This is a genomic window from Limnobacter sp. (assembly GCF_046297615.1).
GTDB lineage: Bacteria > Pseudomonadota > Gammaproteobacteria > Burkholderiales > Burkholderiaceae_B > Limnobacter.
The window spans coordinates 1-55,713 of the sequence record NZ_JBKBHM010000008.1 but is presented as its reverse complement, the minus strand read 5'-3'; the positions used below and the strand labels follow the sequence as shown (position 1 = coordinate 55,713).

56 protein-coding genes, 1 rRNA gene and 1 riboswitch (1 of these 58 only partly in view) are annotated in these 55,713 nt (G+C 57.4%); of the genes, 29 read left to right on the top strand and 28 right to left on the bottom strand.

Annotated features, from left to right (window positions below):
• A protein-coding gene (locus ACK4FF_RS14745; RefSeq protein ID WP_409710952.1) for an HdaA/DnaA family protein crosses the window boundary here: on the bottom strand, positions 1-268 show its 5' portion. The gene continues 425 nt to the left of window position 1, outside the view; 268 of the gene's 693 nt are visible here — the first part of the coding sequence; the start codon lies at positions 266-268; the stop codon falls past the left edge of the window.
• A 214-nt stretch (positions 269-482) separates the two neighbouring features.
• On the opposite strand from ACK4FF_RS14745, the gene purM reads away from it, so the two are divergent.
• Positions 483-1,520: a phosphoribosylformylglycinamidine cyclo-ligase gene (gene purM, locus ACK4FF_RS14740; RefSeq protein ID WP_409710950.1), complete on the top strand. Its 1,038-nt coding sequence runs from the start codon at positions 483-485 to the stop codon at positions 1,518-1,520.
• Between the two features lies 1 nt (position 1,521).
• On the opposite strand, the gene queG is transcribed toward purM, so the two are convergent.
• The gene (gene queG, locus ACK4FF_RS14735; protein ID WP_409710948.1) at positions 1,522-2,628 is read right to left on the bottom strand and encodes a tRNA epoxyqueuosine(34) reductase QueG; all 1,107 of its coding nucleotides are present in this window, start codon (positions 2,626-2,628) and stop codon (positions 1,522-1,524) included.
• Between queG and tsaE the strand changes: the two genes are divergently transcribed.
• The 4 genes from tsaE to miaA are packed head-to-tail and all read left to right on the top strand — an operon-like array spanning position 2,627 to position 7,459.
• Positions 2,627-3,133, top strand: coding sequence for a tRNA (adenosine(37)-N6)-threonylcarbamoyltransferase complex ATPase subunit type 1 TsaE (tsaE, locus tag ACK4FF_RS14730; RefSeq protein ID WP_409710946.1), 507 nt, complete (start codon positions 2,627-2,629; stop codon positions 3,131-3,133). The two genes, queG and tsaE, sit on opposite strands and share 2 nt — an antisense overlap.
• On the top strand, positions 3,130-4,530 hold the full coding sequence (locus ACK4FF_RS14725; RefSeq protein WP_409710944.1) for an N-acetylmuramoyl-L-alanine amidase: 1,401 nt from the start codon (positions 3,130-3,132) through the stop codon (positions 4,528-4,530). Before tsaE ends, ACK4FF_RS14725 begins: the two co-directional genes overlap by 4 nt.
• A 23-nt stretch (positions 4,531-4,553) precedes the next feature.
• Positions 4,554-6,491 (top strand): DNA mismatch repair endonuclease MutL, encoded by a 1,938-nt coding sequence (gene mutL, locus ACK4FF_RS14720; protein WP_409710942.1) that lies wholly within the window; start codon positions 4,554-4,556, stop codon positions 6,489-6,491.
• Entirely contained in the window at positions 6,491-7,459 is a 969-nt protein-coding gene (gene miaA / locus ACK4FF_RS14715) for a tRNA (adenosine(37)-N6)-dimethylallyltransferase MiaA (protein WP_409710940.1), read from the top strand. Before mutL ends, miaA begins: the two co-directional genes overlap by 1 nt.
• Here miaA and ACK4FF_RS14710 read toward each other — a convergent pair.
• The 7 genes from ACK4FF_RS14710 to rplM form a co-directional block, all read right to left on the bottom strand.
• Positions 7,450-8,340: an AEC family transporter gene (locus ACK4FF_RS14710; protein WP_409710938.1), complete on the bottom strand. Its 891-nt coding sequence runs from the start codon at positions 8,338-8,340 to the stop codon at positions 7,450-7,452. The genes miaA and ACK4FF_RS14710 overlap by 10 nt on opposite strands.
• 81 nt (positions 8,341-8,421) lie before the next feature.
• Positions 8,422-8,775 carry an iron-sulfur cluster insertion protein ErpA gene (erpA, locus tag ACK4FF_RS14705; RefSeq protein ID WP_409710936.1) on the bottom strand — a complete coding sequence of 118 codons (354 nt, stop codon included), beginning with the start codon at positions 8,773-8,775 and terminating at the stop codon, positions 8,422-8,424.
• A gap of 44 nt (positions 8,776-8,819) precedes the next feature.
• Entirely contained in the window at positions 8,820-9,221 is a 402-nt protein-coding gene (locus tag ACK4FF_RS14700; RefSeq protein WP_409710934.1) for a polymer-forming cytoskeletal protein, read from the bottom strand.
• Positions 9,222-9,231: 10 nt separating this feature from the next.
• Entirely contained in the window at positions 9,232-9,954 is a 723-nt protein-coding gene (locus ACK4FF_RS14695) for a DUF6776 family protein (protein ID WP_409710932.1), read from the bottom strand.
• A gap of 13 nt (positions 9,955-9,967) precedes the next feature.
• Positions 9,968-11,011 (bottom strand): N-acetyl-gamma-glutamyl-phosphate reductase, encoded by a 1,044-nt coding sequence (gene argC / locus ACK4FF_RS14690; protein ID WP_409710930.1) that lies wholly within the window; start codon positions 11,009-11,011, stop codon positions 9,968-9,970.
• 112 nt (positions 11,012-11,123) lie between these two features.
• Complete coding sequence (gene rpsI, locus ACK4FF_RS14685) at positions 11,124-11,516, bottom strand: 30S ribosomal protein S9 (protein WP_409710928.1); 393 nt, start codon at positions 11,514-11,516, stop codon at positions 11,124-11,126.
• Between the two features lie 8 nt (positions 11,517-11,524).
• Complete coding sequence (rplM, locus tag ACK4FF_RS14680; protein ID WP_409710926.1) at positions 11,525-11,953, bottom strand: 50S ribosomal protein L13; 429 nt, start codon at positions 11,951-11,953, stop codon at positions 11,525-11,527.
• Between the two features lie 530 nt (positions 11,954-12,483).
• On the opposite strand from rplM, the gene ACK4FF_RS14675 reads away from it, so the two are divergent.
• The gene (locus ACK4FF_RS14675) at positions 12,484-12,906 is read left to right on the top strand and encodes an OsmC family protein (protein ID WP_409711158.1); all 423 of its coding nucleotides are present in this window, start codon (positions 12,484-12,486) and stop codon (positions 12,904-12,906) included.
• On the opposite strand, the gene coq7 is transcribed toward ACK4FF_RS14675, so the two are convergent.
• Positions 12,903-13,589 (bottom strand): 2-polyprenyl-3-methyl-6-methoxy-1,4-benzoquinone monooxygenase, encoded by a 687-nt coding sequence (gene coq7, locus ACK4FF_RS14670; RefSeq protein WP_409710924.1) that lies wholly within the window; start codon positions 13,587-13,589, stop codon positions 12,903-12,905. The two genes, ACK4FF_RS14675 and coq7, sit on opposite strands and share 4 nt — an antisense overlap.
• 156 nt (positions 13,590-13,745) lie before the next feature.
• Between coq7 and miaB the strand changes: the two genes are divergently transcribed.
• The 14 genes from miaB to ACK4FF_RS14600 all read left to right on the top strand — a co-directional run bounded on the left by miaB (position 13,746) and on the right by ACK4FF_RS14600 (position 26,758).
• On the top strand, positions 13,746-15,095 hold the full coding sequence (gene miaB, locus ACK4FF_RS14665) for a tRNA (N6-isopentenyl adenosine(37)-C2)-methylthiotransferase MiaB (protein ID WP_409710922.1): 1,350 nt from the start codon (positions 13,746-13,748) through the stop codon (positions 15,093-15,095).
• Between the two features lie 69 nt (positions 15,096-15,164).
• The gene (locus tag ACK4FF_RS14660; RefSeq protein WP_409710920.1) at positions 15,165-16,088 is read left to right on the top strand and encodes an HlyC/CorC family transporter; all 924 of its coding nucleotides are present in this window, start codon (positions 15,165-15,167) and stop codon (positions 16,086-16,088) included.
• Positions 16,085-17,620, top strand: coding sequence for an apolipoprotein N-acyltransferase (gene lnt, locus ACK4FF_RS14655; protein WP_409710918.1), 1,536 nt, complete (start codon positions 16,085-16,087; stop codon positions 17,618-17,620). The genes ACK4FF_RS14660 and lnt overlap by 4 nt, the downstream gene beginning before the upstream one ends.
• A gap of 39 nt (positions 17,621-17,659) precedes the next feature.
• The gene (ribBA, locus tag ACK4FF_RS14650; RefSeq protein ID WP_409710916.1) at positions 17,660-18,784 is read left to right on the top strand and encodes a bifunctional 3,4-dihydroxy-2-butanone-4-phosphate synthase/GTP cyclohydrolase II; all 1,125 of its coding nucleotides are present in this window, start codon (positions 17,660-17,662) and stop codon (positions 18,782-18,784) included.
• Positions 18,781-19,284 carry a 6,7-dimethyl-8-ribityllumazine synthase gene (gene ribH / locus ACK4FF_RS14645; protein WP_409710914.1) on the top strand — a complete coding sequence of 168 codons (504 nt, stop codon included), beginning with the start codon at positions 18,781-18,783 and terminating at the stop codon, positions 19,282-19,284. The genes ribBA and ribH overlap by 4 nt, the downstream gene beginning before the upstream one ends.
• Positions 19,277-19,735, top strand: coding sequence for a transcription antitermination factor NusB (gene nusB, locus ACK4FF_RS14640; RefSeq protein WP_409710912.1), 459 nt, complete (start codon positions 19,277-19,279; stop codon positions 19,733-19,735). Before ribH ends, nusB begins: the two co-directional genes overlap by 8 nt.
• 12 nt (positions 19,736-19,747) lie before the next feature.
• Positions 19,748-20,833, top strand: coding sequence for a thiamine-phosphate kinase (gene thiL, locus ACK4FF_RS14635; protein WP_409710910.1), 1,086 nt, complete (start codon positions 19,748-19,750; stop codon positions 20,831-20,833).
• A gap of 32 nt (positions 20,834-20,865) precedes the next feature.
• Positions 20,866-21,336, top strand: coding sequence for a phosphatidylglycerophosphatase A (locus ACK4FF_RS14630; RefSeq protein ID WP_409710908.1), 471 nt, complete (start codon positions 20,866-20,868; stop codon positions 21,334-21,336).
• Positions 21,337-21,353: 17 nt separating this feature from the next.
• Positions 21,354-21,839 carry a CinA family protein gene (locus ACK4FF_RS14625; RefSeq protein WP_409710906.1) on the top strand — a complete coding sequence of 162 codons (486 nt, stop codon included), beginning with the start codon at positions 21,354-21,356 and terminating at the stop codon, positions 21,837-21,839.
• A 61-nt stretch (positions 21,840-21,900) separates the two neighbouring features.
• Entirely contained in the window at positions 21,901-22,968 is a 1,068-nt protein-coding gene (gene recA / locus ACK4FF_RS14620) for a recombinase RecA (protein WP_409710904.1), read from the top strand.
• 151 nt (positions 22,969-23,119) lie between these two features.
• Complete coding sequence (locus ACK4FF_RS14615) at positions 23,120-23,632, top strand: regulatory protein RecX (protein ID WP_409710902.1); 513 nt, start codon at positions 23,120-23,122, stop codon at positions 23,630-23,632.
• A gap of 257 nt (positions 23,633-23,889) precedes the next feature.
• Positions 23,890-25,056 carry an ADP-forming succinate--CoA ligase subunit beta gene (gene sucC, locus ACK4FF_RS14610; protein WP_409710900.1) on the top strand — a complete coding sequence of 389 codons (1,167 nt, stop codon included), beginning with the start codon at positions 23,890-23,892 and terminating at the stop codon, positions 25,054-25,056.
• A gap of 79 nt (positions 25,057-25,135) precedes the next feature.
• Positions 25,136-26,023: a succinate--CoA ligase subunit alpha gene (sucD, locus tag ACK4FF_RS14605; RefSeq protein WP_409710898.1), complete on the top strand. Its 888-nt coding sequence runs from the start codon at positions 25,136-25,138 to the stop codon at positions 26,021-26,023.
• Positions 26,024-26,218: 195 nt separating this feature from the next.
• On the top strand, positions 26,219-26,758 hold the full coding sequence (locus tag ACK4FF_RS14600) for a pilin (protein ID WP_409710896.1): 540 nt from the start codon (positions 26,219-26,221) through the stop codon (positions 26,756-26,758).
• Between the two features lie 55 nt (positions 26,759-26,813).
• Here ACK4FF_RS14600 and moaC read toward each other — a convergent pair whose 3' ends face one another.
• Positions 26,814-27,284, bottom strand: a complete 471-nt coding sequence (gene moaC / locus ACK4FF_RS14595) for a cyclic pyranopterin monophosphate synthase MoaC (RefSeq protein ID WP_409710894.1) — start codon at positions 27,282-27,284, stop codon at positions 26,814-26,816.
• Between the two features lie 125 nt (positions 27,285-27,409).
• Between moaC and ACK4FF_RS14590 the strand changes: the two genes are divergently transcribed.
• On the top strand, positions 27,410-29,008 hold the full coding sequence (locus tag ACK4FF_RS14590) for a M48 family metallopeptidase (RefSeq protein WP_409710892.1): 1,599 nt from the start codon (positions 27,410-27,412) through the stop codon (positions 29,006-29,008).
• A 9-nt stretch (positions 29,009-29,017) separates the two neighbouring features.
• Here the strand turns inward: ACK4FF_RS14590 and ACK4FF_RS14585 are convergent, their stop codons facing one another.
• The 4 genes from ACK4FF_RS14585 to ACK4FF_RS14570 form a co-directional block, all read right to left on the bottom strand.
• Positions 29,018-30,001, bottom strand: a complete 984-nt coding sequence (locus ACK4FF_RS14585) for a class 1 fructose-bisphosphatase (protein ID WP_409710890.1) — start codon at positions 29,999-30,001, stop codon at positions 29,018-29,020.
• 37 nt (positions 30,002-30,038) lie between these two features.
• Entirely contained in the window at positions 30,039-32,762 is a 2,724-nt protein-coding gene (gene pepN / locus ACK4FF_RS14580; protein ID WP_409710888.1) for an aminopeptidase N, read from the bottom strand.
• A gap of 72 nt (positions 32,763-32,834) precedes the next feature.
• Positions 32,835-33,443, bottom strand: a complete 609-nt coding sequence (locus tag ACK4FF_RS14575; protein WP_409710886.1) for a hypothetical protein — start codon at positions 33,441-33,443, stop codon at positions 32,835-32,837.
• A 13-nt stretch (positions 33,444-33,456) separates the two neighbouring features.
• A complete protein-coding gene (locus ACK4FF_RS14570) occupies positions 33,457-33,942 on the bottom strand; it encodes a YajQ family cyclic di-GMP-binding protein (RefSeq protein WP_409710884.1) in 486 nt (161 codons plus the stop codon).
• 66 nt (positions 33,943-34,008) lie between these two features.
• Between ACK4FF_RS14570 and murB the strand changes: the two genes are divergently transcribed.
• Positions 34,009-35,031: a UDP-N-acetylmuramate dehydrogenase gene (murB, locus tag ACK4FF_RS14565; protein ID WP_409710882.1), complete on the top strand. Its 1,023-nt coding sequence runs from the start codon at positions 34,009-34,011 to the stop codon at positions 35,029-35,031.
• Positions 35,032-35,123: 92 nt separating this feature from the next.
• On the opposite strand, the gene ACK4FF_RS14560 is transcribed toward murB, so the two are convergent.
• From ACK4FF_RS14560 to ACK4FF_RS14540, 5 genes are all read right to left on the bottom strand, one after another.
• On the bottom strand, positions 35,124-36,350 hold the full coding sequence (locus ACK4FF_RS14560; protein ID WP_409710880.1) for an argininosuccinate synthase: 1,227 nt from the start codon (positions 36,348-36,350) through the stop codon (positions 35,124-35,126).
• A gap of 49 nt (positions 36,351-36,399) precedes the next feature.
• Positions 36,400-37,311 (bottom strand): ornithine carbamoyltransferase, encoded by a 912-nt coding sequence (gene argF, locus ACK4FF_RS14555; protein ID WP_409710878.1) that lies wholly within the window; start codon positions 37,309-37,311, stop codon positions 36,400-36,402.
• Positions 37,312-37,385: 74 nt separating this feature from the next.
• Positions 37,386-38,567 (bottom strand): aspartate aminotransferase family protein, encoded by a 1,182-nt coding sequence (locus ACK4FF_RS14550; protein WP_409710876.1) that lies wholly within the window; start codon positions 38,565-38,567, stop codon positions 37,386-37,388.
• Positions 38,568-38,682: 115 nt separating this feature from the next.
• Complete coding sequence (locus ACK4FF_RS14545) at positions 38,683-39,657, bottom strand: complex I NDUFA9 subunit family protein (RefSeq protein WP_409710874.1); 975 nt, start codon at positions 39,655-39,657, stop codon at positions 38,683-38,685.
• A gap of 32 nt (positions 39,658-39,689) precedes the next feature.
• Positions 39,690-41,642, bottom strand: a complete 1,953-nt coding sequence (locus ACK4FF_RS14540) for a transglycosylase SLT domain-containing protein (RefSeq protein ID WP_409710872.1) — start codon at positions 41,640-41,642, stop codon at positions 39,690-39,692.
• A 55-nt stretch (positions 41,643-41,697) separates the two neighbouring features.
• On the opposite strand from ACK4FF_RS14540, the gene ACK4FF_RS14535 reads away from it, so the two are divergent.
• On the top strand, positions 41,698-42,270 hold the full coding sequence (locus tag ACK4FF_RS14535) for a 5-formyltetrahydrofolate cyclo-ligase (RefSeq protein ID WP_409710870.1): 573 nt from the start codon (positions 41,698-41,700) through the stop codon (positions 42,268-42,270).
• Positions 42,271-42,288: 18 nt separating this feature from the next.
• Here the strand turns inward: ACK4FF_RS14535 and metF are convergent, their stop codons facing one another.
• From metF to metK, 4 genes are all read right to left on the bottom strand, one after another.
• The gene (metF, locus tag ACK4FF_RS14530) at positions 42,289-43,107 is read right to left on the bottom strand and encodes a methylenetetrahydrofolate reductase [NAD(P)H] (RefSeq protein ID WP_409710868.1); all 819 of its coding nucleotides are present in this window, start codon (positions 43,105-43,107) and stop codon (positions 42,289-42,291) included.
• Complete coding sequence (locus ACK4FF_RS14525) at positions 43,104-43,886, bottom strand: TlyA family RNA methyltransferase (RefSeq protein ID WP_409710866.1); 783 nt, start codon at positions 43,884-43,886, stop codon at positions 43,104-43,106. Before ACK4FF_RS14525 ends, metF begins: the two co-directional genes overlap by 4 nt.
• A 24-nt stretch (positions 43,887-43,910) precedes the next feature.
• The gene (gene ahcY / locus ACK4FF_RS14520; RefSeq protein ID WP_409710864.1) at positions 43,911-45,338 is read right to left on the bottom strand and encodes an adenosylhomocysteinase; all 1,428 of its coding nucleotides are present in this window, start codon (positions 45,336-45,338) and stop codon (positions 43,911-43,913) included.
• Positions 45,339-45,370: 32 nt separating this feature from the next.
• Positions 45,371-45,451: riboswitch (S-adenosyl-L-homocysteine riboswitch) on the bottom strand.
• An 81-nt stretch (positions 45,452-45,532) separates the two neighbouring features.
• The gene (gene metK / locus ACK4FF_RS14515) at positions 45,533-46,699 is read right to left on the bottom strand and encodes a methionine adenosyltransferase (protein WP_409710862.1); all 1,167 of its coding nucleotides are present in this window, start codon (positions 46,697-46,699) and stop codon (positions 45,533-45,535) included.
• A gap of 187 nt (positions 46,700-46,886) precedes the next feature.
• Between metK and ACK4FF_RS14510 the strand changes: the two genes are divergently transcribed.
• Genes ACK4FF_RS14510 through ACK4FF_RS14490 form a run of 5 tightly spaced genes read left to right on the top strand, consistent with a single transcriptional unit; the run spans position 46,887 to position 51,044 of the window.
• Positions 46,887-47,741 (top strand): lysophospholipid acyltransferase family protein, encoded by an 855-nt coding sequence (locus ACK4FF_RS14510; protein ID WP_409710860.1) that lies wholly within the window; start codon positions 46,887-46,889, stop codon positions 47,739-47,741.
• A complete protein-coding gene (locus tag ACK4FF_RS14505; protein ID WP_409710858.1) occupies positions 47,738-48,613 on the top strand; it encodes a lysophospholipid acyltransferase family protein in 876 nt (291 codons plus the stop codon). The genes ACK4FF_RS14510 and ACK4FF_RS14505 overlap by 4 nt, the downstream gene beginning before the upstream one ends.
• 57 nt (positions 48,614-48,670) lie before the next feature.
• Positions 48,671-49,519: a diaminopimelate epimerase gene (gene dapF / locus ACK4FF_RS14500; protein WP_409711156.1), complete on the top strand. Its 849-nt coding sequence runs from the start codon at positions 48,671-48,673 to the stop codon at positions 49,517-49,519.
• Positions 49,516-50,151 (top strand): DUF484 family protein, encoded by a 636-nt coding sequence (locus tag ACK4FF_RS14495; protein ID WP_409710856.1) that lies wholly within the window; start codon positions 49,516-49,518, stop codon positions 50,149-50,151. The genes dapF and ACK4FF_RS14495 overlap by 4 nt, the downstream gene beginning before the upstream one ends.
• Positions 50,121-51,044: a tyrosine recombinase XerC gene (locus tag ACK4FF_RS14490; RefSeq protein WP_409710854.1), complete on the top strand. Its 924-nt coding sequence runs from the start codon at positions 50,121-50,123 to the stop codon at positions 51,042-51,044. Before ACK4FF_RS14495 ends, ACK4FF_RS14490 begins: the two co-directional genes overlap by 31 nt.
• Position 51,045: 1 nt before the next feature.
• Here ACK4FF_RS14490 and ACK4FF_RS14485 read toward each other — a convergent pair whose 3' ends face one another.
• The 4 genes from ACK4FF_RS14485 to ACK4FF_RS14470 form a co-directional block, all read right to left on the bottom strand.
• Entirely contained in the window at positions 51,046-51,720 is a 675-nt protein-coding gene (locus ACK4FF_RS14485; RefSeq protein ID WP_409710852.1) for a hypothetical protein, read from the bottom strand.
• Positions 51,721-51,806: 86 nt separating this feature from the next.
• Positions 51,807-52,877: an elongation factor P maturation arginine rhamnosyltransferase EarP gene (gene earP, locus ACK4FF_RS14480; RefSeq protein WP_409710850.1), complete on the bottom strand. Its 1,071-nt coding sequence runs from the start codon at positions 52,875-52,877 to the stop codon at positions 51,807-51,809.
• 94 nt (positions 52,878-52,971) lie between these two features.
• A complete protein-coding gene (efp, locus tag ACK4FF_RS14475; RefSeq protein ID WP_409710848.1) occupies positions 52,972-53,532 on the bottom strand; it encodes an elongation factor P in 561 nt (186 codons plus the stop codon).
• Between the two features lie 125 nt (positions 53,533-53,657).
• On the bottom strand, positions 53,658-54,380 hold the full coding sequence (locus tag ACK4FF_RS14470) for a 16S rRNA pseudouridine(516) synthase (RefSeq protein WP_409710846.1): 723 nt from the start codon (positions 54,378-54,380) through the stop codon (positions 53,658-53,660).
• Between the two features lie 366 nt (positions 54,381-54,746).
• Between ACK4FF_RS14470 and ACK4FF_RS14465 the strand changes: the two genes are divergently transcribed.
• Positions 54,747-55,713 (top strand): 16S ribosomal RNA (locus tag ACK4FF_RS14465); the annotation flags it as partial.

Here is a 55,713-nt window from a genome sequence, read left to right as displayed (position 1 = left end):
TGTCCATCAGCAGTGCCTGCGGCGCAGGCTTGAAGACAAATCGGGTGGTGCCTGTCAGTGCGGTCACCCCAAGGTTTTGGGCCAGCCCGCGCAACAAATGGGTTTTTCCGCAGCCCACCGGCCCGTACAGGTACACCAGTTGGGGTGACGATGTGCCCGGTTGGCCGAGCCGGCTCAATTCGTGCATAACCTGCGCATTCCGGCCCACCAGAAAATTCCCAAGGTTTGGCTTGGGCGGTGTAAAGACGTCAAGTAGCAGTTGTTGCATGAACGGTCAGAGGGCCAGGGGGCGACGAAGACAACGCAAGAGCCGGGCTGAAAACAACCGGCAAGGTAGCCGACAATAATACCCCGAAAGACGGAATTTGAGCCCCGAGTCGGGTAAAATGTCAGGCTTGTCAGGCTGGCCGGCCTTGGCGTGCCCTTGGGGCTCTGTCAACCGCGTACCACCGTTTGCCCAACTCACTCTTGGATTGCCCTTCATGAATTCTCCCTTGACCTACAAAGACGCCGGTGTGGACATCCAGGCCGGTGACGATCTGGTTGAAGCCATCAAGCCCTTGGCCAAGCGCACACTGCGCCCGGGCGTGTTGGCTGGCATCGGTGGTTTTGGTGCGCTGTTTGAAGTGCCCAAGGGTTACAAGGAACCTGTGTTGGTGTCGGGTACCGACGGCGTGGGCACCAAGCTGCGCTTAGCCTTTGAATGGAACATCCATAACACCGTGGGCATCGATTTGGTGGCCATGAGTGCCAATGACATTCTCGTACAGGGCGCAGAACCCCTGTTCTTCCTGGATTATTTTGCCTGCGGCAAGCTGGATGTGAAAACCGCCGCCAGCGTGGTTGGCGGCATCGCCTTGGGTTGTGAGCAGGCTGGTTGCGCATTGATCGGCGGCGAAACTGCCGAGATGCCCGGCATGTACCCCGAAGGAGAATACGATTTGGCCGGTTTTGCCGTTGGAGTGGTCGAGAAATCCGAAATCATTGATGGCAGCAAAGTGGCTGCCGGTGACGTGGTCATCGGCCTGGCTTCCAATGGTGTGCATTCCAATGGTTTTTCGCTGGTGCGCAAAATCATCGAGCGTGCTCAGCCCGATCTGAACCAGGCCTGCGACGGTGTCACGCTGCGTGAAGCCGTCATGGCCCCAACCCGCATGTATGTGAAGCCTGTGCTCAAGCTGATTCGCAGCTTGCCTGTGCATGCCTTGGCCCACATCACTGGTGGTGGCTTGGTCGAGAATATTCCCCGAGTGCTGCCCGAAGGCCTGACCGCCGAACTGCAACGCAGCGCCTGGCCTGAAAGCGACCTCTTCAAGTGGTTGCAAACCAATGGTCAAGTGCCGTTCGACGAAATGAATCGCGTGTTCAACTGCGGTATCGGCATGGTGTTGGTGGTGCCCGCGGCCCAAGCCGATGCCGCCGTTGACTTGTTGCGTGCCGAAGGTGAGCAACCCTACCGCATTGGCCAAATCCGCCAGCGTGCGGAAGGCGAAGCTCAAACCATTGTGCGCCCAGCCTGATTCACGCCATTCGTTGATTCAATTCGGCCTGGGCCCAGGCGATGTGTTCAAGCAGCACCTCGTCAGCCCCGGCCTTCATGGCGTCCAATAGGCCTGTCAGCTCAAGCAGTTGGGCCTTTTCCCCCTGCGCGTTCCCCGCTGCCACTGCCAGGTTGCGCTGAAAGCGCCAAAAGCCGATGCGTCGGATGGCGCTGCCTTCGGTGTGTTTCAGAAAATCAGCCTCCGTCCAGCACATCAGGGTGGCCCAGTCGGGCTCGTTCATGTGGGGGCGCGCATTGAAGTCGGCATGCACCGCCGGGCGGGTGAATTTGTTCCACGGGCACACCAACTGGCAGTCGTCACACCCATAAATACGGGTGCCAAGGCCCCTGCGCAACTCGGGGTCTATCCCCGCATCATGTTCGATGGTCAGGTAAGACACGCAGCGGCGGGCATCCACCACGCGGCCCGGCAGTATGGCGCCAGTGGGGCAGGCGTCCACGCAACTCGAACAAGTGCCGCAGTGGTCTTGTTCAAACTCCCCACTCAATGGCAAAGGCAGGTTGGTGAAGACTTCCGCCAGAAAAAACATCGACCCTTCGCGAGGGTGAACCAGCAGGGAATGCTTGCCCCGCCAGCCCAAGCCCGCCTTTCGGGCGATTTCAACTTCCGGGGTGGGGGCGCTGTCCACTGTCACCCTGTACCCCAATGGGCCCACCTCAGCATGCACGTCGTCCATCCACTGTTGAAGGCGTTTGCGGATGACCTTGTGATAGTCCCGCCCGCGGGCGTACAGGCTGATGTAGGGTTGCCGCGCCTCTTGAACGCGCGCCAGTTGGCTGTTCAAGCCGTCTTGTTCCGTGTCTGCGGCCAACAACGACTCGGGCACATAGGGGATGCGCAGTGATACGATTCGGATCGCGCCGGGCAGAATGGTGTTCACGTCCAGGCGGGCCATGCCGTGCCGCGCCATATACCCCATGGTCCCGTGCATGCCTTGGTCCAGCCAGGCTTGCAGGTGGGGTTCACAGGTGGACAAATCCGTGTCACTGACCCCCATGCAATGTAGGCCGTGCCGCTGGGCAAGCCGTTGTATCAATTGCCAATGTTGAGTTTCCGACCCTGACATGCTCAAGACAGTACAAAGATTCTGCCCCGATGAGGGCTGCACCCGTAGTGTAGGGGAAAAGCTGGCTCGGGTCAGTCAGGCCCCGCTGCGGCTGTACCTCAGCGGCCCATTGGGCGCTGGTAAATCGGCACTGGTCAGGGCCTTTTTACGGGCATTGGGTGTGCAGGGGCCGATCAAAAGCCCCTCCTATGCGTTGGTTGAACCTTACGCATTCTCGAGTTATTCTGTCTATCATTTTGATTTTTATCGCTTCTTCGATCAGAATGAATGGGTAGAATCAGGGTTCAGGGACAATTTCGAGGAACATGCCCTGTGTTTGGTGGAGTGGCCTGAGAAAGCGGCAGGCGTCTTGCCCCCGGCAGACCTCCTGTTGCACCTCGCTTACGCGCCCATCAACGAGGCTCAACCTGAAGTGCTGACCGCTCGGCAAATCACGCTGAGCGCCCACACGCCGACAGGCTTGGACACCTTGAACCGATTTGAATTGCTGGATGCCAAGGAATGAATACACGTCGTAACTTGCTGAAAGCCGCCACGGGCGGTCTGCTGCTGCAACTGGTGCCGGTGGGCGCTTGGGCGGTGGGGCAGGTGCGCTTTGTCGATGTGCGCTTGTGGCCTGCAGACGATTACACCCGGGTCACACTCGAGCATCATGGCCCACTGAAAACCCGGCATTTTCTGGTCGAAAGCCCACACCGCATGGTGGTCGACATTCTGGACATGCGTCTGGACAAAACCCTCAAAGACCTCACTGCGCGTTTGAAGGCGGATGACCCTTATGTTCAGCAAATCCGCGTGGGGCAGTACGACGCGTCCACGGTTCGAATCGTCTTCGACCTGAAGTCGGAGGTGCGGCCTGAAGTGTTCACCATCGAGCCCGTGGCCGAATACAAAAACCGGTTTGTGGTTGATTTCTACCCCAAGAAGCCCGTGGACCCGCTGCTGGGTTTGCTGGACAAAGGCGCTGACCGCGAGTCGAATGCCTCATCGGGCAGCCACAAAGACGATGAAATCGCGCGAATCCTTCGTCAGGCGGAGGCCGACAGTAAATCAAGCCCGGCCAGTGGCAAGGCGCGCGAACCTGCCCGCGACACGGCCAAAACCGAAGTCGCCGAGAGCAAGCCCGACCCCAAGGTTGAGAACAAACCCAATACCCCAAAAGCCGAGCGCAGCGACAAGCAGGCTCTGGAAGTCAAGCGCGTCATCACGGTGGCCATCGACCCTGGTCACGGCGGTGAAGACCCGGGTGCGGTGGGCAGCGGCGGTTCTTACGAAAAACACGTGGTGCTGGCCATCTCCAAACTGCTCAAAGAAGAACTGGACAACATTCCCGGCATGCGCGCCATGTTGACCCGCAACGGCGACTTTTTCGTGCCTTTGGGCACGCGGGTCCAGAAGGCCCGCAGTGTCAATGCCGACCTGTTTGTGTCTGTGCACGCCGACGCCTTCATCAAACAGTCGGCCAGTGGTTCCTCGGTGTTTGTGTTGTCTGAACGCGGTGCCAGCAGCACCGCAGCCAACTGGTTGGCCAACAAAGAAAATGCGTCGGACCTGATTGGTGGTGTCAACATCAAAGGCACCGACAACCAATTGGCCAAAGTGCTGCTGGACCTCTCCACCACCGCCCAGATCAACGACAGCCTGAAGCTGGGCGATGCGGTGTTGGGCAAGATTGGCCGCATCAACAAATTGCATAAGCCACGCGTCGAGCAGGCAGGGTTTGCTGTGTTGAAAGCGCCCGATATTCCGTCCATTCTCGTGGAAACGGCCTTCATCAGTAACCCGGATGAAGAGCGGAAATTGAATGACCCCAACCACCAGCGCAAAATTGCCCAGGCCATAGCCCAGGGCATTGCGCAGTATTTCGCCAAGAATCCACCGGTGGCACGGCGTATCACCTAAGGCTCGCCCCGTATAATGGGGGCATGACTTCGCCCCGCGCCATTGCTCAACTTCCCGATGTTCTCATCAGCCAGATCGCCGCAGGCGAGGTGGTTGACCGGCCCGCTTCCGTGGTCAAAGAGCTGGTTGAAAATGCCCTGGATGCGGGTGCAACAGAAATCACCGTCCGCATCGACGGCGGCGGTATTCAGCGCATCGCCATTCAGGACAACGGTTCGGGCATTCCTCAGGATCAACTGGCCTTGGCGGTGACCCGCCACGCCACGTCAAAAATCCAGAATCTGGACGATCTGGAGCAGGTCGCAAGCCTCGGTTTCCGGGGCGAAGCTTTGGCATCCATTGCCTCAGTCAGCCAGTTTGCATTGAGCAGTTATCCCGCAGGGCAGGCCTGCGCGTACACCATACAGAACCAGACCGGTGGATGGGTTGTTGAACCCTCCTCCAACGGGCTGGGCACCACCGTGGATGTGCAGTCGCTGTATTTCAGTACACCGGCCCGGCGCAAGTTTCTGAAGTCGGAACAGACCGAGTTTTTCACCTGTCTGGACGTCATCAAGCGCATGGCGCTGGCCAATCCGGACGTCACTTGGCTGGTGTATCGCGATGGCAAATTGCACGCTCGCTACCCGGCCATGGCGTGGAGCGCCCGCTTGTTCAACCTGATTGATGTGCTGGCCGAAGGCCGCTCGAAACCCATGGACATGGCCCAAGGCGACTTGCGCTTGCATGGTGCGGTGGGCTTGCCTGATGCAGCGCGTGGGCGTGCAGATGTGCAGTACTTTTATGTCAATGGCCGTTTTGTCAAAGACAAGCTCATCAACCACGCCGTGCGGTCGGCCTATGAAGACGTGCTTCATGGCGACAAATTTCCGGCTTTCGTGCTGTTTCTGCAACTGCCTCCCACCGAGGTCGACGTGAATGTGCACCCCGCCAAAACCGAGGTTCGCTTCCGCAACGCCCGGGCCATACATCAATGGGTGCGCCATTGCATACAAGCCACTTTGGCCCCGTCCAGGGCAGTGGTACCGCTTAGCCAATCGCCCCAAGAAGTGGCTGCAGAACAGCCCATGAATCAGGGGGCCAGTTGGCGCTCCAGCAGCGCGGCCCACACGGCCTACAACACCACACCCACCGCAGTTCCCAAGGCAGGTGTGTTGCCTTTCGCCAGCGAAGATTTGGGGGCCTACCTGTCAGCCTATGCGCCATTGACGCCCCAGGCCAGTCAGCAAGGCGTGCAGGCCAAGCCAGTGATTCAAGCCACGCCCGAGGCGCTGGCCAAACTCGATGGCTGGGCCACACCCGCCTTGGCCCAAGCGTCGGCCAGTCATGCCACCGCGGGCACGCAGCCCGACACCACGGACACAGAGCGCCCCGAGGAATACTTGGGGCAGGCCCTGGCCCAAGTGCATGGCGTGTACATTCTCGCTTTGCGGCCCGATGGCATGGTCGTGGTTGACATGCACGCCGCCCACGAGCGCGTGTTGTACGAACAGTTCAAGCAGTCGCTGGACCAGCAGCAACGCATTCCCTCGCAAGAACTGCTGGTGCCGTTGATCGTACAAATCGATCCTCGCCTGTCAGGGGAAGTGGAGCAGGGCGAAACCCTGTGGGCGCAGTTTGGCTTCAGGCTTTGCCTGCTTTCGGCTCAGGAGTTGGCCATTCGCGCCGTGCCCACCGTGCTGGCTGGGCAGGACTTGTCAACGCTCATTCAACAATGGTTGTCCGACCTCCAAACCTACGGCGTCGCCCATGTGCTGGAGCGACAACGCAATGCATGGCTGGCGGGCCTTGCCTGCCACACCGCAGTCAGGGCCAACCGCAAGTTGAGCCTCACGGAAATGAACGCCCTGTTACGGGCCATGGAGCGCACTGAGCGTTCAGACCAATGCAACCACGGGCGCCCAACTTGGCGTTTGTTCTCCATGGCCGACATGGACAAATGGTTTTTGCGGGGGCAGTGATGAATGCCCTCAGCCTGCACCCCGCGCTGGACCTGCCTGCGGTGGCCATCATCGGCCCCACGGCCAGCGGAAAATCCGCATTGGGGCTGTGGTTGGCTGAGCAAGGCTATCCCATTGAAATTATCAGCCTGGATTCAGCCTTGGTGTTCCGCCACATGGACATCGGCACTGCCAAACCCACGCCAGCGGAGCTGGCGCTGGTGCCCCATCACCTCGTTGACATCATCGACCCCGACCAAACCTTCAGTGTGGCCGACTTTCTGGCGCACACTCATCACCTGATTCAGGACATTCGAGCCCGGGGCAAAGCGCCTGTGATTCTGGGTGGCACCTTGATGTACTTCAAAGCCCTCATTAGCGGCATGGATGACCTTCCTCCTGCCGACCCTGCAATTCGCGCTGACATTGAAGCCATGGCCGCCGAGTATGGTTGGCCCCATGTGCACGGTGTGCTGGCCGAGGTGGACCCGCAATCGGCCGAACGCCTGAAACCCAACGATTCGCAGCGATTGCAGAGGGCCCTTGAGGTGTATCGCATCACAGGCAAGCCTTTGTCAGCCTTTCATCAGCGTGAGCAACAGCCCGCCTTGCAGTTTCCGGTGCTTGCACTGGAACCAGACGACCGAAGCCAACTGCACCGCCGTATTCAAACCCGTTTCGAGCAAATGTTGAATCAGGGGCTGATTGACGAAGTACAGGCCTTGCGCCAACGCTTCGTGTTGGATGTGTCCATGCCCTCCGTGCGTTGCGTGGGCTACCGGCAGGTGTGGTCGTATTTGGATGGCGAGGTGGGCTACGGCCAACTGGTGGCCCAAGGGGTGGCTGCCACCCGCCAATTGGCCAAACGCCAAATCACCTGGCTGCGGTCAACCCAGCACAAGGCTGTTGTGGATCCTTTTCAGGCCAATTGGCTGAACCAAGCCAAACCCTGGCTGGATGCTGCGGTGACCCGCGTGCTTCAAGGGTGAAACCAGGCAAACACCAGTGGTAAGGTGAATGCGGCGCCAACGGTGGACAGGGAAATCAGGCAAGCCACCAGCGCAGCATTCCCACCCATGCGCGTTGCCAGAATGTACGCACTGGATGCCGACGGAATGGCCGAAAACACCAGCAGCACAGTGGTTTGCATTGCGGGCAGCCCTGCAGCTTTGGCGTACAGCACCGCCAACACAGGCGCACCCAGCAGGCGCACAGCCAGCCACCAGACTGACACCACCCAGTTGCCCCGCAAGCCCGAGAACATCAGGCCCGCACCTACCGCCAACAAACCCAGCGACACCGCCGCTTGAGCCAGCCGGTCCAGCGTCAGCATCAATGCCTGGGGGATGGGCAACCCAAACCATTTGGCCACAATGCCCAGCACTGTGCCCAGAATCAGCGGGTTCTTCAGCATGTCCTTGAAGGCTTGCACACCACTGCCTTGGCTCATGGTGGCCACGGCCAGGATGTTGCACAAGGGCACACCCACCGCCAGCAGCATGGCCATGTTGGCCACGCCCTCCTGCCCGGCTACCCGGCTGACCAGCGCCAGGGCAATGTATGAGTTGAAACGATAAGCAATCTGCAAACCCGAAGCGAACTCCACCCGGCCCATGCGGCTCCACAGCCAGGGAATGGCCCCCGCGAGAAAAGCCCCTGCGATCACCACCCCGCCACCCAAGGCAAACAGGCCGATGTCATGCAAGTCCACCGGGCTTTTGACCACGGAGTAGAACAACAGGCACGGGAACAGCACGTAGTAAACCAGCTTTTCAATGGTCTCCCATGCGGAGGCTTGCAGCCAGGTCCGCCGAAGCACATAGCCCAGCGCGATGATCGCGAAGTCAGGAAACAGCAGAATGGGGTTCACGGGTGGGCAGGGCAGCAGGCTGCTTGGTCAATAAAAAAGCCCACCAGTGTGGTGGGCTTTTTCACAGGGTGCAATTGTTGTTTACACCGAGAATGAAGACCCACATCCACAGGTGGTGGTGGCGTTGGGGTTCTTGATCACGAATTGGGCCCCATTGAGGTCCTCTTTGTAATCAATTTCCGCGCCGGTCAGGTACTGAAAACTCATGGAGTCGATCAGCAAGGTCACCCCTTCTTTTTCAAGCGTGGTGTCGTCCTCGTTCACGTCTTCATCGAAGGTGAAGCCGTACTGAAAACCGGAACAACCGCCACCCTGTACAAACACCCGCAACTTCAGGTTCGGGTTGCCTTCTTCATTGATCAAGTCGCGAACCTTGGCGGCTGCGGCATCGGTGAACACCAGAATGCTGGTTTGTTCGGTGGTCGTTGCTTCCATAATCGTGTTTCCTGGCAGGTTACTACAATGGCTTTTGGGGCCTTTCAGCCGTTGGTGGCCGCCAGTGACAGGCGGGCAGGGCTGGTTTCGGATTGGTCGTGCTGCAAAGTACCATCCACAATGGCACCCGGGTGCATCTCCAATGCCTTGTATCTTACGTCACCGGACACATTTGCGGAAGGGTGCAGCTCCAGCAATTGACCGGCTTCGATAGGCCCCTCAATTGAACCGCTGACCACAATGTGGCCCACCCGCACGCTGCCGCGCACCTTGCCTGTCTCGGAAATCACCAGCAAGGCCTGTTCGTCGTCCATGGCCACCACGTCGCCTTCTACTTCGCCGTCGATGCGCATGCCGCCCTTGAAGCGGATATCACCCTTGACCGCCATGCCTGAACCCACAAGGCTCTGGATGGGTAACAGTCGTTTGGATTTCTTTGTAAACATGAGGGTACTCCTACAATTTGGTGCTGGCTTGCGCACGAATACTGGTGCCTTCCAGAATCCGCAACTCAATGCCCTGGAGGCTGGCGTCAGCAGGCAAAACAAAGGTGCCCGCCACCTTGGAGATGCGGGTCAACCGGATCTTGAACTGGGGATCGCTGCTGTTGGGGTCTGTAGGCAACACTATGACAGCAGGTTTGTCATTGTTCAACACTTTAACCAGCAATTGCACATTCAGGTTGGCCGGCGGGTTGTCTGAGCTCTGAATCAGCAGGGCCCTGTATCGGTACTGGTTGGGCACAGTGTCCCGGCTGACCTGAAAGCGCCGCAGCGCGATGCTTTTGGCCTCTTGGTTCCCCGGAATGAATCCTTCGAAGAAAGCCAAGTCGTCCTTTAGGCGGGCATTTTCGGCCTCAAGGTTGGCAATCATCAAGGTCAGTTTGTTGCGCTCCTCGCGGTCCAGTTTCAACAGCTCGTCGGCACGCGCCACTTCCTCTTTCAAGTCCAGGTTGGCTTTGCGTTGATTTTCCAGGCCTTCCCGAAGGCTGGTGGTTTCCTGTCGGGTGAAAAACGCTTGAACAGGGTTGCTTTCAGGGCCCCACACCGCATACACAGACAGCGCCAGCAAAACCAGCAGCCCCAGCCCAAATCCGCTTGCGAAAGCGATTCGGGAGGAGCGCTGCATCCCCGGCAACAGGGTGCGCAGTACGGCGCGCGGCAGGCTTTTTGCACGCATCAGCGCAGGTGCCTCAGGGCGCCAGGGCCAATTGTTCCAGCCCGGTGTGTTCGGGCAGGCCAAACATCACGTTCAAGGCTTGCACCGCCTGGCCCGAAGCGCCCTTGACCAGGTTGTCAATCGTGGACAGGATCACCGCAGTGTTGCGCCCTTGCGGCCGATGGACGGCCAGCCTCACATAGTTGGAGCCCCTGACCCATTTGGTTTCTGGCAAGGCGCCCTTGGGCATGACATCCACGAAAAACTCGTCTTGATAGTGTTGTTCGTACAGTGCTTGCAGGTCAGTGGCCTGGCCGGCTTCATTCAAACGCACATACACTGTGGCCAAAATGCCACGCACCATCGGCACCAAGTGGGGTGTGAACGTCAGTTGAGAAGGACGCCCGGAGATCAAGCTCAAGCCTTGTTCAATTTCAGGCAGGTGCCGGTGGCCGCTGACGCCGTAGGCCTTGAAGCTTTCGCTGGCCTCAGAAAAAAGGCTGCCCACAGCGGCTTTGCGGCCTGCGCCCGAAACGCCCGATTTACAGTCGGCCACAATGGATTGCTCGTCGATCAGCGGTGCCCCTTCCACCAGCAAGGGTTTCAGGGCCAATTGAACAGCGGTGGGGTAGCAGCCCGCCAAACCCACAAGGCTGGCTGAGCGAATGGCTTCCCGGTGGGCTTCCACCAAGCCGTACACCGCGGTTTTCAGCAGTTCGGGTTCAGAGTGGGGCATGCCGTACCAGCGTTCGAACTCGGTGGTGTTTTTCAGGCGGAAATCAGCCCCCAGGTCGATCACCCGTATGCCTGCCCGCACCAATTCGCCCGCTTGTGCCATGCACACCCCATGAGGGGTGGCGAAAAACACCACGTCGCAGTGCTTCAGTGACTCGAATGTGGGCTCTGAAAAGGCAATCGACACGCGTTTGCGCAGGGCGGGAAACATGTCGGCCACAGGTTGGCCAACCTCACCGCGTGAGGTAATTGCGGCCAACTCCACCTGCGGATGCAGGGCCAGCAGCCTCAACAATTCGGAACCGGTGTAACCGGTGCCCCCTACGATACCCACCTTGATCATGTCTGGAATTCCTGAGCCAACAAAGAAAAAAGCCGCGCAAACTTGCGCGGCTTTCGATTGTACCCCAGCAGGGAGGAGGGCTGGGTGAAGCTTTTGTGTTCTGACCGGCGGATTAACGCTTGGAGAACTGCTTGCGACGGCGGGCGCCGCGCAAACCGACTTTCTTACGTTCAACTTCACGGGCGTCACGTGTGACCAAGCCTGCTTTGGACAGGGTGGGCTTCAGTTCTGCGTCGAAGTCGATCAGGGCGCGAGTCAGGCCGTGGCGCACAGCACCCGCTTGACCGGTTTCGCCGCCACCGCGTACGTTGACCATGATGTCGAAAGTTTCTTCGTTGGCCGTCAGTACCAGGGGTTGACGGGCAACCATCTGGCCTGTTTCACGGGCGAAGTATTCGCTCAGGGGGCGACCGTTCACGACGAACTTGCCGCTGCCCTTCTTGATAAACACCCGAGCCACAGAGCTTTTGCGGCGACCGGTGCCGTAGTTGTATTCACCAATCATGCTGCACCTCAGATTTCAAGCGGTTTGGGTTGTTGGGCGCTGTGCGGGTGCTCGGCTTCGGCATAGACCTTCAACTTCTTGATCATTGCGTAGCCCAGAGGACCTTTGGGCAGCATGCCCTTGACGGCTTTCTCCAGCGCACGGCCGGGAAAACGCTCTTGCATCTTGTCAAAGTTGGTTTCGTAAATACCGCCGGGGTAACCCGAGTGGCGGAAATACTTTTTGTTCAGGCCTTTGGTGCCTGTCACGCGCAGTTTGGATGCATTAACGACCACGATAAAATCGCCGGTGTCGACGTGGGGAGTGAACTCAGGCTTGTGTTTACCGCGCAGGCGACGTGCAACTTCACTGGCTACCCGTCCCAGAACCTTATCGGATGCGTCAATCACAAACCAATCGCGTTTCACCTCATGGGCTTTCGCTGAAAAGGTTTTCATGTTGATTCCTAAAAAAATGAAAGGAGTGTTTTTACCTGTTCCCCCGTTCTCTGGGCCGGTACATGCAAATGCATGCCACAGCCTCGGCTAGGGCTCTCCCAACAGGTAACCCGCGATTTTAGCAAAGTTTTTCCGTTTCGGCTACACTTTGCGCGCAGCAAAAAAAACCCAAGCACGTGAGTGCTTGGGTTTAATCCACCAAAGGAGGAGGGTGGAGGAGACAATCTTGCATCGGGGAGGCGGTTTGCCTGTTGAAGCCTTGGCCTGCTACCTGATGACTATGACTGTAGTTTATCCCTGTTTCTGTTGCAGTGCAAGAGAAAGGTCGGTCTGGCCGAAAAAGTCAATTGAAAATCAAAAAATGGATGAGTAAAATAAAGTCCATTAAAAACAATGACTTAAATCTATTTTTTATTGACCGGCCATTCAGTACTGACACTATTTAACAACGTTTTGGTGAAAAGCCCTAGTTTTTCCCAGCTATTCTTGTGCATAGCACAAAACAATTGAACCGATTGAGGGAGTTCATGATGGAAGTTGAAGTCGCTTGGTCCGGCTTGCCCGGCATGTCGTTCGTGGCCACCACCGGCAGTGGTCACATGTTGTGTATGGATGGCGCTGTGGACGGCGGGGGCAATAATTTGGCGCCGCGGCCCATGGAGGTAGTCCTTTCAGGGACTGGGGCGTGTACCGCGTATGATGTCGTACTGATTTTGCGCAAGAACGGTCAAGATGTGCGCCATTGCAAGGTCAAGCTGCTGGCCGACAGGGCGGAGAAAGAGCCCAAGGTGTTCACCCGGATTCAATTCCACTTCACGGTCGTGGGGCGGAACCTGAAACCCAGCTTGGTGGATCGCGCAATCAAGCTGTCCCACGAAAAGTATTGTTCAGCATCAGCCATGCTCAGCAAAACCGCTGAACTGGTCTTCACCCACGAGATTGTCGAAGATTAAATCTTCTGGGCCAAGGTGGTCATGACCTTGGACATCGCGGTCATGGCCAGTTTCACGGGCAATGGCAAAGGTTGCCCACCTTCGGCCACTGCGGTCTGCCCGTGGGCAATTTCATCGTCTTTCATCTGTTGGAGAATGGCACGCGAAGTGCTGTCCCCTGCAGGCAGGCGGCCTAAGTGGTCATTCAGGTGTTTTTCAACCTGATGCTCGGTTTCGGCCATGAAGCCAAGGCTGACCCCGTCCCCCAATTGACCCGCCACAAAGCCCAGCGCGAATGCGCCGCTGTACCACAGCGGGTTCAGCAGGCTGGGCCGGGCCCCAAGTTCTTGAAGTCGCTCTTGGGTCCAGGCCAAATGGTCGGTTTCTTCCCGGGCGGCTTCCAGAAACAGGGCTTTTTTGGCAGGGTCGCGGCTGGCCAGTGCTTGGGCCTGGTACAGGGCCTGGGCACACACTTCCCCAACATGGTTTACGCGCATCAAACCCACCACTTTGGCTTTTTCAGCGTCGTCGAGTTGGCTGGGGCTGGCTGCATGCCCCGGGTTGTCGCGCTGGGCCACCGGGGTTGCCGCCAGCGTTTTCAGGGCCTTGTCCACTTCGGCAATGACTGAATCAACACTGGGTAGCGCTGGAAGCGAGGGGGCGGTGGTCAACTGGGTGACCCAATTGGGCAAGCGGAAAGCCATGGCAAGTGACCGAAGTAATACAGCAATTCTTCATTTTATCAAAGACTCCGGGTAGAATCCGGGCCTGCACGCAACGAATCATAACGTCCCCGTGCCCGCTCATTGCCCGCTGAACAACGCCGGGCTCGGCTGGTTGGGGGGCATGGACGCCACACTATGACCAGCAAGAAAAAACTCTTCATCAAAACCTTTGGCTGTCAGATGAACGAGTACGACTCCGACAAAATGGCCGATGTCCTCGGGGACTCCGAAGGTTTGGAGCGCACGGACAATCCCGAAGACGCGGATGTCATCCTGTTCAACACCTGTTCAGTTCGCGAAAAAGCGCAGGAGAAGGTGTTCAGTGACTTGGGGCGCGTCAAGCATTTGAAGAAGAGCAACCCCAACCTGATTATCGGCGTGGGTGGGTGTGTGGCCAGCCAGGAAGGCGCTGCGATTGTGCAGCGTGCGCCCTACGTGGACGTGGTGTTCGGCCCGCAGACCCTGCACCGCCTGCCCGACCTGATCCAAAAAAAGCGGGCCACCAGCAAGCCGCAGGTGGATATTTCCTTCCCGGAAATTGAAAAGTTCGACCACCTGCCCGTGGCCAAAACCACGGGTGCCACCGCCTTTGTGTCCATCATGGAAGGGTGCAGCAAATACTGCAGCTTCTGCGTGGTGCCCTACACCCGCGGCGAAGAAGTGTCACGCCCCTTTGAAGATGTACTCACTGAGGTGGCTGACCTGGCCGACCAAGGGGTCAAGGAAATCAACCTGTTGGGCCAGAATGTGAATGCCTACAGGGGTGTGATGGCCGATGGCGAAATTGCTGACTTTGCCTTGCTGCTGGACTATGTGCATGAGATTCCCGGGGTTGAGCGTATTCGGTTCACCACCTCCCATCCCAAAGAGTTCACCCCCCGGCTGATTGAGTGCTACGCCCGTTTGCCCAAGCTGGTCAGTCACCTGCACCTGCCCGTTCAGGCTGGCTCGGACCGTATTCTGGCCGCCATGAAACGCGGGTACACCGCACTGGAATACAAGTCCATCATCCGCAAACTGCGGGCGATTCGCCCGGGGTTGTCCATGTCATCTGACTTCATTGTCGGCTTTCCGGGCGAAACTGAAGACGATTTTGAGAAAACCATGGACTTGATTCGCACCGTGGGCTTTGACACCTCGTTTTCATTCGTTTACAGCCAGCGCCCGGGCACACCCGCGGCCGACCTGGAGGACGGTGTGGACCAGGCCACCAAGCTGGCCCGTCTGGCCGTGTTGCAAAAAGAAATTGAAGCCAATGCCGCCCGCATCAGCCAGGGGCTGGTGGGGTCGGTTCAAACCATCTTGGTTGAAGGCCCTGCGAAAAAGAATCCTCAGGAGCTGTCAGGCCGAACCGAGTGCAATCGTGTTGTGAATTTTGCAGGTCATGCGCGTCTGGTCGGCCAATTGGTTGATGTTCGCGTGGTTGAGGCCTTTCCTCACTCCTTGCGGGGTGAGGTGGTCACCGCCGAGGTTGCGCTGCAGTGACACTGAAACAAACCTCAGGCAGTTTTGGGGTATTCTTGAATGGTGTTTTGCGGTCCCTGAACCCAGCTTATGTCTGAACCCCACACGATACAGCCCCTAAGCCCGGTGAATCACCGGCGTGAAAGGGGCTTGCTCGAACGCTTGTCCTCGCTTCTGCTGCGCGAGCCGGAGGACCGAGAACAGCTGCACGATGTACTGCTGCAGGCTCATGAGCGGCAACTTCTGGATGCCGAGGCCCTCTCCATGATCGAGGGGGTGATGCAGGTCAGTGAGTTGGCCGCTGGGGACATCATGATTCCCCGCGCCCAGATGGACCTTATCAATGTGACTGACCCATTGCAGGACATTTTGCAATTTGCAGTGGACAAGGCGCATTCCCGTTTCCCGGTGTACGAAGGCCAGCGCGACAACATCATCGGTGTGCTGTTGTCCAAAGACCTTCTTCAATGCCAGTTGCGCAGCGATGTGTCTGTGCAGTCCCTGTTGCGCCCAGCCCTGTTTATTCCCGAAAGCAAGCGCCTCAATGTGTTGCTCAGTGAGTTTCGGCAAAACCGCAATCACATTGCCTTGGTGGTGGATGAGTTCGGTGGGGTGTCTGGGCTGGTCACCATCGAGGATGTACTCGAGCAGATTGTGGGCGATATCGAGGACGAATACGACTACGACGAGGACGCCGACAACATTGTCAGCCTGCGCGGTAAAGCCTTGGGCAGTTACCGGGTTAAGGGGCTGACCGATCTCGAACAATTCAACGCCGCCTTTGGCACCGAGTTGCCCGAGGACCAGGCTGGCACCATCAGTGGCCTGATCTGCGGCCACTTGGGGCGTGTGCCCAAGCGGGGTGAGGCCATTGAATGGCCTCCTCTGGCTTTCGAGGTGCTTCGAGCCGACGCCAAAGTCATTCACCTGTTGAAGGTCAGCCGCTTGCCTCAGGGTGCCACTGATTCAACCGACGCTGCAGGTGCGGCCCAAGGGCAGGCCTCAGGTTCATGAAATCTCGATTGGTCTGGGGGGCTGTGCCCGGTGCAGCCTGGGTGCTGGCGTTTGCCCCATTTTCATGGTGGTGGGTGGGGCTGGGCTTGCCTTTGTTGGTGCCGCTGATGCTTCGCCGCGATACCCCCCAATCCGCATTCTGGCTCGGGTTGGGTTTCGGCACCTCCGCATTTGCAGTGGGTGTGCACTGGTTGTATGTCAGTTTGAACCACTATGGCGGGCTGCCTGCGCCCCTGGCTGTGTTGTCGATCGCTGTGTTTGCGCTTTACTTGGGCCTGTACACCGGCTTGGCCTCAGCCCTGTATGTGAAGTTTCGCGCACCCGGCGCGCCCCTGTTGAATGCCGCCTTGTGGGCCGCATTGTGGACATTGGCTGAATGGTGCCGTTCAACCCTGTTCACCGGTTTTGCATGGCTGAACCTGGGCGATGCCTTGGTGGATTCTCCGTTTGCTGTGCTGTTGCCTTGGCTGGGTGGTTCCGCCTTGTCCTTTCTGTTGCTGTGGATGGGCGGTTTGCTTGTTTCCATCCTGTTGGCGGTTGTCCAGCGGGAACGCGTCAGCCCCCTGGCCCTTGTGGGGCTGTTGACACTGGGAGTAGGGCTGTCGATTCTGGGGCCGCAGCGCCCGGTGACCCACACCAGTGGTTATCTGGATGTGGCGGGCGTGCAAACCAATGTGGATCAAAGCATCAAGTTTGACCCTGACCGCATTGTCTCCAACATGCAGCAGGCCTTCGAGTTGGGTGATTTGGCCAGCCAGCAACTGCCCGAGGGCGGTTTGCTGGTGTTTCCGGAAACGGTGAACCCCTTGGTGTGGGCCGACACACCGAATGTGTGGCGCGAACGTTTCCGCGATTTTGCCAAACCGGGGCACACAGGCGTGCTGATGGGCTCAGCCACGCAGGACGGTTACGACTACTTCAACTCCATCGTGCTGCTTCGGGGGCAGGAAACCGGTGAGGCCCTGCTGGTGCCTACTGAGCGGCATGACAAGCGCCACTTGGTGCCTTTCGGGGAATTCATTCCTTGGGGCTTTCAGTGGTTTGTCAGCCTGATGAACATCCCGCTGGGCGAATTTTCGCGGGGCAGTGGCCCTTTGCGCACCCTAGAATTCAACGGGCAGCGGATGGCTGCCACCGTGTGTTACGAGGACATTTTTTCGTCCGAGCTGGTGGCCTTGATTCAAAGTGCAGATCATGAGCCCACGGTGCTGGTCAATTTGAGCAACTTGGCTTGGTTTGGGCAAACCTGGGCCTTGGACCAGCACGCCCAGATTGGGCGAACCCGGTCTGCTGAATTGGCCAAACCGGGTTTGAGGGTCACCAACACCGGCTTGTCGGGCGTGGTCGGCCCAGACGGTCAATGGCTGACCCAAGCCGAGCGCGGTCAAGCTGTTGTGTGGCGAGCCCGCATTGAGGGCCGCAAAGGGGCAACCCTCTTTTCGCGCATTGGCACGTGGCTGTGGTGGACGCTGTGCGCGCTTGCTCTAGGGGCGGCGTTCCACAGGATTACTCGCGTCAGGCCCATCTCCTGAGCGTACAATAGCGGCAACTCATCGAATCACACCCAAACCATGTCCATCAGCCCTGTCCTTGAAATTGTCGAAGAATTGCGCAACGGTCGCATGGTCATTCTTGTGGATGAAGAAGACCGTGAGAATGAAGGCGACTTGGTGTTGGCGGCCGATTTTGTCACCCCTGAAGCCATCAACTTCATGGCCAAGTATGGCCGTGGGCTGATCTGCCTGACACTGACCGAAGAGCGTTGTCGCCAATTGGGCTTGCGACCCATGGTGCAGGCCAATGGCTCATCTCATGGCACCAATTTCACAGTGTCCATCGAGGCCGCTGAAGGCGTGTCCACCGGAATTTCCGCCGCCGACCGTTCTCACACCATCCGTGTGGCTGTGAATCGCAATGCCAAGCCCGAAGACTTGGTACAGCCGGGCCATATCTTTCCGTTGTCAGCGGTGTCTGGCGGTGTGTTGATGCGCGCTGGCCACACCGAAGCCGGTTGTGACTTGGCTGCCATGGCGGGTTTGACGCCCGCGTCGGTCATCTGTGAAATCATGAAAGACGACGGCACCATGGCCCGTCTGCCTGACCTCATTGAATTCGCCCGTGAACATGGCTTGAAGATCGGCACCATCACGGACCTGATTCAATACCGCAGTGCGCACGAGTCCTTGATCGAGCGCCTGCATGAGCGCCCAATCACCACCACCGAGGGTGTGTTCAATTGCGTGGCCTATCGCGACAAACCGACGGGCAGCGCTCACTTTGCCTTGGTGTACGGCCAGCCAAAAGCGGGCGAAGAAGTCCTGGTCCGTGTACACGAACCAACCTCAATGCTCGACTTCCTTGAAGCGGAGTTGTCCGAGCACTCATATTCGATTCCCTCAGCCATGAAGAAAATTGTTGAGGCCGGTGCCGGCGTCATCGTCCTGCTCAATTGCAGCGTGTCGTCTGACCGTTTGCTGGGGCAGTTCGCATCGCTGGATGACATCGAAAGCAAGGGCAGCACATCCCGCAAGGGCGCAGGCTCCAGCCCGGACTTGCGGACTTATGGCGTGGGTGCCCAGATTCTCAAGGATTTGGGGGTGACCAGCATGAAATTGTTGTCACGCCCTCGCAAAATGCCCAGCATGATGGGGTTTGATCTGTCCGTTTCGGGCTATGTCAGTGGAGAACAGCAATGAGCAACAAACCCGGCAGCGTGCCTGCCAACCTCAATGGCGATGGCATCCGAGTGGGTGTGGTGCAAGCCCGCTTCAACGAGGAAATCACCGACGGTTTGTGGCGCACCTGCTGCAGCGAATTGCTCCGCTTGGGTGTATTGAATGAAGACATTCTTCACCTGACTGTACCCGGCGCCATGGAAATTCCCATCAGCTTGCAGCGCTTGGCGCAGTCCGGCGAATTTGATGTGCTGGTGGCCTTGGGTTGCGTCATCAAGGGTGACACCTATCATTTTGAACTGGTGTGCAACGAAAGTGCCCGAGGTGTGTCCACGGTCTCTATCGAGAACGACATTCCTGTGGTCAACATGATTCTGACCACCTACACCGAAGACCAAGCCATTGAGCGCATTGAAGACAAGGGCGTCGATGCCGCCCGTTGCGCCGTTGAAATGGGCAATTTGATGATGACTCTGGATGACAACCTGCCAGGGCTGAGCGGAGAAGGCGACGATGAGTGACGCTGAACAAGGCCGCCGGTCACACCCCCGAAACGCCCGCCGCCGCTCGCGTGAATTGGCGTTGCAGGGCCTTTACCAGTGGTTTCTCAACCCGTCTGAAATTGGGGTGATTGACGCACACCTGCGGGATGCGCCGGGTTTTGACAAGGCCGATCTGGAGCACTATCTGTCACTGCTTCATGGCAGTGTGCGCAATCTGGAAACCCTGATCCAGCAGGTTGAACCGCACGTGGACCGGGGCTGGGATGAACTCAGCCCGGTTGAAAAGGCCGTGCTGATTCTGGGCGCGCACGAGATGAACAACCACCTCGACATCCCTTACCGGGTGGTGATCAACGAGGCCGTGGAGTTGACCAAAACCTTCGGTGGCACCGATGCACACAAATTCGTCAACGGTGTGCTCGACAAAGTGGCGGCCAACGCCCGCGCTGCAGAAATTCGGGCCCAATAACTCAGACCCGCCATGACGGCTGAGTTCGAGTTCATTGAACGCTGTTTTCGTGAGCCGTTTTCTGGCCTGAGGGCCAAACATGCCGGGCTGTTGCCGGTGGGCATCGGGGACGATTGTGCGGCACTGGAATTGCCCAAGGGCGAGCGCCTGTGGGTGTCCACCGACACTTTGGTGGCCGGCATTCATTGGTTCGATGGCCACCGTCTGGACGATGTCGGTTTTAAGGCCCTGGCCAGCAACCTGTCTGACCTGGCAGCCGCTGGGGCCACTCCAGTGGCTTTCACCCTGAACCTGGCCGTGCCTTCAACGGCTTTCACCCAACTGCCTGACTTGGCTCAAGGGTTGCTGGAAGCTGCAACTCAGTATGACTGCCCTCTGGTGGGCGGTGACACCACACGCATGGTCACAGGCGGGCCCTTGACCCTGTCCATCACCGTGTTTGGGCGCAGCAGCCTTGCGCACATGGGTTTCTTGCGTTCATCCGCTCAAGTCGGCGATGGCCTTTGGGTCAGTGGTTTGCCCGGTTTGGCGCGTCTTGGTCTGCTTCTGGAGTATCAGCGCCGGGGGCAATTGTCGGCAGTGCTGCCGGAGGCGGAACACCCCCAGTTCAACGCCTTCTTGTCGAAGGTGCCCGAGCACATTACTCAGACTGCCCATGATCGCTTGCACAGGCCAGCGCCCAGGCTGGCCCTGGGTGTGGCGTTGAGGGGTAAAGCCCACGCGTGTCTCGACCTTTCCGACGGGTTGTCTGGTGATGCGCAACACATTGCCCGCCAAAGCCAGTGCCAGTTGATCCTCAATGAGGATGCTCTGGAGGCCTTGTGGTCGAAAGCCTTGGGCCAGGCGTACACGGATGGGCTGGCCGATATTCACGGCTGGTGGTTGCAACAGGTGTTGATTGGGGGCGACGATTATGAATTGTTCTTCTCGGCCCCCGAAACAGCGTCAATGGCCACACTGGCCAGTGAATATGACCTGACGTGTGTGGGGGAAGTGGTTCAAGGGCAAGGCGTTTTGTTGCACAATCCGTTATCGGGGCTGCGTCCGGTGCAGTCCCAATCGTACGATCACTTTCAACCTTGGGCGTCAACGCCATGAACCTCGCAATTCGACGGCCAACCTGGCGATTCATGCTAAGCCACCCGGCCCATGTGATTTCCCTGGGGTTTGGCAGTGGGCTGTCTTGGGTTATCCCCGGCACCTTTGGCACTTTGATGGGCTGGTTGTTGTATGTCTGGATAAACCCTCATCTGACGGGTTCTGCCTGGGTTGCGCTGCTGCTGGGCGGCTTTTTCTTGGGCTGTGTGGCCTGTCACATCACTGGGCGCGCTTTGGGCGTGGCCGACCACGGCAGCATTGTGTGGGATGAAATCATCGCCATCTGGCTGGTGCTTTGGGTTGCCTCCCCTCAATTTTCAAGCCCTCTGGGCCAGTTGGGCTGTGTGGTGGTTTTTCGGTTCTTTGACATGGTGAAGCCGCCACCCATACGCTGGTTTGATCGCCGCTTCAAACACGGCTTCGGTGTGATGCTGGATGACATCGTTGCGGCCCTGATGACTTTGCTGACGTTGGCCTTGGGCGTGCGCTATCTGGGCTGGTGAATCGGATGACACACGACATGAATCAGTTGCTTCAGACCATTGCCACCGCTTTCAGGGCGGCTGGCGGCAAACTCGGTGTTGTTGAGTCCTGCACAGGCGGTGGCTTGGGGCAGGCCATCACCAGCTTGCCCGGCGCCAGTGATTTTTTTGAGGGCGGGCTTATCACTTATTCCAACACCGTCAAAATGAAGTCGGTGTACGTGCGTGAAAGCACCCTGAACGAACACGGTGCGGTCAGTGAGGAGTGCGTCAAGGAAATGGCCAATGGGGGCATGGTGGCCTTGGGGGTGGACTGCTGCTTGTCCATCTCGGGCATTGCCGGGCCCGGCGGCGGAACCCCGGACAAGCCAGTGGGCACCGTTTGGTACGGCCTGGCTGTTCGCCACCGTTCGATTGAGGCATTTCATCACGTGTTCGCGGGCGATCGAGAGGAAGTACGACGCCAAGCGGTACAGACCGGGTTAGAAATCCTGAGCCGAGTATCACTCAAAAAGGCTGTATAGATAAACAGTAAAAGTTGTGGCACAATGTGTCCATTCGCAACCGAACCAAGAAAGGCAGACCATGGACGACTTGAGGACTAAAAACCAATCCGCAGACAAAGTGAAGGCCTTGGCGGCCGCACTCAGCCAAATTGAAAAGCAGTTTGGCAAAGGCAGCATCATGCGGTTTGGCGAAAATGAAGTCGAAAACGACATTCAGGCCGTGTCCACTGGTTCCTTGGGCTTGGACATTGCCTTGGGCATCGGTGGCTTGCCCCGTGGTCGGGTGGTTGAAATCTACGGCCCAGAATCGTCCGGTAAAACCACCTTGACCCTTCAGGTTATTGCCGAGATGCAGAAAATGGGCGGTACCTGTGCCTTTATTGACGCCGAGCACGCGTTGGATGTGCAATACGCTCAGAAGCTGGGTGTCAACCTCTCCGACCTGTTGATTTCCCAGCCCGACACGGGCGAACAGGCGCTGGAAATCGTTGATGCACTGGTGCGCTCTGGCTCGGTGGATTTGGTCATTATCGACTCTGTCGCTGCCCTGACACCCAAGGCCGAAATTGAAGGCGACATGGGTGACTCCCTGCCCGGTTTGCAGGCCCGTTTGATGAGTCAAGCCCTGCGCAAGCTGACCGCCAACATCAAACGAACCAATTGTCTGGTGATCTTTATTAACCAGATTCGTATGAAAATCGGTGTGATGTTCGGCAGCCCCGAAACCACCACAGGCGGCAATGCCTTGAAGTTTTACGCGTCTGTGCGCCTGGATATTCGCCGCATTGGCTCCATCAAGAAAGGCGATGAGGTGATCGGCAACGAAACCCGAGTCAAAGTGGTGAAAAACAAGGTGAGCCCCCCATTCAAAGAGGCGGAGTTCGACATTTTGTATGGTCAGGGTACTTCCCGTGAGGGTGAGATTGTCGATCTAGGCGTCTTGCATGGCTTCGTTGACAAGTCGGGTGCGTGGTATGCCTACAACGGTGAAAAAATCGGCCAAGGCAAAGACAATGCACGTGAGTTCCTGAAAGCCAACCCAGCCATTGCTCAGGAAATCGAGAACAAGGTACGCGACAAACTGGGCGTGCGTGTTCTCAGTGGTTTGAGTGCTGGCAGCGCCAACGATGAGTCCGAGGCGGCCTGATTCTGCCCCAAGGCCGGACGACGACGAGTTCGAGCAACTCAGTCCGGGGCCGGCCACTCATCCCCACTCACTACACGGGCATGGCGATTCGCCGCAATCGCCGGGCTCTTCCAAGTCTGTCGGCACTTCCCGCCAGCCTGCCAAACCTGGCATGTCAGCCAAGGCTAAGGCCTTGTCTTATCTTGCTCGTCGCGAGCACAGTCAACTTGAATTAACGCGCAAACTCAGTGCCAAAGGCTATTCCGAGGATGAGATCGTCCAGGCCTTGGCTTGGGTTCGCGAGCATCAGTTTCAGTCGGACACTCGGTTCATCCGGTCTGTGGTTCGGCGCAAAGCCCCAAACCTGGGTGATCGGGCGATTGCACATGAGTTAGCCCAACATGGCTTGTCAGGATCTGGCAAGGCAAACTCCCTAGTCTGTAATGTAGACGACTCGGATGAGGTGGTCCTCGATGAGCGCCAGCGGGCTTTCGATTGGCTCACCCGGCGCTATTCCGCGGCATGGGCCCATGCTCTGGCCATCGAAGACCCGTCGCTGAGGCGTCTAAGCCAGCAACAGGTCAAGGCCAAGGCGCTCCGTGGTTTGGGTGCTCGAGGTTTTGAGGCGGGAAATGCCTCCAAGGCATGGAGGGATTTCACTGAGGCCTGTGAACCCGAAGCGTGATATCATGCGCGCTGGCTTATGTGTTTCAATAGAAGTGATAGTCTAGTTGCCCAACGAAGCGTTGGTTAACGACACAAGAAGCAAAGAATGGGATCAACACCGATCATCACCACGCCCGTCGTGTCTCTTTCTCGCCCCCATGGTTCCATGTGGTCGACTCTTGCGCTGTCACGCGAACAAACACTTCCAATCAGTTTTGTCGATGGGCCTATTCCAGTCCTATTGGCGCGCATTAACTTCACCAGCAAGGAATCCACATGAAAATTCATGAGTACCAAGGCAAAGAAATCCTGAAGAAGTATGGCGTGGCTGTGCCCACAGGTTATCCCTGTTTCTCCGTTGATGAGGCGGTGGCCGCAGCGGAAAAGCTGGGCGGTCCAGTGTGGGTGGTGAAGGCCCAGATTCACGCCGGTGGGCGTGGCAAAGGCGGCGGTGTGAAAGTGGCCAAGAGTATGGCCGATGTGAAAACCTACGCCAGCCAGATTCTGGGCATGCAGCTGATTACCCACCAAACCAGCCCTGAAGGTCAAAAGGTGAGCCGTCTGCTGGTTGAAGAGGGTGCCGACATCAAGAAAGAGTATTACGTGGGCATGGTTGTGGATCGCGTAACTCAGCGCGTGTGCGTGATGGCCTCCAGCGAAGGCGGTATGGAAATCGAGGAAGTGGCTGAGCACACCCCCGAACTCATTCACAAGGTGTTTGTTGACCCGGTCACCGGATTGACCGATGCAGAAGCCGACAGCCTGGCCACCAAGATTGGTATCCCGGCTGCTTCTGTGGCCAAAGCGCGTGTGGCCTTTCAAGGCTTGTACAAGGCATTCTGGGACACTGACGCCAGCCTGGCCGAGATCAACCCACTGATTCTGACTGGCAGTGGCGACATCATTGCCCTGGACGCCAAGCTGAACTTCGATTCCAACGCGTTGCACCGTCATCCAGACATCGTTGCCCTGCGCGATCTGGCTGAAGAAGACCCTGCTGAAATTGAAGCCAGCAAGTTTGATTTGTCCTACATTTCTTTGGACGGCAACATCGGCTGCCTGGTCAATGGTGCTGGCTTGGCCATGGCGACCATGGACACCATCAAACTGTTCGGCGGTGAGCCAGCCAACTTCCTGGACGTGGGCGGCGGTGCCACCACCGAGAAGGTGACTGAAGCCTTCAAGATCATGTTGAAAAACCCCAATCTCAAAGCAATTCTGGTGAACATTTTCGGCGGCATTATGCGCTGTGACGTGATTGCCGATGGTGTCGTGGCTGCGTCCAAGGCCGTGGGCCTGAAAGTGCCGCTCGTGGTGCGCATGAAGGGCACCAACGAAGACTTGGGCAAGAAGATTCTTGCCGATTCGGGCTTGCCGATCATTTCCGCCAACACCATGGGCGAAGCTGCGCAAAAAGTGGTTGCAGCCACCCAAGGCGCTTGAGTTGAACGGCTGAAACACCTCACATGAACTGATACAGCGCTTGCCCAGAGAGGGCAGGCCACTGACAAGGATTCGAACAATGTCCATTTTGATCAACAAAGACACCAAGGTCATTACCCAAGGCATCACCGGTAAAACCGGTCAGTTTCACACGCGCATGTGCCGTGAATACGCCAACGGGAAAAACTGTTTTGTCGCGGGCGTAAACCCCAAAAAAGCCGGTGAAGATTTTGAGGGCGTGCCCATCTATGGCACTGTGGCTGATGCCAAGAAGCAGACTGGTGCCAATGCCTCCGTCATCTATGTGCCGCCCCCCTTTGCGGCAGCAGCCATTTGGGAAGCGGTTGAAGCCGACCTGGATTTGGTCATTTGTATCACCGAGGGTATTCCTGTGCGTGACATGATTGAAGTACGTGACCGCATGCGCAAGGAAGGCCGCAAAACCGTGGTTGTTGGCCCCAACTGCCCCGGTGTAATAACACCTGACGAAATCAAGATCGGCATCATGCCCGGCCACATCCACAAAAAAGGCCGTATCGGTGTGGTGTCTCGTTCCGGTACTCTGACCTATGAAGCAGTCGGTCAATTGTCTGAACTTGGCTTGGGCCAATCCACCGCTGTGGGTATTGGTGGCGACCCCGTCAACGGATTGAAGCACATCGACGTGATGCGCATGTTCAATGATGACCCTGATACCGATGCCGTGGTGATGATTGGTGAAATCGGCGGTAGTGACGAAGAAGAAGCGGCGCTCTGGGTGAAAGACAATATGAAGAAACCCGTGGTCGGCTTCATTGCAGGGGTGACTGCGCCCCCCGGGAAACGCATGGGCCACGCCGGTGCAATCATCTCTGGTGGTAAAGGCACTGCCCAGGAAAAGCTGGCTGTGATGGAGTCCTGTGGCATTACCGTCACCAAGGATCCTTCAGAAATGGGCCGCCTGCTGAAAAAGGCCATTGGCCTGTAAATCGCAGTAGCTTGAGTCTCGGAAAGCCCGGTGCCATGCACCGGGCTTTTTTCATTCATACGGGGTATTCAAGGGGAGTCACTCACACTTACCCAACACAGGGGGTGTTGGTTAAACACACCAAGCCGGGGGTGATGAAGTTGGAACACGCTCCCCACAATGAAGCTTCCATGGTTTCCCTTCCGAGGACTTCGTATGATTCGCACACTCCGCAATACCCGCTTTGCCGCTCAACGCCGCACAGGTCAAGCGGGCTTCACCCTGATTGAATTGATGATTGCCATTGCCATCGTTGGTGTGCTGGCGGCCATCGCCGTGCCCGCCTTTGCAAACTACCTGGCCCGTGCGCGTGTATCTGAAGCCATCAACTACGCCCAGCAGTGTAAAACCGGCTTTGTGGAGTTCTACTCCACCCGTGGCGCATTGCCCGCTACTCTTGCAGATGCAAACTGTCCCGACCTGAGTACCGATAACGTGGCATCCGTTGCAATCAACACGGCAGTTCCCTCAATTCGGGTGACCTTGACTTCCGCCACTACCAGCCCGTTGCCCACGGCAATTCGTGGTCATATTATTGTGCTGCAGCCTTTGGATCCAAGTGGTGGTGCCCTGGCCAACGGCGAGGTTATTGAGAGCTGGAGGTGTACGCTGTTGACCAGTGGAGGAGGCGCCGCTGCACAGAGCGCACTGGACTTCATGCCTGCCAGCTGCCGCAACGGCGCGCTGGCGACTTAATCACAGGGTTGACAGGCTGGCGCTGGGGGCAATGTCCAGACCAGTCAAGCAACTCTCAGGCGGCAAAGTCACTTTTGCCGCCTTTTTTCTCGACCAGCCGGGTTTCAAGCATCACCATGCCTTTGTCGATGGCCTTGAGCATGTCGTAAATGGTCAACAGGCCTACCTGAACACCCGTCAGTGCTTCCATTTCTACCCCGGTTTGGCCCACGGTTTGAGCCGTACAGGTGCACACCACTTCAAAAGTATCGTCACGTAACTCGAATTCAACTGCCAGGCGGGTAAGCGGCAGCGGGTGGCACAGCGGAATCAGGTCCGAAGTCTTTTTTGCGCCTTGAATGGCTGCGATACGGGCCACCCCCAGCACATCCCCTTTTTTGCTGCTGCCCTGCCGCAGTACCTCAAAAGCCGCTTGGCCCAAGCGAATCCGCCCTGTGGCCACTGCTTTGCGCTCCGTCGCCACTTTTGACCCCACGTCAACCATGTGGGCATTGCCTTGGGCATCAAAATGGGTCAAATCGTTCATAACAGGTCCTGAGGGCTGGGTGCTGTGAGGAAATATGGGCCAAATCAGCAAGTCCTCTCAATTCAGAAGGAACTTGGCGGCCATCGCGCTATCATACCCAGACACCCACTCAGGTTGCTCTCCACATGGCTTTGCATTTCAAGAAAAGTTACTGTTTGTCCCTGTTGGCAGGGGCTGTCATGGCCTTGTCCGCGGTGACAGCGGCAGGGCAGACGGATGTCATCAGCAGCTTGCCCAGTTTGGGCGACGCGGGCGGTGCTGAGTTGTCGGTGCAGGATGAGCGGCGACTCGGTGCCCTGATCATGCGTGACTACAAAGCCTATGGCTTGGTCAATGGTGATCTTGAAATCACGGCCTATCTGGCCCGCTTGGGTGGTCGGATTGCTCAGGCGGCTGGGGAGTCACCGGCCAATTTTGAGTTTTTTCTGGTGACCGACAAGTCCATCAACGCTTTTGCCATGCCCGGTGGGTACATTGGGGTACACACCGGCTTGATTGCGACGGCCCGTAACGAGTCTGAGTTGGCCTCGGTGCTGGCTCACGAAGTGGGGCACGTTACCCAGCGGCACATTGCTCGCCGGTTCGGCCAACAAAAACAGACTTCTTTGGTGTCGGCGGCAGCCATGATCGCCGCCTTGTTGGTGGCGGGTAGCAATCCTCAGGCCGCCACTGGCTTGATGGCTGCGGGTGCAGGTTTTTCCATCGACCAGCAGTTGGCTTTTTCCCGGGATGCTGAGCGGGAAGCGGACCGTGTGGGCTTCCTGACCTTGCAGCAGGCTGGTTTTGACACGCAGTCCATGGTGGATTTTTTTGGACGCCTGCAAATTGCCTCGCGCTTGTACGAGAACAACGCACCGGTGTATTTGCGCACCCACCCGTTGACCACAGAGCGTATTGCCGACATTCGCAACCGAGCCGGGATTGATGCCGCCAAACGCACACAGCGGTCTGAAGCCCCTTTGGACTTTGAGCTGTTGCGCATGCGTGCATTGGTGTTTGGGGAAAAAACCTCGCAACAGTTGGCCGACCGTTTGAGAAGCCTGAATGGGCCCAATGAGCAAGAGGGCTTCCGCAACCCCGTGGCCATGGCCTATGGGCAATCGCTGGTTTATGCAGCCATGGGCAAAAAGCCGGAGTCTCAGAAAGCGGCCGAACAGGCGCTGGCCCTGTACCGTCAGGGGCAGGCTGCGGTGAAGAACAACCCGGGGCCATTCATGTTGCGCACCCAGGTGTTGAATGCGACGATGGACGTGTCCTTGCCACCTTCCGGCATGGCGGCCACGTCACGCCCCGCAAGGGGTGTTGCCGACCTGACTCCGCAGGAAAAGGCCCTGTACGACCAGCTCGAACAACTGAAGCAGGATTATCGAAACGACTTTCCAGTGAAGGTGTTGTACGCCGACGGCTTGCAGCGCTTGGGGCTGTTTCAGTTGTCTGACACCTATCTGAAAGACATCACCCAAGTATTCCGCTCCAGCCCGCAACTGTACGAGTTGTTGGCCCAATCGTCTCTGGCCTTGGGTAAAAAGGCTGACCACCACCTGTATCTCGCCCAGTCCTACAGTGTTCGCGGCGCATTCCTGCCCGCAGTGGAACAAACGCAAATTGCCCGTCAATATGCGAGGGACAATTACTACCTGTTGGCGGAAATCGACGCCAAACAGCGCGAATACAAGCGCCGCGCCGATGAGGAGCGCGACGCCATGCGGGCTTTGGGCAATTAACGCGTTTAATCAGCCCGCGTGGTAGCGGGCAACCCGCTCAACCTCGTTGGCTGAGCCCAGCATTACTGCACAGCGCTGGTGCAGGTCGGTGGGTTCAATGTCCATGATGCGGGTGGCTGCGTCGTACGATTGGCCGCCAGCCTGTTCAATCAAAAAGCTCATTGGGTTGGCTTCGTACATCAGGCGAAGCTTGCCGGGTTTGTTGGGGTCCCGCAGGTCCTTGGGGTACATGAAAATGCCGCCGCGCGTCAGTACGCGGTGTACATCAGCCACCATGGAGGCAATCCAGCGCATGTTGAAATCTTTTTCACGTACGCCGGTTTTGCCGGCCAGCAGTTCAGCAATGTATTGCTGGACTGGCGGGTACCAGTGGCGCTGGTTGGACATGTTGATCGCAAATTCCTTGGTGTCCGCAGGCACTTGCATGGATTCGGTGGTCATCACGTACTGACCCGCTTCGCGGTCCAGTGTGAAGGCGCACACCCCTTGGCCCAAGGTCAGCACAAGGGATGTTTGTGGACCGTACACCACGTAGCCTGCGGCCACCTGTTTGCGGCCATTCTGCAGAAAGCTGGCGTTGGTGATTTCGCCGGTACCCGGATTGTTCAGCACTGAAAAGATGGTGCCGATCGACACATTCACGTCAATGTTGCTGGACCCGTCCAATGGGTCGAACAACACCAGATAGGGCTTGTCCGCTTGCCCCGGAACAGGGGAGCAATCATCCAGTTCTTCAGAGGCCATGCCGGCGACCACGCCTGTGCGGGCCAAAGCTTCTAACAGCATGTCATTGGCGATGATATCCAACTTCTTTTGGGTTTCGCCCTGCACATTCTCTGTTTCAGCACTGCCCAGTACGCCACCCAAGGCCCCTTTGTGAACCGCTGCGGAAATATCCTGCGAGACAGCAGCAATGGCTTCCAGCAGGGTGGTCAACGCCGGGTTCGCCGCCTGGTTTTGGGCCAGGTAAGCGGACAGGGTCGTGGTACTCATGGTGTTTCTCCTGATCGATCGATGTGTTGGGTCTATTTCAAGGGGTTTGCGTGTTGCCCGCCGACAGGGCCTTGCCGATGACCTCGCGGACATCGGGGGACAAATCATTGGCAGCAAGCACTTGTTCAAGGGCTGTGCGGGCATGGGTTTGCAGGTCGGGAACCAGCTTGGTCCAACGGTCCAGGGCCCGAGCCATGCGCGCGGCCACCTGCGGGTTGATGCCATTCAGCTTGATCACTGACTGCGCCCACAGTGCATAGCCGGAGCCGTCACGGCTGTGAAACACGCTGGGGTTTTGCATGCCCAGTGCGGCCAGCACGGAACGCACGCGGTTGGGGTTCTTCCAGTTGAAGGCCGGGTGCTTCATGAGTTGTTGAATCAGCGGCAGAACGGCGACCTCGGTGTTGCTGGCCGGTGTGCTGGCTTGAACCATGAACCATTTGTCGATGGCCAGCGCCTCTTTTTCAAACCGCTGATAGTAGTCCTGAAGCACCTCGGTTTGGGCTGGGCCAAAATGCACCAGTGCGGTCAGGGCGGCCATGCGGTCGGTCATGTTGTTGGCGGTGTTGTATTGCTGCTTGGCACAGTCCAAGGCAGAGTCATCGTCCAGGCATGACAGGTAGGCCAGCACGCTGTTTTTCAGACTGCGTTGGCCAGCGGCCAGCGTGTCGTACACATAGTCGCCAATCTGGTGCTTGTCCGCATACAGGGCGGACAGCGCGCTGTCATGCGTGCACGCCAAGAGATCGCGAAGGTTGCAACGGGCCAAATGCAGGGTCAACGGGTCAACCAAGCCGTCGATGGCCTCGAACAGGGTGCCTTCACTGGGCAATTGCAGTGCCAAGGCTTTGTAGCCATCAGACAAGGTTGCGTCGGCCAGTAAATCACCAAACACCGACACAGCTGCTCGCGTGGCGGGCCCACTCACCTCGCCATTGTTGGCTTGAATCTCCAGAATAGCCCGTTGATACACTTGCTGTCCAGCATCCCAGCGGTTGAATGGGTCGGTGTCATGGCGTGCCAGGAACATCAAGTCCTCAGCCGTGTGCGCCGTCTTCATGGTCACGGGCGCAGAAAAGCCACGGAGCAGCGATGGCACCACTGTTTGGTGCAGGCCTGTGAACACAAAGGTTTGTGACTGTTCCGTGAAGTTCAGAACATCCCCGCGCAAGGCGCCCGCCGGGCTTTTCAGCGTCAGCGGGCAGTCCTGCCCCTGTTGGTTGAGCAGGCCAAGCCGCACCGGCACGTGGAATACCGGTTTGTTGGGCTGGCCGGGGGTGGCAGGGCAATGTTGTTTCAGGTGCAGCGTGAATTCCCCGCTGGTCAAGTCGTGGGTCCATGTGGCGGCTACTTCAGGCGTGCCCGCCTGGGAATACCAGTGCCTGAACTGCTGAAGGTTTTGGCTCGGGTCGTCTTCCTGCAGTGCGGTTTCCATGGACGCTACAAATTGCTCGCACGTGGCTGCCTGCCCGTCATGCCGCTGGAAATAAATCTGCATGCCGCGCTGAAAGGTGGTTTCGCCCAGCAAGGTGTGCTGCATGCGAATGACTTCAGCGCCTTTCTCGTACACCGTGACGGTGTAAAAGTTATTGATCTCCTGGTAGCTGTCCGGGCGAATGGGGTGCGCCATGGGGCCCGCGTCTTCCGGGAACTGCGCAGCCCTGAGCACTTTCACATCGTCAATGCGTTTGACAGCCCTTGCTGAATTCGCTTGTGCCGGGCTCAAGCCATGAGCCTGCATGTCCGCGGAAAACTCCTGATCACGAAACACAGTCAAGCCTTCCTTCAGCGACAACTGAAACCAGTCCTGGCAGGTCACCCGGTTGCCTGTCCAGTTGTGGAAGTATTCATGGCCCACCACACTTTCCACATTCTCAAAATCCACGTCGGTGGCCAGTTCAGGGTTGGCGAACACAAACTTGGTGTTGAAGATATTCAGACCCTTGTTTTCCATGGCGCCCATGTTGAAGTCGCCGGTGGCCACAATCATGAAGCGGTCCAGGTCCAGGTCCAGTCCAAAACGCTGGCGGTCCCATTCGATGGATTTTTTCAGGCTCTGCATGGCAAAGTCAGTTTTGTCCAGATTACCGGGCTCCACCCACACCTGCAGCAGGGCTGGCTGGCCATTGCTCTTGGTGATGGTTTCTTCCTGACACACGAAGGTGCCGGCAACCAGTGCGAACAGGTAGGCGGGTTTGGGGAATGGGTCTTCCCAGCGGGACAGGTGCAGGCCATCGGCCAAGTCGCTCGCGTCCAGCAGGTTGCCGTTGCTCAGTGTCACCGGGTGCGTGGTTTTGTTGGCAATCAGGGTGACCGTGAAGCGGCTCAGTACGTCAGGCCGGTCCGGAAAATAGGTGATGCGGCGAAACCCCTGCGCTTCACATTGGGTGAAAAAATTGCCATTGGACACATACAAGCCTTCCAAGCGGGTGTTCTGGTCGGGCTTGTTGGTCACCACCAGTTCAAGAACACCAGACACACCGGCATTGGGTATGATCAAACCGGTGCTGCTTAACTGGTATTGGGTCGGCTCAAGGGCCTGCCCATTGAGCATGATTGCAATCAGCTCTAGGTCCTCACCGTCCAGCTCCAGAGGGGCGGTCGCAGTCACATTGGAATCCCAAGCCTGAAACTCCAGCCGGCTCTCCACCCGCGTGTTGGCCGTGTCCAAGTGAAACACCAAGTCCGTGCGCACAATGCGGTGGTTGGGGTGCTTGTAGTCTGACCGGTAGAAGGTGATTGGGGCTTGCGCATCTTTCATGCGGGGGAACTCCTAGAGAGACAGCGGGGCAGCCTGTTTGGCCGCCCCTTGATCAGCAATGCGTCGAATCGATCAGTGGTCGTGACCGCAATCCGGGCCGTGCACATGCCCATGGTCGTGGGAGTGCTCATGGCCGTGATCGTGGCCACAGCAGTCGTCATGCTTGATTTCAGGCACGCTTAATTCATGCATGGGCGCTTCGATCTGTTCGAACTGCAAACCAAAATGCTCCAGCATGTGCATGCATTCGTGGCTGGCCACCACGTGGGCGCCTTCCTCGGTCAGTTCAACGGGCCACATTTCAAGGCCAGCCACATGGATGAATGTCTCGTAGCCGGTTTGCCCGCGACGAACCTTGAACAGGGCCTCGGGCGCTGCTTCAACCACAGCCCACAGGTTGGTGTTGGACACCAAGCGGTCGCCCGCTTCGACGGGTTCATGCACATGGCAGACCAAGGCAGTGCCATCGGTGGCGACGCAGTCGTGGGGCAATTCCTGCCGTTCGTCGAAGGTCAGTGCCAAGGTTTTGGCATTGCGCAGCAGCACAGAGGCCACCTTGTTTTTGGCCTTAACGACTTTGTTGTACACCACCTCATGGTGGTGCCCACAGGCGCTGTGGTCATGATCCCCGTGACCGTGGTGGTCATGGTCATGGCTGTGGTCATGGTCGGAATGGCTCATGGGTGCTCCCTGTTCAATCGCGGAAATTTTCGAAACCCAGTGGGGTTTCGGTCACTTGTTTTTTCAGAAGGGCAATGGCTGCTTGGAGGTCGTCGCGCTTGGCACCGGTCACGCGCACCGTGTCCCCCTGAATGCTGGCCTGCACTTTCATTTTGCTGTCTTTGATCTCCTTGACCACTTCCTTGGCAAGGTCTTTGTCCAGGCCATTTTTGACCAACACGGTTTGTTTGACCTTGTCTCCGGAAATCTTCTCCTTCTTGTCGAAGGTCAGAAAACGCACGTCCACATTGCGCTTGGCAAATTTGTTGCGGATGATCTCGGACACCTGTTCCAGCTTGAAGTCGTCATCCGCGAACACGAATAGGGTGTTTTCTTTCAACTCCAGTCTGGAGTCAGACCCCTTAAAGTCGAATCGGTTCGTGATTTCCTTGTTCACCAAATCCACCGCATTGCGCAGTTCGACCAGGTCCGGTTTGCAGACCACATCAAAAGACGGCATAGTTCATTCCTTTCATGGCAATGTCCGTTATTGTAATCCTTACAGCCCCCCGATACCCCGCCCCACATGTCTGACGTACCGGCCCAATCCGTTGATTTTTCTCGCCTCCACACTTTCGGGTTGGGGGGTGTTGCCCGTGGGCTGGATTTCATTCGCTCGCTTGCCGACCTGGCCCGTTATCGCAAGGCCTACCTGGACGGCCAGTCGCTTTGGCTGTTGGGCGAGGGCAGCAACACCGTGTTTCTTAACCCCCTGTCCAGCCGACACCTGTGGGTCATGGCCCTGAAAGGTCGCCAGTTCTTGGGTACTTGGGCGGGTCGGCACCATTTGCGCGTGATGGCCGGGGAGAACTGGCATGCCTTGGTGGAATGGACCGTGGCCATGAATTGGCCTGGCCTGGAAAACCTGGCGTTGATTCCGGGCTCAGTGGGGGCCAGCCCAGTGCAGAACATTGGCGCGTATGGGGTTGAACTTAAGGACAGGGTGTCTGCAGTTCATGTCTATGACTTGCAGAATGGTGAGCATGGCACCTTGACCCTCGACGAATGTCAGTTTGAGTACCGTGACAGCGTGTTCAAACAGCAGGCAGCGGGGCGTTATGTCATTACCGCAGTGGATTTTGCTTTGCCTGTGAAGTGGCAACCGGTGTTGGGGTATGGCGATGTGACCAGTCAGGTTCAGGCCTTCGGTGAAGTAAGCCCACTGAACGTGCTGAAGGCCATTTGCGCCGTGCGCACCGCCAAGCTTCCCGACCCTGCGGTATTGGGCAATGCGGGCAGCTTTTTCAAGAACCCCGTCGTCTGCGCAGCCGAGTTGAATCGGCTTTTGTCAGACCATCCGAACATCGTGCATTACCCCGCGCCGAATGGCCAATTCAAGTTGGCTGCGGGCTGGATGATCGAACAGGCAGGCCTGAAGGGCAGTCGGGAAGGCGGGGTCGGCGTGTACGAGAAACAGGCGCTGATCTTGGTGAACCATGGCCACGGCTCAGGTAGCGATCTCCAAGCCCTGATCAAGCGCATTCAGGAAACCATTCAATCCCGCTTCGGGATCCATCTTGAAGCCGAGCCTAACCTGATTGTTGATTGATAGATGCCCGGAACCCGGGCAGGTTCAACAACAAAAAACCCCAGATTCTGGTGTGGAATCCGGGGTTTTCCGTGGTGATGACGCGGGTTGGTTTAGCTGCGGTTGCGCGCCTTGGCGGCAATCCGCATCCTCAGGGCATTCAGTTTGATAAACCCACCTGCATCGGCCTGGTTGTAGGCGCCGCCATCTTCATCAAAGGTTGCGATGGTTTGGTCAAACAGCGAATCAGTTTTGGAATCGCGGGCCACCACAATCACATTGCCTTTGTACAATTTCAGGCGCACCCAGCCGTTCACATGCGCTTGTGTGTGGTCAATCAGGGTCTGCAGGGCCACGCGCTCGGGGCTCCACCAGTAGCCGTTATAAATCAGGCTGGCGTAACGCGGCATCAGGTCATCTTTCAGGTGCGCCACTTCGCGGTCCAGCGTGATCGATTCGATCGCACGGTGGGCTTTCAAAATAATGGTGCCGCCTGGGGTTTCATAACAGCCACGGCTCTTCATACCCACGTAACGGTTCTCGACCAAGTCGAGGCGACCAATCCCATGCTTGCCGCCCAGCCGGTTCAGCTCAGTCAGCACTGTGGCAGGGCTCATGCGCTGACCATTCAGGCCGACGATGTCCCCGCGCTCGAACTCAACGTCCAGGTACTCGGCTTGATCCGGGGCTGCCTCGGGGCTGACTGTCCAGCGCCACATGCTCTCTTCGGCCTCAGCGCTTGGGTTTTCCAGGTGGCGGCCTTCAAAGCTGATGTGCAGCAGGTTGGCGTCCATGGAATAGGGCGCACCGCCGTTCTTGTGCTTCATGTCGATTTCAATGCCCGCGTCTTCGGCATACTTCAGCAGCTTCTCGCGGGACAGCAAGTCCCACTCACGCCAAGGGGCAATGATCTTCACGCCGGGCATCAAGGCATAGGCGCCCAATTCGAAACGCACTTGGTCGTTGCCCTTGCCTGTGGCACCGTGGGAGATGGCGTCCGCACCCGTTTCACGCGCAATCTCGATCAGCCGTTTGGCGATCAGCGGGCGTGCAATCGAGGTGCCCAACAGGTATTCGCCTTCGTACACGGTGTTGGCCCTGAACATGGGGAAGACGAAGTCGCGCACAAATTCTTCACGCACATCGTCGATGAAAATGTTCTCGGGTTTGATGCCGAATTTCAGGGCCTTCTGCCGCGCAGGTTCAAGCTCTTCGCCCTGGCCCAGGTCGGCTGTGAAGGTGACCACTTCGCATTGGTAGTTGTCTTGAAGCCACTTCAGGATTACAGAGGTGTCCAGGCCACCAGAGTAGGCCAGCACCACTTTGTTCACGTCACTCATCTTGGTCTCACACGTTCAAAATCAAGGAATTCTCGGATTGTCTGCACACTCACTTGCGACCGAGCAGCAGAAACTCCATCAGGGCTTTCTGGGTGTGCAGGCGGTTTTCAGCCTCGTCCCACACCACGCTTTGCGGACCATCAATCACCTCGGCCGAAACTTCTTCGCCGCGATGGGCTGGCAGGCAATGCATGAACATGGCCTCAGGGTCGGCCACGGCCATCATGTCGGCGTCCACTTGGAAGTCGGCGAAGGCCTTCAGGCGCTCGGCATTCTCCATTTCAAAGCCCATGCTGGTCCACACATCGGTGGTCACAATGTCAGCCCCCTTGCAGGCCTGCATCGGGTCTTCAAACCATTCGTGGTGCGTGCCCTTGATGTTCACCTTGCTGGTGTCAATGTTGTAGCCAGCCGGGGTGGACACGTTGACCTTGAAATCCAGCAGTTCAGCCGCTTGAAGCCAGGTGGCGCACACATTGTTGCCATCGCCCACCCAGGCCACCGTCTTTCCTGAAATGTCACCACGCCGTTCAATGAAGGTGTAGATGTCGGCCAGGGTTTGGCAGGGGTGGTATTCGTTGGTCAAGCCGTTGATCACAGGGACTCGGCTTTGCGCCGCAAACCTTTCCACAATGTCTTGCTCGAAAGTGCGGATCATCACGATGTCGCACATGCGGGAAATGACTTGCGCCGCATCTTCGACCGGCTCGCCACGGCCCAACTGGCTGTCCTTGGTGTTCAGGTAGATTGCGGAGCCGCCAAGCTGGTGCATGCCCGCTTCAAAACTCAAGCGAGTCCGTGTGGATGCCTTCTCAAAGATCATCACCAAGGTGCGGTCCTGCAAGGGGTAGTAGGGTTCATACCGCTTGAATCGCGCTTTGATGTCACGGGTCCGGGCGATGAGGTAGTCGAACTCCTCCCGGCTGATGTCGTTGAACTGTAAAAAGTGTTTGATAGGCATTGTGTTGTCTTCTCCCGGCACCGGGTCGCTTGCCCGCAAAGGCGGTCAGGCGGCCTTGTGGGCCGCCGCACGACTCAGGCCGTATTTTTGAGAAACGCTTTGATCAGCGGAACCAGTTCCGTGGCCAGCATTTCAGCGTCTTGATTGGTCATCACCAGCGGGGGCAACAGGCGAACCACGTTGTCTCGAGTCACGTTGATGATCAAGCCATGGTCCCGCGCAATTGCAACCAGTTCGGCACAAGGCTTGCTCAGCTCCACACCGATCATCAGGCCGCGTCCGCGAATGTCCCTGACGCCTTCAACCCCGGACAACTCCCGGCCCAGTATGCCACGGATCAGGTTGCCCAATTCATCGGCACGGGCCAACAGGCCTTCCTCAGCCATGATGTCCAGCGTGGCGATGGCCGCAGCACAAACCAGCGGGCCACCACCAAATGTGGTGCCGTGCGTGCCCGGTGTGAACACCCCTGCTGCAGGCCCGGCTGCCAAACAGGCCCCGATCGGTACGCCAGAGCCCAAGCCTTTGGCCAAGGTGATGACATCGGGAACAATCCCGGCGTGTTGATAGCCGAACCACTTGCCTGTGCGGCCAATGCCGCTCTGTACTTCGTCGATCATCAGCAGCCAGCCTTTGGCCGTGCACAAGGCACGCAATTGCTGCAGGTACTCTGTTTCAGCCACATTGATACCGCCTTCGCCCTGCAACACTTCAAGCAACACCGCTTGAATGTCGGGGTTGGCCTTGGCTGCCGCTTCAATGGCTGCGAAATCTTTGTACGGTACGCGCACAAACCCGCCCGGTAACTCACCAAACCCCACTTTGGCTTTGGGGCTGTCGGTTGCGGCCAGCGTGGCCAAGGTGCGGCCATGCCAGGCCCGTTCCATCACGATGATCTGGGCGTTTTCAATGCCTTTTTTGTAGCCGTAGTGTTTGGCCAATTTGATGGCGGCCTCATTGGCCTCAGCACCCGAGTTGCAAAAAAAGGCTTCCTGCATGCCAGACAGTTGGCACAACTTGGTGGCCAGGGTCTGCTGTTCAACCACGCCGTACAGGTTGGAGGTGTGGATCAGTCGGGCCGCCTGGTCGGCGATGGCTTTCACCAGCTTGGGATGGTTATGGCCCAACCCGTTGACGGCAATGCCTGCCAAGCCATCCAGATACTTTTTGCCCTCGGTGGACCACATCCATGCACCCTGACCATGCGTGAAGGCGATGGGTTGACGGGCGTAGGTTTTCATCAAATGATCAGACACAGCAGACTCTCTTCAAATGCGCGATCTAAAAAACAAACGCAGCCATGGCCGATGCAGGCTGCGCAGGCCTAAATTGTACGATAAATCAAGGCTTAAGGGGTTTGCCCTGAGGCAATTAGTCGGTGGATTGGCGCCGGTTTCTGTACTGGTCCAACTCGCTGGGGCCGAACCGTGCAGCCAAGTAGGGCGGGGCACTTACCCGAACACTGTCGTAATGGGCCAAGGGAAACAACTGGCCAGCGGTGCGCACATTGTCGATTCGCATGGAGTCCACATTGTCCCGGCTCATCAACGGGGCACCGGGTGCCAATTCCATCAGGAAGCCCTGAGCTTTCGCCGCAGGCACTGGCAGGCCAACAATCCAGGGAGAAACCCCCACGGCCTTGCCACACATCGCGACCAATTCTTTGAGGGTCAACACATCCGGGCCGGCAAGGTCGTAGGTGTTGTGCACCGTGTCCCGGTTTTTGTCGGTCAGGCTGGACACCACGGCCGCTGCAACGTCGCTGACCGATACGGGCTGAAACCGCGTGTTGGCACCTGCCAGCGGAATCACAGGAAACAGCTTGGTCAAACCCGCGAACAGGTTCAGAAAGCGGTCGTCTGGCCCAAATACCACCGAAGGCCGAAGAATCGTCCATGCAAGGCCACTGTCTTTCACAATGGCCTCCCCATCGGTTTTTGAGCGCAGGTACATGGATGGGGCCGGGTTTTGCACACCCACACCCAGCGCGCTGATGTGCACCAAGCGCTTGACCCGGTGTTGAATCATCGAGGTTGTCAGGGCTTTGGGAAATTCCACATGGTTGGTCCTGAATTCCTGACCATACGGTTTGCCCCGCCGGCTGTGCAAGACACCCAGCAGGTTTACCACGGCGTCTTGGCCCGCCACCAAGCGGCCCAAGGCTGCCCTGTCGTGAATGTTCGCCTGAACAACTCTGCAAGTGGGCAGGGTCAGCAAATGCTTGGCATGGGCCAGTCTGCGGGTTGGTACGGTGATTTGTGCCCCCGCACGCGCGAGTTGGTTGCACACTGCTTGGCCGATGAATCCGGCACCGCCGATGACGAGAACTTTAAAAGGCTTGCTCATTCTGCAACTAAAAGGTGAGGATCAAGGGCGACTCAGTTGGAACCCTGGATCATGCCCAGTCGTTGTTTCAACGGAGTTGATGAGTTGTTCAAGAGTAGCGAATACGCGACGGTGTTGGACATCACATTTTTGACGTAGTCGCGGGTTTCATCGAAGGGAATCAGTTCTGTGAACAAGGCACCCTCAACCACGCGCCCTTCACCCAGGCGGCGTTTCCACGCACTGGGCCGGCCTGGGCCTGCGTTGTAGCCCGCAGAAGCCAGCACCGGGCTTTGGCCATGCTGGTCATACACCATCCGCAGGTAGTTGGTGCCCAAGGTCAAATTGGTGTCGATGTTGGTGATGTCGCTGTTTTTGAACCCAGCCAGGCCAATTTTTTTGGCCACATATTGGGCTGTGGCCGGCATGACCTGCATCAGACCACTGGCACCCACGCCAGACCGGGCAATCGTCAAAAAGCGGGATTCCTGCCGAATCAGCCCATACACCCACGATTCATCCAGGCCTACCTCTTGGGCCTTGGCTTTGAGGTTATCCCTGAAGGGGGTCAAGTAACGCAAAGCCAAGTCGTGTTCCGCTTCGGTTTTGTCCGCCGCCGCAATGGCCCGGTCATACAACTGATTGCGCTCGGCCCAGGCCGCCGCTGCCAGCAGTTCACGGTCTTTCATTTGGGCAATTTGCAGGTTGAACTCCCAAAAACCGTCCATCCGCAGGCCAGCGTCGTACAGGGCCAAAGCCCGTTGCAAGCCGGGGTTCTTGCGGGCCCGTTCCAGTTCCTGCTGGGTTAAGGGTTGAGGCTTCAAGGGCGCCGTTACTGTGGTGCCCAACTCTTCATTGGCCAACTTGCCATAGAAGCTGAAGCTGTTGGCCGCGCGTATCCATTCCTGGCGGGCCTCGACTGTTTTCCCGGTGGCGGTGAGGGCCCGGCCGCGCCAGTATTGCCAAGCGCGGTTGTCTTTCAGTTCTTGGGGCATCTCGTCGATGGTTTGCAGCACCAGCGGCCAGTTCTCCTGAAGCAGTGCGGCGCGGGTTCGCCATTCCATCTGCTCGCCGCTCATGGCCTCAGGGCTGCTTTTACTGAAGTATTTGCTGGCCTCTGGTTGCCACAGCAGGGCTGCCCTGTGGCCAATGTGGGCCCACAGCCAGCGGCTGGTGGATTCGGACAAACGTTGGGCATACTGGCCTTGAACCAAAGCCGCCGCCTCAGCCGGGTCGGCAATGGCTTTGCGGGCAATGGCGGTGGCAACAATCAGGTCGGTGCCACTGGATTTGGCCTGTTTCAAGGCTTTGTCCGGGTTGTCCACAGCATTGCTCAAGGCGCGGGTGTCGATACCTCGGCCCCACGCGGTGTCACTCATTTCGTCGACGAACTGGGTGGCGGCTGACACCTGTTTGTCGGCCACCAAATGCAGAACATGTCGGTCCAGGTCTGCGGCCTGAATGATGTCCCTGTAGTACAAGGTTTTCAGCAAGGTGCGGCAGGTCCGGGCCAGCCGCTTTTCACTGCTCACCACTTTGTTCAACGCGGGTTTGTTCACCTGGCCTTGATAGGCGGACAGGTAGAGGTCTGCGCATTCCACACCTTGGTCGGGGCGGTACTTCAATTCAGTGCGCTGTTGGCGGTACAAATCCCATTGGCCAGCCCTGGCGAGCTGCTGCAACCAATCCCGTCGCAGTTGTTCCGTGGGCCAGGTGGCTGGGTAACGGTTCAGCAAGGGCAGCACTTCCTCGGAGCGCCACACCACCACATCATCGGGGCTTTGTTTTTCCTGGCCCTTGATGAAAAAGCGGAAACGCCAAATCTCGATGTAGGGAGTAAACAGGTGATTATCAGGCAATTGTTGGGCCAATCTGCTGAATTCCGAGAAACGTCCGTCGGAATAGGCCGATTTGATCTGGCGCATCAAATCGCCTTGATCGGACACATTCAAGGATTGCGCCACTGCTTGACCGTGACCAAGCCCGCACATGGCGGCTGTCAACATCAGTGCACCTGCGATACAGTGGGCGAAAGAGAATTTTTTCAACATGGTCCGATACATGAAAACACAGTGGCGGCAACGCGCCCTCGAGGCCCGGGCCCAGCGCGACCCAAACTCCTACACACAGTCCTGCAACGCTCTGTTGCAACACCTCTCCACTTTACTCCAATCCGCACCACGCTGCACTGTAGCGCTCTACTACCCGGTCAGGGGTGAGCCCGACCTGTTGCCTTTGCTGAACGATTCGTCGCTCAAGCATCTGTCATGGGCCTTGCCCGTGTGTGTGGACCAAGGCGATGATGCCCATCTGGCGTTTCATGCCCATGAGGCAGGTGCTCCGCTTGCACCGGGCCGTTATGGCATTCCAGTGCCTGCGAAAGCGCAGGAAGTTCAGCCTCAAATCCTGTTGATTCCGTGTGTAGGGTTTGACCGCAGTGGGGCGCGTTTGGGCTACGGGGCCGGTTGGTACGACCGCACACTTGCCCGCTTGGCTACGCCAGTCCAAACGATTGGCGTGGCATTTTCTGATGCAGAGATTTCCCAGCCATTCGCCCAGGCCCATGACCGTTTGCTGGACTGCATCGTCACCGACCGAGAAGTGATCGGTGAGTTCAGGCCGCCCGTGTTTTGACGTGTCTTGGTGGGGCGGTTAATCCGCAATACGGTCCAGAATGGCCAAGGTGGGCTGCGAATTGTTCATGGTGTAAAAATGCAGGCCTTCTACACCTTCGCGAATCAGCCGCTCGCACAGTGCACTCACCACATCCAGCCCAAAGGCCTTGATGGCCTCCCGGTCGTCGCCGCAGTGTTGCAGTCGGTTGCGAATCCACCGTGGCAGTTCCGCGCCGCAGGCGTCAGAGAATCGGGCCAATTGGCTGTAATTCGTGATGGGCATGATGCCGGGAATCAAGGGTATGTCGGTGCGTTGGCGAACCTGGTCCCTGAAGTACAGAAATGCGTCCGCATTGTAAAAGTACTGGGTGATGGCCGAGTTTGCGCCACACTGCACCTTGTGGACAAAAGCGTCCACATCAGCCGCCGGGGATTTGGCCTGCGGATGGGTTTCCGGGTATGCCGCCACTTCAATGAAAAAGTGGTCGCCAGTTTCTTGGCGAATGAAGCTTACCAACTCGCTGGCGTAACGAAACTCACCAGTCTCCAGCATGCCGGAGGGCAAGTCACCGCGCAGCGCCACGATACGGCGAATGCCGTTGTTCTTGTAGCGGGCAAGCAACTCGCGAATGTTCGCTTTGGATGAGCCCACGCAAGACAGGTGGGGTGCGGCTTCATGGCCGCTGGCTTGAATGTCCAATACGGTGTTCAAGGTGCCGTCTTGCGTGGTGCCGCCAGCACCAAAGGTCACCGAGAAAAACTCGGGCTTGCGAGCCGCCAGTTCAATGCGTGTCTGGCGCAATTTGGCTGCGCCGTCCTCGGTTTTTGCCGGAAAAAACTCAAAGCTGATGTTCATTCAATCGTCTCTTTCAATGTGCCCAGTGTTCCGTGCACGAAATATTCCTGATTGCCATCACCGCCTGCAATCGATGAGGGCCAAAAGTGCCCCACCTGGACCCTGTTTGCCTGACAGGCCACTCGTATATTCTGTTCCAGATCAGGCAGGGCGTGTTCCAGGTTTTTGACCAACCCGTTTTTGCCGATCCACTGTGGGCCCAATTCAAACTGCGGTTTGACCAGCAACACCAACTGGCTACCGGGTTCCAGAAAAGTCACCAGATTGCCCAACACTTTGGTCAGTGAAATGAAGGACAGGTCGGCCACTGCCAAATCAATCGGACAGCGCTCGGGCCATTGCTTCAGCCATTGGGCTTTCAGCGCGGGTGCATCGCAGGTTTTCAGGTTGATCCCTTCCAGCGCCACGACACGCGGGTCGGCCTTCAAGCGTGGATGGAGCTGGTCTTTCCCCACATCCAAACCAATGACACTCTGCGCCATTCTGGACAGCAGGCAATCGGTGAATCCGCCGGTGGATTGACCAAAGTCCGCGCAACGCATGTCACGGACATCCAGACCAATTTCATCCAAGGCCCCAGCCAATTTATGCCCTCCGCGGGACACATATTGCAGAACCTGATTGTCGTCGACCCGAATCTCGTCCAAACCTTCAATGGGCTGCGCCGCCTTTTTGACGGGCAGCCAATCGCCGAAACCAGCCCGGCGCCACTGAACCTTGCCTGCCTGAATCAGCGCCTGAGCCTGCGCCCGCGAGGCGCAGAGGTTCCGTTCAGTCAAGGCAAGGTCAGCGCGCAAAGCCGATCAGTAGCGGTAATGCTCGGGCTTGTAAGGGCCGCTTTGCTTCACACCGATATAGGCGGCCTGGTCGGGCGACAGTTCGGTCAGCTGCGCGCCGATTTTCTTCAGGTGCAGTCGGGCCACTTTCTCGTCCAGATGCTTGGGCAGTACATACACGCCGACAGGGTACTTGTCGGTTTGTGTGAACAGCTCGATCTGCGCAATGGTTTGGTTCGCGAAGCTGGACGACATCACGAAAGAAGGGTGGCCTGTGCCGCAGCCCAGGTTCACCAAACGGCCTTCAGCCAACATGATGATGCGCTTGCCATCCGGGAAAATGATGTGGTCAACCTGGGGCTTGATGTTTTCCCAGGTGTAGCCTTTCACGCTGGCGATGTCGATTTCATTGTCGAAGTGGCCAATGTTGCAGACAATGGCCTGGTCTTTCATGCGAACCATGTGGTCATGGGTGATGATGTCTTTGTTGCCTGTGGCTGTGACAAAAATGTCGGCCTTGTCACACGCATAGTCCATGGTCACCACGCGGTAGCCTTCCATCGCAGCCTGCAAGGCGCAGATGGGGTCCACTTCAGTCACCCACACTTGGGCCGACAGGGCACGCAACGCTTGGGCTGAGCCCTTGCCTACATCGCCGTAACCTGCAACCACGGCCACTTTGCCTGCAATCATCACGTCGGTGGCGCGCTTGATGCCATCGACCAGCGATTCACGGCAACCGTAGAGGTTGTCGAACTTTGACTTGGTCACCGAGTCATTCACGTTGATGGCGGGGAAGGCCAATTCGCCTTTCTTGGCCATGTCGTACAGGCGCTTTACCCCAGTGGTGGTTTCTTCGGTCACACCTTTGATGTGCACGATGCGCTTGGAGTACCACTGAGGGTCTTTCTTCAGGGTGTCCTTGATGCTGTTGAACAGGCAGATTTCTTCTTCACTGCCGGGGTTGTTCAGCACGCTCAGGTCTTTCTCGGCTTTCACGCCCAGGTGCAGCAGCAAAGTTGCGTCGCCGCCGTCGTCCAGAATCATGTTGGAATAACCACCGTCGGCCCATTCGAAAATCTGGTGGGTGAATTTCCAGTAGTCGACCAGTGATTCGCCTTTGTAGGCAAACACGGGAATGCCGGCGGCCGCGATGGCTGCGGCAGCGTGGTCTTGTGTTGAGTAGATGTTGCACGAAGCCCAGCGGATTTCAGCACCCAGCGCAGCCAGTGTTTCAATCAACACGGCGGTTTGGATGGTCATGTGCAGGGAACCGGTGATGCGCGCGCCTTTCAGGGGCTGGCTGGCCGCGTACTCTTGGCGAATCGCCATGAGGCCGGGCATTTCGGTTTCAGCAATCGCGATTTCCTTGCGGCCAAAGTCGGCTTGGCCCAGGTCGGCAACGAAGTAATCGGGTTCGCCAGTGGCGGTAATGGGTTTTGCAATGGCGTTCATCACGCCCTCCTTTGTCAAAAGTCAAAAAGAAAGAAGCGTGAGCGCCGTTGTTGTTTCTCGTTCGAGCCTAGCACCCCGTTTGCTGCGGGTGTGTCGCAACGCTCCTCGAACTTTTTGATTATAGCAGCCTTTGTTCGGGCAGACCAAGCCTTCAATCCCCCCAATCAGGGGCGCAGGGCCTGCCCGCAGGTCAGTTAAAGGCCAGCCGCAGCGCGCAGGGCCTGGGCCTTGTCCGTGCGCTCCCAGGAAAACTCGGGTTCTTCACGTCCAAAGTGCCCATAAGCGGCGGTTTTGGCGTAGATGGGGCGCAACAGGTCCAGCATCTGCACAATGCCTTTGGGTCGAAGGTCGAACACCTCGCTGATCAAGGCGGTGATCTTCTCGTCGGAAATCTTGCCTGTTCCAAAAGTGTTGACCATGACCGAGGTGGGGCGCGCAACGCCAATGGCATAGCTCACCTGCACCAGGCATTTGTCGGCCAAGCCAGCAGCCACCACGTTTTTAGCCACATAACGGCCAGCGTAGGCTGCCGAGCGGTCTACTTTCGAGGGGTCTTTGCCGGAAAACGCGCCGCCACCGTGCGGGGCTGCGCCACCGTAGGTGTCGACAATGATCTTGCGGCCTGTCAACCCGCAGTCGCCCTGGGGGCCGCCAATCACAAAGCGGCCGGTGGGGTTTACCAGGTAATTGATGTCGCCTTTGATCAGTTCTGCGGGCAACACCGGCTTGATCACTTCCTCAATCACCGCTTCCCGCAGGGTCGACAACTCAATGTCGGGGGCGTGCTGGGTGGACAACACCACTGTGTCGATGGCGTAGGGCTTGCCGTCCACGTATTTGATGGTCACCTGAGACTTCGCATCCGGGCGCAACCAAGGCAGGCGGCCGTCTTTGCGTAGCAGGCTCTGGCGGTGAACCAGTTGGTGAGACAGGCTGATGGCCAGTGGCATTAGTTCACGGGTTTCATTGACCGCGTAACCGAACATCAGGCCTTGGTCGCCCGCGCCTTGGTCCAAATTGTTGTCGTGGGCTTTGTCCACGCCTTGGGCGATGTCGGGGCTCTGACGGTCATAGCACACCATCACGGCACAGCTTTTGTAGTCAATGCCGTAGTCGCCGTTGTCGTAGCCGATCTTTTTCAGCGTTTCACGGGCAACATCGATGTAGTTGACTTGAGCCGTGGTGGTGATTTCCCCAGCCATCACAACCAGACCAGTGTTGGTCAGTGTTTCGGCAGCCACACGGGCTCGGGGGTCTTGCGCAAGAATGGCGTCCAGTACCGCATCAGAAATTTGGTCTGCGACTTTGTCGGGGTGTCCTTCAGACACCGATTCAGAAGTGAAGTAAAACTCGTTGGCCATGAAAAAAGCTCCAAAAAAACGAAAGGGCCAGCGAAGCCGATTTCGTATTTTGAAGCCCGGCGACGCTTTAGCGGATTAGTTTCAGTTCGCCCCGCAAGTTGTCATTTAACTCAGCGAACACTGCGAATATACCGGAATTTGAACTTGACTGCCAAGCCACATTGGTCTGACTCGCTACAATCGCCACATGATTAAATCCCTGTTTCTCGTTCTGGCCCGTTTGCCTTTACCCCTGCTGCATGCACTGGGCTTCGGTTTGGGCTGGCTGGTGTACGGCCTTTCGGCTTCTTACCGCCAAAAAATGTGGGACCATGCCGAAGTGGCTTTCCCGGGGCAACGCGCCCGCCAGCGGCAGGCCGTTTGGGGGTCCGTGGCGCATACCGGGCAAGCCTTGTTTGAATTGCCTTTCCTCTGGGGGCGCAGCACCCGCGAGGGCGCCGCGCGCGTGACGGAAATCACGGGCTGGGAACATGTTGAACAAGCCCTGTCCGCCGGTCGAGGGGTGATCGTACTTACGCCACACCTCGGAAGCTTCGAATCAGCCGCGCAAATTTTCTCAACCCGAGAGCCCATCACCGTGCTGTATCGGCCCAACCGGAAAGCAGAGGTTCAGTCCATCATAGAAAACAGCCGCGCGCGGGATGGCGTCGGCCTGGCACCCACGAACCTTTCCGGAGTCAAAATTCTGCTGAAAGCGCTCAAGCGTGGCCAAGCTGTTGGTTTGTTGCCCGATCAAGTCCCCTCCAATGGCGAAGGCGTGTGGGCCCCCATGTTCGGCAAGCCCGCTTACACCATGACCTTGCCCGGCCGCCTTGCCAACGCCACTGGGGCAACAGTGGTGCTTGCGCTGGGTTATCGCAAACCTTGGGGTCAGGGCTTTCGCCTTGAAATCAGCCCGGGTCCACAAAGCTTGAGCGATGACCCGGAGTTGGCCGCCACGCAAGTGAATGCGGCCATGGAGCAACTCATACTTCGACACCCCACCCAGTTCTACTGGGGGTATGAACGTTACAAGGGGCCAAAGCAGGGGGGGAATCCATGACCCGTTTCTGGATTGCCTGCTGGTTTGCCCTCGGCCGTTTGCCGTTTCCGGTGTATCGGGCATTGACCGCCGGCGTGTGCGCATTGCTCACCCTCTTGCTGCTGCTGTTTGCGGCAGAGCGCCGCCGTGTGGCAATGACCAACCTCGCCCTTTGTTTTCCGGAAAAATCCTTCGCCCGTCGACTCGCGTGGACTGCCCGTCATATCCATCTGTACCTGCAGACTTTTCTGGACCGTGGCTGGTTGTGGCAAGCCGACCCAGCGGTGGTCCGCAGCCGGGTTAGGGTGCTCAACCCTGAGGCACTGGCCGCTGTCGATCTGGCCACGCCCACCATCTTTCTGGCCCCGCATTTTTTGGGCTTGGACGCGGCATGGACCCGGCTTTGTCTGGACATCGACATGGTCACCATGTACTCCAATCAGAAAAACCCAAGCCTTAACAGCTTGATTCTCAATGGCCGCTCCCGCTTGGGGGCGCCGCTGTTGCTGTCTCGGCAACAAGGGATACGCCCGTTGATCTCCGCCATGAGGCAGGGCAAACCGCTCTACTACCTGCCCGACATGGATTTCGGCGAGCGTGACTCCGTCTTCGTGACCTTTTTTGGCGTGCAGGCCGCAACGGTCACTGCCGTGGCGCGATTGTCCAAAATGCTCAAGGCCCAAGTGGTGCCGGTCACAACCCGGTATGTACATGGTCGCTACGACATCACTGTTCATCCGCCGCTGGCCAATTTCCCTCGGGAGGATGAAGTTGAATCCACTCAAGCCATCAATCACGCCATTGAATCGTGGGTCTTGGACAACACGGTCCAGTATCTGTGGTTGCACAAGCGCTTCAAGACGCGCCCCGAGGGGCAGCCCAGAATATACTGACCACAGCAACACCTCGCGATCAGAGAGACGACCTTGAAAAGCCTGAAGTTCACGAAAATGCATGGCGCCGGCAACGACTTTGTGGTGCTCGACAACCGCGATGGGGCCATCGGCCTGACCGCCGAGTTGATCAAGCGCCTTGCAGACCGGCATTTTGGCGTGGGCGCTGACCAAGTGCTGATCGTTGAATCCCCTCAAAATGCGGGCAACGACTTTCGTTACCGAATTTTCAACGCGGACGGTCAGGAGGTGCAGCAATGTGGAAACGGTGCCCGCTGTTTTGCGCAGTTCGTGGTCGACAAAGGCTTCACGGACAAATCCAGAATTCGAGTTGAAACCCTGGCTGGGGTGATTGAGCCCGAGCTGATTCGTCCCAATTGGGTTCAAGTCAATATGGGCCCCCCGTCGTTGTCCGCAGAGTCACTCCCCTTTGTGGCCGAGGGGCTGTCCTCGCGGGTCAATGGCAAACTGGTGCAATACCGACTGCCCATCGACGTGGCAGGGCACAGCGAAGAATTGTGGGTGTCCTTGGTCTCCATGGGCAACCCTCATGTGGTTCTGTTTCTGGACCAAGCTGCAGATGATGTCCGTGTTCAAAGCCTGGGCGCCTTGCTGGAGAGCCACCCGCGTTTTCCGCAGCGGGTCAACGTGGGGTTTGCGCACGTGATTGATCGACACCGCATGCATTTGCGAGTCTACGAACGTGGGGTTGGTGAAACTTTGGCCTGTGGCACCGGTGCGTGTGCTGCTGCAGTGGCGGGCATGAAGCTGGGGATGCTGGGCGAGCGAGTCGATGTCATCAAGGCAGGCGGAACGTTGACCATCGAATGGGCAGGCGATGCCGATCACGACGTGTTGATGACAGGCCCGGCCCAAACCGTATTTGAGGGAGTGTTTTATCTATGAGCGAGGATGCAATCCACGTGGCCGATTTCTTGAAGGCCAACCCTGATTTTCTGATCAAGAATCCGGGCGTGCTCGCCTTCGTCCGTCTGCCTGAGCAGTCGTCTGGCAATGTGGCTTCACTTCAAGATCGGCAACTCCAGACCATGCGGGAAAAGGTGAAGGCCCTGGAGCACCGCATCGCCGACATGAGCAACGCCGCTGTTGAGAATCAGGCGATTTTGGACAAGCTGCTTCAATTGTCCCGCCACCTGTTGGCCACCCGCAGCGATCAACAGTTGCCTGATGCCTTGGTCAACAAAATCAAGACTGAGTTTTCCGTGCCCATGGTGCGTTTGGCGCTGTGGGGCAAGTCCGATGTGCCGGAGTCCGATCGCAGTCAAATTGACGCCATCAAGCGCCTGTACTGTGGTTTTGCCGACCAATCGCCCGCTCCGGCTTTGTTTCAGGCCGAGGACGTGCACCCCCGTTCCGTGGTCATTATCCCGTTGCGTGTGGGCGCCAACCCGGACAGTTTCGGTGTGCTGGGTTTAGGCTCGCCCGACAAAGACCGGTTTGCCCCGACTCTTGAGACGGACTTTCTCAACACGCTGGCTGAACTGGCATGCGCAGCGCTAAGCCGCCTGCAATCCTGAATCCCTGGGTTCGGCGCTATCTGGATCATCTCGGTCTGGAGCGCCGTTACAGCCCAAACACCGTGGCCGCCGCTGCGCGGGACTTGGCTCTGATTCCATCGCCACAAGAGTCAGCCACTGCGGTCGTGTTGAAGACACTGTTGGCTCAGCGCCATGCCGAAGGCCTGGCCCCCAAAACCTTGGCCCGCATTGCATCGTCTTGGCGCGGTTTTTTCCGTTATCTGGTGGAGCAGGGCGCAATTCAGGTTAATCCAGCCGAAGCCTTGAAAACTCCCAAACCAAAACGCAGTCTCCCCAAAGCCCTCGGAGTTGATCAGGCGGCAGGTCTGTTGGAAGGCCAAGTGTCGGAGGAATTTGCGATGCAGCAGGTTCAAACCCTGATACGCCTGTTGTACGCCACGGGCCTGCGTATCAGCGAGGCCTTGGCGCTTCGTGTCGGGGCCAGTCAGCAAGCTGTCAATTCCACTCTGGATTTAACGCACCGCGAGCTGCGTGTCGTGGGCAAGGGCTCAAAGACTCGGGTTGTCCCGCTGATCGCACCCGTATGCAATGATTTGATGGAACACCTCAAGCGCCGGGAAACCCACCTTCAAACCATCGGCGTGGTCAATGCGGAGGGGTTTTGGCTCTCTGCGCGGGGCAAACCTTTGTCCGCCCGCCAAGCCCAAATGGATGTGGCCCGTTATGCACGCCTGAAGGGGCTTTCTCAGCACTTGCATCCGCACATGCTACGTCACAGTTTTGGCAGCCATGTGCTGCAAAGCACTCAGAATCTCAGGGCCGTTCAAGAGTTGTTGGGGCATGCCTCTTTGGCGTCTACCCAGGTCTACACCGCGTTGGATTTCTCCCATTTGGCGCAGGTGTACGACAGTGCTTTTCCCCGGGCCAAGTAGCTCAGCCTTGGTTTGTTGGCATGGCCTTCAAGGTCTGAAGCACGGCTTTGCTCAAGGGCTGGGTGCTGTCCCCAGTCAGTTTGCCCAAGTCAAGTGTTCGCAGCCAGCGTCCGGTGGCGTGGGTGGGGTCGTTTTGGTCATACTTTTCACGGGTCTCGATCAGCCACTGCATCACTGAGGCGCCTTGTTCGCCCAAATAACGGTTGGCGTAGGCCAAAGCCACGGTGTCCGCAAACAACTCTTGTTTCAGCACCACTTCAGCCCGGGCGGCAGACAGGCCGGTCCCTGAAAATCCGCGCAACTGAGGGTCTTGCAATTGAACCTGGGCAACGAACTCCCTGTTCTCGCGCATGCAGTGTCCCATCTCATGAGCAGCCGATGCAGCCAGAATCTGGTCCCACTGGGCCTGATTGTCCGATTTCAGAAAACGGCCCCACTGCGCCCAAGCCTGGGGGTTCGGGTTGATGAAAATCACGCACCTGCCGCTCAGGTAGCTGATCGCGCCCAACGGCGTAGGTTCTGCGCGCTCCATAATGACAACCGACGGGGCTTGCGGCAATTCCTGAACCAACTGGGTTTTCACCTCTTGCACCACGCGCATCACACGGTCTACCGGCAGGTTGTCGGTGTCGATGTGGCCTAGTCCAAAAGCCAGAGAGAGCAGGAAGGAAAGCATGGTGTTCCCCAGAAGTGGTGATCTGGGGTCCAGTTTTCCAAAGCTTGCCAAACTCTCTTGGGGTAAGAAAATGCCTGAAAAAACCGCTATTTAGCGCTTGTAGGGTCCCGACTATTGCGCCATGTCAGAATCTCTCCGACAAGGTCTGGCCATTGTCTGACTTGCCGTGACCACTTCATACTCAAGTCGTTTAATTCCTCCCATTCCGACAGGCAGAAGTTCAATCCCGTCTGCCAATTCATGGCGGTGGCCTCGCTTGAAAAGCCGTTCCAGAAATACCAGACTGACCGCCATGCCGATTGAAGTGTCTCCGGCCAACCTGCGGTGTAGAGCGCAAAAAAGGCATCGAGTTTTCCCCGGTGTGCGCCGTCCTCGGTAGGGTAAATCTGCCAGATGAATGGTTTACCACTCAGTTGTGCGCGAACGAAGCTGTCCTCGCCACGAACCATCAACAGGTCGTGGTTCTTCAACAGGTCATCGAATTCCACTTGCGGCACCCAGGCTGGTTGTTTCAGTCGATGCAGTTGTTCTTTCGTCACAGGCGTGTTCAGCCAAGCGAGGTCTGGCCCAAGCCAGGCCCACTGCCAACCCGGGGGGCATTGCGCCATCAACGCCGGCAAGGGGCTGTGCTTGTAGCCAAACACCAGAACTTGTAGGTCAACAGGGGGCAGTGTAATCGGGGGGCGGTCATTGATCGCAGGCCAGTCCCGGTGAATAAGCCCGCCCGTACTCGGGCCAAAGCCCGGGTAAAACAGGGTGCTTGAGTGCCCAGTGCGGGCCTGCGTCATACCAGACAGGTGAAAATCGACGGCCCAAGCCTCCGCTGTCAGGTAATCCACCACCAGCCAAGGCGCAGTGTGGTATCGGGTTCGCAGGGTTTGATCGAATCGGTGAGTCGTTGATTCACTGGAAGTCCCAAAAGGCTCGATCACCAGTGAACAGTGCTCAGGCAGCCGGGCCAAGTCATCTGCAGATCGTCCGTCCAGAACGTTCAGAGAACCGATATCACTCTGACTCATCAGCTTGAGCACAGTCTCTGGACGATCACTGACCAGCCAGACCCCATGGCCCGAGCAGCTCAAACCACGGCTCAAGCGCAGGCAAAAACCTGCATCGCCGAAATTGTCGATGACCTTGCAGAGTACAACTATATTCATCGCGCCACGCCAGTTGCGGACAAGAAAAAGGCCCCATGTGTGGGGCCTTTCAAACCAAGCGATCGGGCAAACACCAGGGCTGCCATCCGGTCGCTTATTTCACGCGGTTGCGGTACTCGTTGGTGCGGGTGTCAATTTCAATCTTGTCACCGATTTCCACAAACGCGGGCACCTGAACTTCGTAATTGGTTGGCGCAATGCGTGCAGGCTTCATCACTTTGCCTGAAGTGTCCCCGCGAACAGCAGGTTCTGTGTATTCAACCACACGAACAACAGTCGTTGGCAGTTCAACGGACAAGGCTTTGCCATCATAGAACACCACTTCGCAGGGCATGCCGTCTTCCAGATAGTTCAGGCCGTCACCCAGGTTTTCGGCTTCCACTTCGTACTGGTTGTACTCAGCATCCATGAACACATACATGGGGTCTGCGAAGTAGGAGTAGGTCACTTCCTTGCGGTCCAATACCAACACTTCAAACTTTTCATCCGCCTTGAAGACGTTTTCCATGCCGGCGCCGGTCAGCAGGTTCTTCATCTTCATTTTGACCACGGCGGCGTTGCGGCCGGATTTGTTGTATTCGGTTTTCAGGACAACCATAGGGTCCTTGCCAACCATGACCACGTTACCGGTACGTACTTCTTGAGCGATTTTCATGGGAATTCAAATGGGTGAATTGGAAGCCCGCTATTGTACTCGAAGTCATTGATCAAACAAGACACTTTGTGAAATCAAGGCTTAGGCCGATAGTTACCTGCGTCAGTGTTCTCTGAATAGGATGCTCACGGGGTGGCATCGAAGGCATCGGGCGAGATGTCGCACCAAGCCCCCGCAGCCAAGTTGTCGGGCAGTACATAAGGGCCAACCGAATGCCGGTGCAACGCAGTCACATGATTGCCCACGGCAGCCAGCATACGTTTCACTTGATGGTACTTGCCGGTCGTGATGCCCATCTCAAGGCGGCCATCGTCCAGCACCTCACATCGGCTGGCCTTCACCACCTCTACCTCGTAATCTTCCTGCAACTCCACGCCCGCAAGCAGATGGTCGAGCTGCGTCGAGGTTACAGGGGTGGCTGGTGTAATTTGATAGATCTTCTCAATGGCATGTTTGTCGCCCCGTTTCCCGCTGATCAGCCGGTGCAGGAACTGGCCGTCATCCGTCAATATCAACAGCCCCGTTGTGTCCACATCCAGCCGACCTGCAGCTTGAATGCCCCGTGCTACATAGTGAGGTGGCAGTAACTCAAACACAGACCGATGCCGCGACGGCTTGTGCGACGTCTCATAACCGGCCGGTTTGTGCAGCATCACATACACATTGCGCCGAATTTGATAGGCAGTACCGTCAATTTCCAGAGTGTCTCCCTCCTGAATGAGCGTCTCAAACGGGTCGAACTCCGAACCGTTCAGCAATAGCTCTGCAGAGGCCAAAATATTTTCGCAATGCCGCCTGTTTCCAAGTCCTTGAGTCTGAAGGGTTTTGATGTTTGGGTGTACTTTCATGAGCAATTATTTTCGTTTTTTTGTCGAAAAGTGTTTGACAGGTTTTGAGAGTGTGTGCATAATCTCGCTTCTCTGCTGCACGACACGATGCAGCGCGAAACGAGAAACGAAGCAGTCAGGTGGGCGATAAGCCAAACAGTGATTGTAACGTTGATCAGAAGTTTCGAATGTTCTTTAACAAGTTAACAGCCGATAAGTGTGAGTGCTGACTTAATTAGAAGCTTAGGTGTGTGTTGGTTTCAACACATCGACATCAGGTTTCACGATTTGGTGTCAGTGCTCGCACGGAATAAAGTAAATGAATTGTGAAACTGTCAAGGTTTTACGATCATCTACTCCGTCGAGTTTGTAATTTTTGCAGAGATTAAACTGAAGAGTTTGATCCTGGCTCAGATTGAACGCTGGCGGCATGCCTTACACATGCAAGTCGAACGGTAACAGGTCTTCGGATGCTGACGAGTGGCGAACGGGTGAGTAATACATCGGAACGTGCCCAGTAATGGGGGATAGCCCGGCGAAAGCCGGATTAATACCGCATACGCCCTGAGGGGGAAAGTGGGGGACCGCAAGGCCTCACGTTATTGGAGCGGCCGATGGCTGATTAGCTAGTTGGTGAGGTAAAGGCTCACCAAGGCGACGATCAGTAGCTGGTCTGAGAGGACGATCAGCCACACTGGGACTGAGACACGGCCCAGACTCCTACGGGAGGCAGCAGTGGGGAATTTTGGACAATGGGGGCAACCCTGATCCAGCAATGCCGCGTGTGCGAAGAAGGCCTTCGGGTTGTAAAGCACTTTTGTCAGGGAAGAAATCCTTTGGGCTAATACCCTAGGGGGATGACGGTACCTGAAGAATAAGCACCGGCTAACTACGTGCCAGCAGCCGCGGTAATACGTAGGGTGCAAGCGTTAATCGGAATTACTGGGCGTAAAGCGTGCGCAGGCGGTTGTGTAAGACAGATGTGAAATCCCCGGGCTTAACCTGGGAACTGCATTTGTGACTGCACGACTAGAGTGCGTCAGAGGGGGGTGGAATTCCACGTGTAGCAGTGAAATGCGTAGATATGTGGAGGAACACCAATGGCGAAGGCAGCCCCCTGGGATGACACTGACGCTCATGCACGAAAGCGTGGGGAGCAAACAGGATTAGATACCCTGGTAGTCCACGCCCTAAACGATGTCAACTAGTTGTTGGGGATTTACTTCCTTGGTAACGTAGCTAACGCGTGAAGTTGACCGCCTGGGGAGTACGGCCGCAAGGTTAAAACTCAAAGGAATTGACGGGGACCCGCACAAGCGGTGGATGATGTGGATTAATTCGATGCAACGCGAAA

Coding starts and splice junctions, on each gene's coding strand:
- purM (WP_409710950.1), top strand. CDS start 483: ATGAATTCTCCCTTGACCTACAAAGACGCCGGTGTGGACATCCAGGCC.
- tsaE (WP_409710946.1), top strand. CDS start 2,627: ATGCTCAAGACAGTACAAAGATTCTGCCCCGATGAGGGCTGCACCCGT.
- queG (WP_409710948.1), bottom strand. CDS start 2,628: ATGTCAGGGTCGGAAACTCAACATTGGCAATTGATACAACGGCTTGCC.
- ACK4FF_RS14725 (WP_409710944.1), top strand. CDS start 3,130: ATGAATACACGTCGTAACTTGCTGAAAGCCGCCACGGGCGGTCTGCTG.
- mutL (WP_409710942.1), top strand. CDS start 4,554: ATGACTTCGCCCCGCGCCATTGCTCAACTTCCCGATGTTCTCATCAGC.
- miaA (WP_409710940.1), top strand. CDS start 6,491: ATGAATGCCCTCAGCCTGCACCCCGCGCTGGACCTGCCTGCGGTGGCC.
- erpA (WP_409710936.1), bottom strand. CDS start 8,775: ATGGAAGCAACGACCACCGAACAAACCAGCATTCTGGTGTTCACCGAT.
- ACK4FF_RS14700 (WP_409710934.1), bottom strand. CDS start 9,221: ATGTTTACAAAGAAATCCAAACGACTGTTACCCATCCAGAGCCTTGTG.
- ACK4FF_RS14695 (WP_409710932.1), bottom strand. CDS start 9,954: ATGCGTGCAAAAAGCCTGCCGCGCGCCGTACTGCGCACCCTGTTGCCG.
- argC (WP_409710930.1), bottom strand. CDS start 11,011: ATGATCAAGGTGGGTATCGTAGGGGGCACCGGTTACACCGGTTCCGAA.
- rpsI (WP_409710928.1), bottom strand. CDS start 11,516: ATGATTGGTGAATACAACTACGGCACCGGTCGCCGCAAAAGCTCTGTG.
- rplM (WP_409710926.1), bottom strand. CDS start 11,953: ATGAAAACCTTTTCAGCGAAAGCCCATGAGGTGAAACGCGATTGGTTT.
- ACK4FF_RS14675 (WP_409711158.1), top strand. CDS start 12,484: ATGGAAGTTGAAGTCGCTTGGTCCGGCTTGCCCGGCATGTCGTTCGTG.
- coq7 (WP_409710924.1), bottom strand. CDS start 13,589: ATGGCTTTCCGCTTGCCCAATTGGGTCACCCAGTTGACCACCGCCCCC.
- miaB (WP_409710922.1), top strand. CDS start 13,746: ATGACCAGCAAGAAAAAACTCTTCATCAAAACCTTTGGCTGTCAGATG.
- ACK4FF_RS14660 (WP_409710920.1), top strand. CDS start 15,165: ATGTCTGAACCCCACACGATACAGCCCCTAAGCCCGGTGAATCACCGG.
- lnt (WP_409710918.1), top strand. CDS start 16,085: ATGAAATCTCGATTGGTCTGGGGGGCTGTGCCCGGTGCAGCCTGGGTG.
- ribBA (WP_409710916.1), top strand. CDS start 17,660: ATGTCCATCAGCCCTGTCCTTGAAATTGTCGAAGAATTGCGCAACGGT.
- ribH (WP_409710914.1), top strand. CDS start 18,781: ATGAGCAACAAACCCGGCAGCGTGCCTGCCAACCTCAATGGCGATGGC.
- nusB (WP_409710912.1), top strand. CDS start 19,277: ATGAGTGACGCTGAACAAGGCCGCCGGTCACACCCCCGAAACGCCCGC.
- thiL (WP_409710910.1), top strand. CDS start 19,748: ATGACGGCTGAGTTCGAGTTCATTGAACGCTGTTTTCGTGAGCCGTTT.
- ACK4FF_RS14630 (WP_409710908.1), top strand. CDS start 20,866: ATGCTAAGCCACCCGGCCCATGTGATTTCCCTGGGGTTTGGCAGTGGG.
- ACK4FF_RS14625 (WP_409710906.1), top strand. CDS start 21,354: ATGAATCAGTTGCTTCAGACCATTGCCACCGCTTTCAGGGCGGCTGGC.
- recA (WP_409710904.1), top strand. CDS start 21,901: ATGGACGACTTGAGGACTAAAAACCAATCCGCAGACAAAGTGAAGGCC.
- ACK4FF_RS14615 (WP_409710902.1), top strand. CDS start 23,120: ATGTCAGCCAAGGCTAAGGCCTTGTCTTATCTTGCTCGTCGCGAGCAC.
- sucC (WP_409710900.1), top strand. CDS start 23,890: ATGAAAATTCATGAGTACCAAGGCAAAGAAATCCTGAAGAAGTATGGC.
- sucD (WP_409710898.1), top strand. CDS start 25,136: ATGTCCATTTTGATCAACAAAGACACCAAGGTCATTACCCAAGGCATC.
- ACK4FF_RS14600 (WP_409710896.1), top strand. CDS start 26,219: ATGATTCGCACACTCCGCAATACCCGCTTTGCCGCTCAACGCCGCACA.
- moaC (WP_409710894.1), bottom strand. CDS start 27,284: ATGAACGATTTGACCCATTTTGATGCCCAAGGCAATGCCCACATGGTT.
- ACK4FF_RS14590 (WP_409710892.1), top strand. CDS start 27,410: ATGGCTTTGCATTTCAAGAAAAGTTACTGTTTGTCCCTGTTGGCAGGG.
- ACK4FF_RS14585 (WP_409710890.1), bottom strand. CDS start 30,001: ATGAGTACCACGACCCTGTCCGCTTACCTGGCCCAAAACCAGGCGGCG.
- pepN (WP_409710888.1), bottom strand. CDS start 32,762: ATGAAAGATGCGCAAGCCCCAATCACCTTCTACCGGTCAGACTACAAG.
- ACK4FF_RS14575 (WP_409710886.1), bottom strand. CDS start 33,443: ATGAGCCATTCCGACCATGACCACAGCCATGACCATGACCACCACGGT.
- ACK4FF_RS14570 (WP_409710884.1), bottom strand. CDS start 33,942: ATGCCGTCTTTTGATGTGGTCTGCAAACCGGACCTGGTCGAACTGCGC.
- murB (WP_409710882.1), top strand. CDS start 34,009: ATGTCTGACGTACCGGCCCAATCCGTTGATTTTTCTCGCCTCCACACT.
- ACK4FF_RS14560 (WP_409710880.1), bottom strand. CDS start 36,350: ATGAGTGACGTGAACAAAGTGGTGCTGGCCTACTCTGGTGGCCTGGAC.
- argF (WP_409710878.1), bottom strand. CDS start 37,311: ATGCCTATCAAACACTTTTTACAGTTCAACGACATCAGCCGGGAGGAG.
- ACK4FF_RS14545 (WP_409710874.1), bottom strand. CDS start 39,657: ATGAGCAAGCCTTTTAAAGTTCTCGTCATCGGCGGTGCCGGATTCATC.
- ACK4FF_RS14540 (WP_409710872.1), bottom strand. CDS start 41,642: ATGTTGACAGCCGCCATGTGCGGGCTTGGTCACGGTCAAGCAGTGGCG.
- ACK4FF_RS14535 (WP_409710870.1), top strand. CDS start 41,698: ATGAAAACACAGTGGCGGCAACGCGCCCTCGAGGCCCGGGCCCAGCGC.
- metF (WP_409710868.1), bottom strand. CDS start 43,107: ATGAACATCAGCTTTGAGTTTTTTCCGGCAAAAACCGAGGACGGCGCA.
- ahcY (WP_409710864.1), bottom strand. CDS start 45,338: ATGAACGCCATTGCAAAACCCATTACCGCCACTGGCGAACCCGATTAC.
- metK (WP_409710862.1), bottom strand. CDS start 46,699: ATGGCCAACGAGTTTTACTTCACTTCTGAATCGGTGTCTGAAGGACAC.
- ACK4FF_RS14510 (WP_409710860.1), top strand. CDS start 46,887: ATGATTAAATCCCTGTTTCTCGTTCTGGCCCGTTTGCCTTTACCCCTG.
- ACK4FF_RS14505 (WP_409710858.1), top strand. CDS start 47,738: ATGACCCGTTTCTGGATTGCCTGCTGGTTTGCCCTCGGCCGTTTGCCG.
- dapF (WP_409711156.1), top strand. CDS start 48,671: ATGCATGGCGCCGGCAACGACTTTGTGGTGCTCGACAACCGCGATGGG.
- ACK4FF_RS14495 (WP_409710856.1), top strand. CDS start 49,516: ATGAGCGAGGATGCAATCCACGTGGCCGATTTCTTGAAGGCCAACCCT.
- ACK4FF_RS14490 (WP_409710854.1), top strand. CDS start 50,121: ATGCGCAGCGCTAAGCCGCCTGCAATCCTGAATCCCTGGGTTCGGCGC.
- ACK4FF_RS14485 (WP_409710852.1), bottom strand. CDS start 51,720: ATGCTTTCCTTCCTGCTCTCTCTGGCTTTTGGACTAGGCCACATCGAC.
- earP (WP_409710850.1), bottom strand. CDS start 52,877: ATGAATATAGTTGTACTCTGCAAGGTCATCGACAATTTCGGCGATGCA.
- efp (WP_409710848.1), bottom strand. CDS start 53,532: ATGAAAATCGCTCAAGAAGTACGTACCGGTAACGTGGTCATGGTTGGC.
- ACK4FF_RS14470 (WP_409710846.1), bottom strand. CDS start 54,380: ATGAAAGTACACCCAAACATCAAAACCCTTCAGACTCAAGGACTTGGA.